Consider the following 56975-nt stretch of genomic DNA (forward strand, 5'->3'; position numbering starts at 1 on the left):
AACATTGCCCATGCCGGTGATGAAATCGTTGCAGCAGGCAATTTGTATGGGGGAACTTATAATCTTTTTGCTGTCACATTGCCGAAGTATGGGATAAAAGTGAACTTTGTGGATGGAACGGATCCCGAGAATTTTAGAGAGGCGATAACCCCAAAAACCAAAGCGATTTTCGGCGAAATCATTGGAAATCCCAGCTTACATGTTTTAGACGTTGAAGGTGTTGCAAAAGTCGCGCATGATCATGACATACCGCTCATTATTGATAATACTTTTGCATCTCCATATCTTTGCAACCCGATAAAGTGGGGAGCGGATATTGTGGTACATTCGGCAACTAAATGGATTGGCGGTCATGGAACGACAATCGGAGGAATTGTGGTGGATGGCGGTACATTCAACTGGGATAATCATAAATTCCCAGACTTTACTGAACCGGATGTAAGCTATAATGGCATCCGCTATGCAGAAGCCTTCGGAAATCTTGCTTATGCTGTTAAGCTGCGTGTCCAGCTTTTGCGTGATTTTGGCGCATGCTTAAGTCCTCAAAGTGCATTTCTTCTTCTGCAAGGATTGGAGACGCTTCACTTAAGGGTGGAAAAGCATAATGAAAACGCGATAGAGCTTGCCAGATTCCTTCAAGATCACCCTGCTGTGGAGTGGGTTTCCCATCCTAGTCTTCAAGGACACCCGGCGCATCTTTCTTCTCAAAAGTATTTGAGAAACGGGTATGGGTCCATTCTCAATTTTGGTATCAAAGGTGGAAGAGAAGCTGGAAGAAAAGCCATTGATTCCATCAAGCTTTGGTCACATGTAGCCAATGTAGGAGACGCTAAATCCTTGATCATTCATCCAGCATCCACCACGCACCAGCAGCTTACAGGGGAAGATCTGAAAAAGACAGGCGTAACAGAAGATCTGATTCGCTTATCTGTAGGAATTGAATCCATCGAAGATCTGAAAAAGGATCTAGACCAGGCACTTTTCACAGCAACAGGAAAATCCGCCTTGAAAGTGCAAAGCATCTGATATGAAAAGGGTGGAAAGACAGTGACGGAGAGTGATTGCAAAACAACTGCCGGTAGTGTACGGATCGAGCGACTGGTGCTTGAGAGTGGAGAAGTATTGGAGAAGGTGGAAATTGCCTATGAAAGGGTGGGAAACAAAAATAGGGAACTTATTATCGTCTGCCATGCCCTGACAGGAAACCAATTTGCAAAAGGGTCAGAGGAGGAAAAAGGGTGGTGGCATTCCTTCATTGGTCCTGGATCTTATATTGATACAAAAGACTATCAAGTAATAACGATGAATGTTCTAGGAGGGTGTAATGGCTCCACAGGTCCAACCTCCATGAATCCAAAAACTGGTGAAAAATATGGAAGGAAGTTTCCGTCTGTCACAATCAGAGATATGGTGCATGCTCAATATTTGGCACTAAGGGAGCTTGGGTATTCCGAAGCCAAAGCTGTTATTGGGGGATCTCTTGGGGGAATGCAGGTGCTCGAATGGGGAGTATTATATCCGGATTTTGCAGATATTCTTATTCCTATGGCTGTAACCCCTTATTTTACTGATTATGCACTCGCTTTTAACTGTATTGGAAGAAGGGCCATTATGACAGACCCACTTTGGAATAATGGAGATTACCAGGAAAATGAAATATTGAAAGGCCTTGAAATAGCCAGAATGGTTGGTCTGGTAACCTATCGCTCTGCCAGTTTATTCAATCATCGTTTTAACAGGGAACAGAAACGAACGCAAGAGGATTCTGTCGTTGAATATCAGGTGGACTCCTATATGAAATACCAGGGTGAGAAATTCACACGACGATTTGATGCCAACAGCTATCTTTGTCTCTTGCAGGCAATGGACCAATATGATATTGGCTGGGAACGGAACGGTTGGAGGAGAGCACTGAGCCAAATAAAAAGTAAAGTATGCATGATAGGCTTTTCAAAAGACCTGCTCTATCCCACTAGTATGATAAGTGAAACAGTGGAGGAACTGAAAGCCCATGGAAAATCAGCAATTTTTGTTGAGGTCGAAACAGAGTTCGGACATGATGGCTTTTTAGTTGAGTTTGACAAATGGGGGATGGAAGTGAAGCGATTGCTTGAGGAAAAAGAGAGAAGGGAAGTGACTCATGTCTAAAATAAATGTAGCTCTATTGGGATATGGAACGGTTGGAAAGGGTGTATACAGTACGATTGAATCCCATCAAAACCGTTTACAGAGGCTTTTGGGAAAAGAGGTTAATGTTGTCGCTATACTTGTTCAAAATTTAGAAAAGCATGTGGCGCCGGATGAAAAGGTTCTTCTTACCTCGAACTTTGAGGATATTCTGTCACTTCCGGATCTTCATATTGTCATTGATGCCATTGTCGGCAGGGAACCTGGATTCACTTATCTTAAAAAAGCAATCGTTAAGGGGTGTCATGTTGTTACTGCGAATAAAGAAATGTTTGCATTTCATGGAACCGAGCTGCAGGCATTGGCTTTGGAAAAAGGAGTTGGCCTAGGCTATGAGGCGACCGTAGCGGGAGGAATCCCCATCATCCAAACGATTAGACAGCTTCTTCAGGTCAATCATTTTCAAAAAATCGAGGGTATTCTTAACGGAACCTCCAACTTTATTTTAACGAACATGAGGAAGTTGGGCAGCACTTTTGCTGAGACGCTTCAGCTTGCAAAAGAAAATGGATATGCTGAATCTGATCCTACCAATGATATTGAAGGACATGATGCTCTTTATAAAGGATTAGTATTGAGTCAGCTGATTTATGGAGATCAGCCCTGTATCAAAGGCGTAATAAGAAAGGGAATAACACACATTCAGCCGCAGCATATGAAGGTTGCAGAGGAAGCGGATTTGAGGTTCAAACATGTGGTCACTCTCTTCAAGTCAAACAATGAAATACAATGTAAGGTGGAGCCTGTTCTTGTATCAGATTCCCATCCTTTCTATCAGGTCGAAGGGGTTCAAAACAGTGTTTCCATTACAACCGATCTATTGGGGACTTTGCAGCTGCAGGGTCCAGGGGCTGGCATGTTTCCTACAGCGAGTGCAGTACTAGAAGACATCATTCAGTTGGAAAAAGAACCCAAAGCATCTCCTGCGGCAAATGATTCTGTTACTGACCAGGATTCTTTATTAAAATGGGTTGTCTTTGGTGAATACCCTGAAATAGAAAATTTCGGACAAAACATTTCGGTCATCGAAAAGCTGGATGATACAGCCTGGATTATAGAGGGTGAGGATATTCCTTCAGGGGTGGCACAAAGTTCGAGTGCAACCATGTTCCCGTTAAAAGGGAGGTATGAAAGGAAGAAGTTGCCCCTCCAAGTTTAATAGTTACTAGCAAATACTTGTTAGCGGAATGTTTAAAAAGCCCTTATCAAAAAACGCTTCTTTCCTGACTGCCTGTCTCATATAATGTGACAAGCAGTTTTTTCATTTTCAATGTGGAGAGGACGCAAAAAAATGGTTTAGGGGTGGGGGCGCGGTTGAGTAGAAGTTGGCTTGGTGCCTTTCAGATAGGTGCGGTTTATGTTGGGACAATAGTGGGAGCAGGTTTTGCAACCGGTAAAGAGATTGTCCAATTTTTCACCCAATATGGGTGGGTAGGATTCTTCTCCATCTTAATCAGTGGGTTTTTATTCATTTGGCTTGGCACGAAAATGATGCTGGTTTCCAAGAGGATAAAGGCGACTTCCTATAAAGAGTTTAATGAATATCTGTTTGGGGTGTCTGCGGGTACAGTAGTCAACCTCTTCATGCTCATCATTTTGACCTGCGTCGGAGCTGTGATGCTATCCGGGGCAGGCGCTGTATTTGAAGAACAGCTGGGATGGCATTATCAGTTTGGGTTAGTGTTGACAGTCGGATTGGCTGTGTGTGTTGTATTAATAGGTGTCAAAGGGTTGGTGGGTGTCAACATTGTGGTGGTGCCTGTCATGATCGGCTTCAGCTTTTTCATTGCAGGAAATGCCTTAATGGAGCACGGCCTTGATTTCCTGACACTATCATCGCAGCAGCCGTCATGGAAAGGGTGGATTTCCCCTGTTACCTATGTCGCCTTTAACTTGGCAATGGCTCAACCTGTTCTTGTACCCCTTGCGACAGAGGTCGATGACGAATGGATCATTAAGCGTGGTGGCTTTATTGGTGGCCTTGTCCTTTGCTTCATCTTGATAACCTGTCATATCTCCATCGCCTCCCTGCCGAATTTCCAGACGTATGAAATTCCTATGGCAGAGGTTGTGAAGGTTGGGATGATTTCCTTTTTCGGTATGTATGTGTTTGTCATTTATGGGGAGATTTTCACTTCTGTTGTCAGCGATATTTTCGGTTTGCAGCGTCAGTTGGAAAGCATGTGGAATATTCCACGCTACATCGTAACGATTGTTTTGGTTTCAATTATATATACGATCAGCCAAATCGGCTACGGAAGTTTAATTGAACACCTCTACCCACTATTCGGCTATATAAGCATTGCATTTCTGATACTTTTGATTGTGAGGAAATGAGACAGGCAGGAAAACCGTTCACGGTTTCCTGCCTGTCTTCATATTATTAAATATCTCAAGTTGTCATCTTACAAACATCGCTACTATGGCTACTACAGGAATGGCTGCCATTAAAGCATTTCCTACAAGGAAAAGGGAATTAATCGTACTTTTGACTTCCGGGTAGTTCGCTACGAGTTCATTTCGTTTTAGAAGGTTTATAACGGCATTTATCACGACACTAACCACGACTATCACTAATGGGATGATAAGGTCTGCGCTTGAATCGGCCAATGTCATAAATCCAAACACAATCAGTACGATCGGAAGAGCTTCAATAAATGCTACAAACATAAAAAGTCTAGTTTGTATTTGAGAGATGTTCTCCGGGTGTTTAGCCAGCTGTTCCATACTTGACCTAAGAAGTATAGCTATTCCAAAGCAAGCAACAACAGCTGCAATAACAAATAGATAAATGGCATCCATACTTTTTTCCTCCTTTTAATATTACTCCAAGAAATCATTTTACCTTATTAAGACTGGAAGGGGAATCCAATCATTAAAAGTTCAAGGGCATTACTACAAGCAACCAGATATCAAACACCAAATGGGATACAATGATCAGCACCAGGGATCTTTTCCATTCGAATAATGCACCCCAGGCGACCCCGGCTGTAAATGCAGCAGCCACAAGCATAAGGTTTCCGGACCATAGATGTGCAAATGTATAAAGGCAGGCAGCAATCATAACACCTGCAGGACCGTTTTTCCATTTTGAAATTGCATCCTGTATATACCCTCTCCAGAAAATTTCCTCACCCGGTACAATAATGAATACCAATAGCAGATAATGCCATATTTCTGATGGACCCACAATCGTATATAACTCTTTAACTTGTGAAAGAAAAGGAAGATCAAAGAATTTGATAACAAAATAGGTCGAGAGAAAAATAAGATAAAGCAAACTACCTGTAATGGCACCAAAGAATATAGATTTAATGGATGGTATTAGTGATATATCACCTTGGCGTCCAAACTTCAGGCTTGTGAAAAGCAAAAGCGATAGTGCTAGCGGGAACAAAAGCCAAAACAAACCCTTGAAAGTAAAGCTGATACCAATCAAGATATTGGCCAATATCCACAATGGCAGGACTGATCTAATTCGACTCATCATCAACATTCCTTTATTGTTATTGCAACTATTGTAGCAGAAGAACATGACTTTCGAATAATTGTTTTTCTATATACAAATCATAAGAACAAGCTTGCGAAAGGAGCAGATATGGATGACACAATCTAAAAGTCAGCAGGAACGACAAAGAAAAGTACGAAAGCAATCACAAAATGAGCATGGGAAAGTCAAGAGCTTCGAACAATTAGCGGATGAAGCTGGAAAAAAGAGCAATTAAATAAATTCTCTTATAATAAATGGCACATCAAGTTGGGTGTGCCATTTATTTTATCCGCTTTTAAGATATATCAAAAATAATACTTATGTCCCGTTTTCCCCTGCTGTTGCATAGTAGCCGAGTGTCCATCGCATACTATGGGAAGAAATAACAGGTGAATGGGGTAGGCAGAATGGCGGAAAGCTACAAGAAAAAGAGATATGCTGCGATTATCAGTCCGTTTACGACGAGCATCCTTCATTATCGTAAGCCTTTTGTTGTGGCGTGGTGGGCTGCTTCATTCCCCGGATTTGGCCATTTTATGCTTAATAAGTATTTAACAGCATTTATTTTAATCTCCTGGGAAGTCTTAATTAACTACGCTGCCCATCTGAACGAAGCTATCTATCTGTCCATGATAGGTAGGTTTGAGGATGCAGTGGTGGTTTTAGATCAGCGCTGGATCATCCTTTACATTATCATTTACGTGTTTTCCATATGGGATAGCTACCGTTTGACTGTAGAAATGAATAAACATTACACCATGGCTTATCGGGATGATTTTCCGATTATCATCAAAAATACGAGTTCGCTTGAAATAAATCTTATCGACAAAAAGAGCCCAATCCTTGCTTTAATCTGGTCATTATTGACACCAGGACTAGGGAATTTATATGTTACCAGGATACTATCCGTCATATTTATCTTAACTTGGTGGCTGATTATCACATACCAGGCGAATGTATATACCGCCATCCACTTAACATTAATGGGAGATTTCAGTCACGCCAGCCAGGCATTAATACCTCAATGGTTACTATTTATCCCATCCATCTATTGTTTTGCAGCGTATGATTCCTATGTAAGCGCAGTGGAGATCAATAAGCTCATTGACAGATATATGAGCAGAGAGCTGAAGGAAAAATACCAGGACCTAGAATTTAAAATGCCATTATAGAAAAGAGTTGAATGTAATGTACATTTTCGCGACATTTAAATATACCATGGAAATGGAAATTACATTACGTGAATTGGAAGAACTCGGTCTATCTAAAGAACAGTTGCTTGTCATTCCTTTGGATAAAATCAAATACCAATCCAAAATGATTGATTCCATGCATCGTTCAGATGGACGGAGTTTAATGGATTTATCTGCAATTTTTGGTATCATCTTTATGTTACTGGGGGTTATCTATGGATATGTTTTATATTTGGGACCAATTCTATGGGGACTTTTCGGATTGGTTTTTGGGGTGGTATTAGGCTTTCTGGTCGACTATTATACTACGAAGAAAAGTGAGAAGAATATGAGAAAGCGTGGATCGGATGCAGATTTGATTCTGATGATACGTTGTGACAAAGAGAAACTGGAAACAATAGAAAAAGTCCTATGGAATAATCTTGTTTTAGGGGTAGGTGTCCTGGAAAGATAAAAAGGCTTTTAATATCAGGTTCCTGGAATAGGTGCCTTTTTTTGCGTGGTCAGCAAATCCAAGCTCCCTCCTTTTCCAAGATGTACGATGGGAAAGGAGGAATATAAATTTTAGTGGAACATCAGATTTTTGTATTCGCTTGAATGTCCGAGAGAAAACAATAAGTTTTTTAGATTCTGATTAAGTTGTTGTTTCTCCAGCTCCAGATAGATTTCGCTTTTTATCGCTTCAAGTGTGTGCTTCGTAAACTTCCATATCGCCTCTTTTCTGGATGAGGTGGAATGATTGGAGATAATGGTGAAAGCATGAAAAACCGAAGCGATTACATCAATATCCTCTTTACCATAACGGATGATTGGAGCGAAAGCGATATTTAGATATTCAAAAAAGTCAGGAGTTCGGACGATGACTCTTAAGTTCCGATTTTTATCATTGAAATACGGTTCAGGTCCATTCAGAGAGCTCAGTCTGGAAAATAGCGTACTTAACTGCTCAATGCAATGGACTGCAGTACTGGGATCGTTGATGCCGGAGGACAGGGCCCGTACACCGATCTCTGTTACCTTTCTAATGCCAAATTCCACATCCTCCAATGGAGCTCGTGCAAGGGAGACGGTTATCTTTGTCATGAATTCATCTGTATGGATGACTTTTTCGTTTTGGAAAATGGACAACAAGGGAGTATCCTCGTTCACATAGTCACCTTGCTGCCTTTCCACACGTACAATGCATTCGTATCTACAAGCTGCATTAACCAGTGCTTGTACATCAATGTATTGAACATATCCGGGTTTTTCACTCATAAGGATGATGGGCTCTTTTGTCGCAATCTCATTGCCTTCCCAATCATCCCAAGGAGCGTCAGCTTTCTTAGAACCCCATTGATCATACAAATCCTCAATACTATCAATAGTCTCTATCGTAATGTTATGGAGCAGATTACTCACTTGAATCCAGGTGGTAACATGCTGAATGAAAAAAACGAATACAATCAAACAGAGAATTGCTATTGCAACAGCAAAGGTTGGGGCAAGGAATAGCTGCTTTTCCCCGGTTTCTTTAAGAAATAGAAGCAAAAGGATACAATAGATGAATCCACCTGTAAATATTCCTAAAACCCTTTGAGTGGCATGGTCAGTAATGAAATTCTGCAAAGCCCTTGGAGAAAATTCCGATAGATAGGTGGTCAGCACGACAAGTATTGTGGAAAATGTAATAGTAGTCATTGTTAACAGAGAGGAAGCGATAGAACTCAAGATGGTCTGAGAGAGAGAAATATCAGCTAAAAATATATCGGGAATATTGCTTTCTCTGCCAGAACCAAGAACAAGGTGGTCAACGGTTAAGGTTAAAGCGGCCAACATTGCAGAGATGATACCATAAAAAGACGGCAGATACCAAAAACTGGTGCGTATACGTAAAAAGGTTGCAGATCTCGTCATTCTTTCCCCTTCTTTCTTCCTGAATAAAAGATAGTAGATTGTTATGGTGAAATATGTTATAGTAACAAAGTTAAAAAGTTAAATTGAATAAAGTCTACGCATTTGATGCAGTAGGAGAGGTTCTAGCAAATACCCTCTATAAAAAACTAAGGACTGAACATAACTATATTCCTTAGGATATAGTTTTTTTTATTTGTTCCGATGTTATACGCTAGCCTCCATCATCAGGTAGCGTTTTTTCTGTTTTGAATAGAACTAGTTCATATGTAAGGAGAGATTGATACCATGAAAAAACAAGAGAAGGCGATGGTAGTTTTTAGCGGCGGCCAGGATAGCACAACATGCTTACTATGGGCAATGAAAGAATTTGCTGATGTGGAAGCTGTCACTTTCCATTACGGTCAGCGCCATGAATTGGAGATAGAATGTGCCAGCAATATTGCGAAAGAGCTGGGAGTGAATCATCGTGTGCTGGATATGTCACTACTTAGCCAGCTGACGCCAAATGCCCTAACTCGAAATCATATTGAGATTGAGGAAAAAGAGGGAGAGCTACCTAGCACATTTGTGGATGGCAGAAACCTGTTATTCCTTTCCTTTGCAGCAGTTGCAGCAAAGCAGATGGGTGCAAAGCATATTGTTACCGGCGTATGTGAAACGGATTTCAGCGGCTATCCCGACTGCAGGGATGTCTTCATCAAATCCTTAAATGTGACCCTCAACCTTTCTATGGATTATCCATTTGTCATTGATACACCTTTGATGTGGCTGAACAAAGCGGAAACATGGCAACTGGCAGATGAACTTGGTGCCCTGGACTTCGTAAGAACCAAAACCTTGACTTGCTATAATGGCGTCATTTCAGATGGATGCGGAGAATGCCCGGCATGTAAGCTTAGAAAGCGTGGACTTGATGAGTATCTGGCAATAAAGGATAAAGGGGATGTGTCCTCATGATGCAACAGATGTATCCACAGGTTTTTCATGATTTCCAATATGAACTGAATAAGGATATGCATATTGCAGCCGCACACTATATCCCCTCTGATGCGGCGGGAAAATGCAAGCAGGTCCATGGGCATACCTACTTTGTCAATGTAACTGTTGGTGGGGATGATCTTGATGAAGCTGGCTTTTTGGTGAATTTCAAAGCCCTGAAGGTACTTTTACATGATAAGTTTGACCATACCATTTTAAATGACCATGTGGATGTCTTTCGCTCTGACAACCCTGATTACTTTCCGACAACGGAGGTAGTGGCGAGGGTCATGTGGCAAACGATCGAGAACCATCTGTCAGCACTTCCCAATAAACCGACATGCCTGCAGGTATTTGTACGTGAAACTCCTACCAGCTATGTGGTCTATCGTCCGAAAAAGAAAGGGAAGATGGATTAATGAGTACCAAACTACCAGTATTAGAGATTTTTGGACCAACCGTGCAAGGGGAAGGGATGGTCATCGGAAGAAAAACCATGTTTGTTCGGACAGCGGGCTGTGATTATCAATGTTCCTGGTGTGATTCAGCATTCACATGGGATGGCAGTGCAAAGGCCGATATCCTTCTGCTTAATCCTAAAGAGATTTTGGAGCGCTTGATAGAAATTGGTGGAAATAAATTCAATCATGTTACCATATCCGGAGGTAATCCTGCTCTTTTGAAAAAAATGGGAGAGCTTGTACAGCTCTTACATCAAAACAATATTCAGGTGGCACTTGAGACTCAAGGCAGCAGATGGCAGGATTGGCTCTGTGATATTGATGATCTGACCATTTCCCCCAAACCCCCTAGCTCCATGATGGAAACTGATTTTAACGTGCTTGATGATATCATCAAGCGTATTAAAGTGGAACAGACATCATTGAAGGTCGTAGTGTTTAATAAAGACGATCTGGCTTATGCTAAAAAGGTCCATAACAGATATCCGCAGCTATCCTTTTTTGTACAGGTGGGGAACGAAGACATCGCCACTGAAGATAATGATAAATTGATTCAAAAGCTTCTAGCTCAGTACGAATGGCTGATTGAAGAAGTGATGCAAGACGAGGAACTGAATAATGTAAGAGTGCTGCCGCAGCTGCATACCCTTGTGTGGGGAAACAAGCGCGGAGTATAGATCAAAGGAGTGTTTAACATGTCAGGAAGAAAAGATCATGAACTTGAAGGTGTCACGCTTTTAGGAAACCAAGGAACAAGCTATCTATTCAACTACTCTCCGGATGTCCTGGAGACATTTGAAAACAAGCATCCGAAAAGGGATTATTTTGTCAAATTCAATTGCCCTGAGTTCACGAGCCTATGCCCGAAAACAAATCAACCGGATTTTGCAACCATCTATATCAGCTATATTCCAGGAGAGCTGATGGTGGAAAGCAAATCACTGAAGCTTTATCTTTTCAGCTTCCGCAACCACGGCGATTTCCATGAGGATTGCATGAATATCATCATGAATGACCTCATTGAATTGATGGACCCTCGCTATATCGAAGTATGGGGCAAATTCACCCCGCGTGGCGGCATCAGCATCGATCCGTACACAAACTACGGAAAACCGGGAACAAAATATGAGGAAATGGCGCAATACAGACTGATGAACCATGACCTATATCCGGAAAAGATTGATAACCGTTAATACCCGTTAGGTACAACATCATGTTGTACCTATTTATTTGAAAATAAGGCAGGACTCCTTTTGCTTCGGACCGGAGAAGATTGGCAGATAAACCTCATTAGTTGTAGAAACTTGAAGGATTTGTTATAAAGAGAATAGAAGTAGGAAAAAGGAGAAACTTTATGAATAGTACAAAGAATGCTTTAATCCTTGGCTCTACAGGATTGGTCGGGAGTCAGTTGACGAATGAAATTTTAGAAAATTCGGAATACAAAAACGTTTTTACAATAGTAAGAAGGCCAACCAGCTTAAAAAATCCTAAGCTGAAGGAAATTGTTATAAACTTCTCAAGACTTTCCGAGAATACCGAAGCGTTTCAGGTTGACGAAGTATTCATCTGCTTAGGAACCACTCGAAAGAAGGCTGGATCGAATGAAAGTTTTATAAAGGTCGACCATGATTATGTCGTGGAAGCAGCAAAACTGGCAAAGGCTCAGGGGGTACAAAGGATTGCAGTCGTTTCTGCAATTGACGCAGACTCCGAATCCCGTTTTTTTTATAATAGAATTAAAGGTCAGATGGAAGAGGCGGTAAGTGGAATCGGAATCGCCTCCACCTACTTCTTCCGTCCTTCTTTGCTCTTGGGAGAAAGAAAGGAATTTCGACAAGGTGAAAAAGTGGGAGAATGGCTTGGAAAGGCAGTACAGCCAATATTGATTGGGAAACTAAAAAAGTACAGGCCCGTTGAAGGAAAAATAGTGGCAAAAGCAATGGTTGCATTCATGAAAAATAGTAAAAAAGGAGTGCACCATGTAGAGTCAGATCTAATACAAAAGATAGGCAGCCTATGACAAATGTTAGTTTTTCCTGTATCAACTGCAAATTTCGTTTCCGATTTGAAGTATAAGGGAATACATTTAAAAAAATAGGAGTGTATACCATGTGCCATTATAATGAATTGCGGAGAATTCGAAAATCTGGCCATTTAACCATTCCCAAAACAATACGAGAACAGCTGGAAATTTCTGATGGCGATGTATTAATGATTATGGAAAAGCCGCTGGGCCTAGTGATGAAGCCAATCGAAGAACAACATGTTTTCAACGAGTCCGTCGTTTCGAATAATGGAAAAGTGAATATACCCGTAGAAATCAGAAGAAACCTGAATATAAGCGAAGAAACCCATTTTACTGTAAAACTTGATAAAGAAAAAAGTGAGGTTGTATTAGATATTTTAGAGGAAGAAATGGGATAATTGGTGATACACAAAGCAAAAAAAGGAAGATTGCAATTGGCAACTTCCTTTACTTCCTTTTTCGTTTTGGTCATGGAAAATCCAAAGCCTTTAGAATTGAGTCAGTATTGACCTATGACTTTGTAGTTTTTATGATTGACAACTGTTCTTTGTTCAAGCTCCAGATCACGATAGTTATTCATGTAAGTAAGATCTACTATAACAGAGTTTTCATTCACTTTTTCTACTACCCCTTGCAAACCTTCTCTAAATTCAATAATATTCCCCACTTCTGCCTTTTTCATCTTCTCTCTCCTTATAAAGTTTTGTATATGTTGGAAACTAAAGAATGGATTTAAAAAAGTTATTATATACATTTTGCATTATTTTTGTAAAAACGTAAATAGTTTGAAGATAGTTTTTTCTAAATTTTCTTTTTATTTAACTGTAACACCTTTATTTTTTGGGCATATCATGGAGAGAGTAGTAATTTGTGAAGAGCAAATTAACTCTAATCATTTTATTCCTTATCCCCCATAGAATCCCTTCTCCCAAAAAAGAAGGGGTTTTTTTCTTTTCAAATGAAGTCTTTTCTGAAATAATACGATATTATAATAATAATTTGGACAGATGAAAGACGAAGGTGAGGAACAGTCATGAACGAAGAGTTAGTTACAGAAATTCTGGATAAATTGAAAGACGGGGAACTTCATCAATATCTGGTGACAAAAGAGGAGTTCATGGAATTCCGAAAAGTGCTTGTCTCAAGAGACGACTTTAAGCATTTTCGAGGAATTGCAAAACATAATGGCGAAGTAATCTACCAATACATGCAAGAGGCGAGAAGCTAACCTTATTTTAATGGGATAACAGCGGGTTCTAAGAACCGCTGTTATCCCATTTACTATAGCACTACATTTTTTAAATTTCTTAACGCTCCTCTTCTCCAGGATTTCACTGCACTCGCTGTCGCCCCTGTCTCACAGGCAATTTCCTCTATTTTCTTATTATTTATGATATATTCTACTAGCCATTTCCTTTGATTTTCTGTAAGATTCTGAGTGTAGGCTTCCATGTCTTCCCTGATGGTGGATTCTTGATATGGGATAGAAGTCAATTTGAAATCGTCCGAAGGTTCTTCTGCTGCAGCATACTTGATTTCTTTTTTTAGGAAATTAAGCAATTTTCCCCGAATGGTGGAATATGCATAGGAAGTAAATGCACCTTTTTCCGCTTCAAAAGTAACGGTAGCTTCCCAGAGTGCAATCATACCCTCCTGCAGATAATAATCTTGATTTTTATAAATGTGCAGCGAATTGATAATATGATGAATCATGGGAGTATATTGCTCTAGCACCTCTTCAAAGGGTTCCTTCATGTCTATGATCCTTTTGAAAAGCCGGCTTTTCATTATTCCGCGGTACTTACAATGTAGTTTGTTTTTAATACTCCTGCACATCTTAGAATAAATGGTATATGCATAGTCAAATGGGTAGATTATTAAGTTTTCAATGGTGTTATTTTGAAAATGGAGGTTACCTGCATTGAAATACAAAGAATTTAATAGAAAAAGGGGTAATAGCCATGGAGTATAAAAAGGAAAATGAAAATAAGCTAACCAACCAAACGATGTTTATATGGAAGAATGATCAGGAGAAGACTGTCCAGGGTTTCTTATTGTTCCCGGAAAATGTACCTGATATCCAGTACATAAAAAAACTCCTCCGTCATATTTATATGTCGAAAGAGACGATAAAGATGTCCATTTGGTTTGAAGGCGATGTTATACAGATTACAGGGCGAATTCAATCATTTCGTTATAAAGCAAACAGGCTGACGATCAAAGATATAGATAAAAACACGTACCATATCCGATTATTTGATGTGGTGGAGATTATTAGGCGTCCACAAAGATAATAGTTGTAAAAATGAAGAGTCCTTTTGCGGGCTCTTTATTTTTTTGGTAATGTAACAAATCGGGCAAGTAGAGTAATGGATTTTCTTGTATATTAAGGCGCTTTCTAGGAAAAATAACATATACAAGAATGCTTAGAGGAGGATTTAGATTGAAGAATATTTTCAAAAAGCTCTTTAAATCAACAACTAAATCTAATTCCAAGCCAGGACTTGTTGAAAATCTAACAGTAAATGAACTGATAGACCAAATGCATAAATCTGTCGACTTTCTCCGTTTTACATGCAGTACGCAGGACGGTAGAAAAAAGATCTGGGTGAACTACTATTATACTCTGATTGATACAGACTTCTTGCACAGAGATATTCTTCACACGATTACAACCAGGCCATGGAACAGTCTTGAGGATCTGAAAGACCTTCTTCCCATTGAGATAGTTACCATTTCAAAGGATTCCAATGAAATAAGGGAAAAACTGCTATCCGGTTTCATGTATCTGCAATTACATGAACATGATCAAATAGGGTTGTTGGTAAGGTCGGAGTTTGTTCAAACACGTGCAGTATCTTTGCCTGAGGTTGAATTCAGCGTCATAGGCCCAAAGGAGTCATTTGTTGAAAATATCGACTCTAACCTGAACTTGATTCGAAGAAGGTTAAAAACACCCATGTTGACGGTCGAACAGCAGCAGTTGGGGACGATTTCCAGAACGAAAATAGCTATCATCTACATTCATGGCATCACTAATAAAGATAATGTAGCTACGGTAAAAGAGCGCCTGTCAGAAGTGCAATATGATCATATTAATGATAGCTCTTATATTACGCAGCTAATCTCTGATAATGCGAATTCAATCTTTCCATTACTTTTAGATACAGAGCGACCTGATCGCGTCACCTCCGCATTGGTTGAAGGAAAAGTAGTGATTATGGTGGACGGGTCCCCACACGGATTGATTGGTCCAACCACGCTTGTGGAGTTCTTTTCTTCCTTTGAGGATTACTATTTAAGCTATTGGCTATCTTCCTTCTTCCGGTTGATCCGGCTATTTGGAGTTGCTTTCTCCATATTGGTGACTCCTGTCTATGTGGCCGTATTAACGTATCATTATGAGCTTATTCCAAAGGATCTGCTCAGTACACTGATTTCTTCCAGAAGAGAAGTACCATTGCCACCAATATTGGAAGCAATCTTTTTGGAGTTGACAATCGAATTACTGAGAGAGGCTGGAGCCCGACTACCTACAAAAGTAGGTCAAACAATCGGTATCGTGGGCGGGATCGTAATTGGAACCGCCTCGGTTGAAGCGGGATTGACCAGTAATGTTCTCCTGATCATTGTCGCATTGGCTGCACTGGCTTCCTTTACCACTCCAGTCTACAAAATGGGTAATACTATTCGTCTATTGAGGTTCCCATTCTTATTGTTTGCGGAACTTTGGGGGTTGCTCGGAATTGTCTTTTGCTTCTGCATCCTGGCTACCCATCTCCTAAGATTAACTTCCTTGAATAAGCCGTACTTGGAGCCGATCTATCCGCCGCGAGTCCAAGATATGAAAGATGCCTTATTGCGTTTTCCTTTTTCATTTCAAACAAAACGTCCTAATCAATTAAGAACCCAGAAAAAAGAGAGAATGACAATGAAGAAGAAACGTAAGCCGAAGGATATTGATGTTGAATAGCCAATGAAGGGAGGCAGAACATTGCAGCAGGTGCCAAAGAAGTTTCAGGTTTCTCCTTTTTTAGTGTTTTTTCTGATTCATAGCACAATGTTTGGTGTTGGGGCTCTTGGCTTCCAACGAATTATTGCAATGTCTGCCGGATATGATGCCTGGATAGGAATCATCATTTTTGGGTTTTATACTCAACTCATTATTTACTTCATTTACAAAATATGTGAAAAGTCCAATGGAGACCTAGCTAGTGCACACCGATTAGCTTTCGGAAAATGGCTTGGGAATCTGTTCAATCTATTTTTTGTCGTTTATTTTATGTTTACAACAGTGACCGTACTCAGAACCTATATTGAAGTGATACAGGTTTGGCTTTTTCCCGATTTTAAGACTTGGATGTTCACCCTATTCTTTCTACTTCTCGTCTATTACATCATTGAAGGTGGTTTTAGAGTGATTACCGGAATCGCGTTTCTAGGTGTCATTCTTCCATCCTATCTGGCATTGACTCTCATCTTGCCATTGGAATATGCCAACTTCAGAAACCTGTTGCCTATTTTTGATCATCCCATCAAAGATATCTTGATTTCCGGAAAAGATATGACCTTAAGCATGCTGGGGTTTGAAACCCTCCTTATTTTTTATCCATTCGTAAGCAATCCGGAAAAATCGAAAAAGTGGGCTCATTTGGGGGTGTTTATCACAACCGCTATTTATCTCTTTCTAGCCGTGGTAACCTTTGCTTATTTTAGTGAAGGGAAGTTGGAGAAAAATATATGGGCAACACTTTCTATATGGAAAATTATCGAGCTTCCATTTGTAGAACGGATGGAGTATATAGGGATAGCCAACTGGTGTTTAATCATCCTTCCAAACGTTTGCGTATTCCTATGGTGTGCAAGCCGTCTTGCAAAACGGATCTTTCATGTCAAACATAAAACGACCCTTATGATAATTACTGTCTTCGTTTATTTTATTTTACAATTATTTGAGGATAGAAAGTTGATAAACGATCTCAATAACTATTTAGGTCAGATAGGATTTTATTTGGGTTATTTATACATTCCGTGCTTGTATGTAATAGTGTCCTTTGCGAGTTGGAGAAAGGAGAAGAAGGCAAATGCTTCTGCGTAAATCTAGTATTTTCACCTTTTGTCTTTTGCTGCTAACAGGGTGCTTAGAAACGGAAATCGTTGATGATATTAATATCGAAACGGTCGAGGGCTTCGACCTGCTTGAAGGTGAAAATGTTATGGGTACCCTCTTAATACCCATTTATAAAGCGGACAAATCCATTTCCAATGAGACATTCTCTGCTGAAGCAAATCTAAATAAAGACCTTTTAAGCGAATTGCAAAAGAAATCCTCTGCGCCTATTGTAAACGGTAGTTTGGAAGTGGTGCTCTTCAATAAGGATTTGGCTGAAAAAGGAGTACTAAAATTAATTGATGCCCTTCAGAGGGATGCCAGTATCGGTACCGGATTATATCTCGCTATAGTGGATGGTCAGGTAAAAGAAATGCTAGGAGGAAATTATGGAACAGAAGGTACAGGGAGTTATTTATCAAATATGATAAAGCATAATATTGAACGACGGGATCTTCCTGCAACCAATTTACACATTTTTCTATCCGACTTTTATCAAAAGGGGAAGGACACAAATTTGCCATATCTCACACTAAAAGACGGAAAAATAGCCATCCTTGGTGCAGTAGTTATGCAGGAGGATAAGCTTGCAACAATAGTACCAAATGAAAAACTATTCTATTTTAAATTTCTTGTGGATGAATATACAGATGGGTCGGTTTCGATAGAATTACCCGGAAAAGAAGAATTTTTATCTTTAAAAAGTATTCATACAAAGAGGAAAGTCAAAGTGAAATCGATTAATAATGAACCTCATTTTGATATACATCTTCAATTGGACGGAGTTATAAGGGAATATTCCGGTGGAAAGGTGGATCCCAAAAAATTAAAGAAATTTCAAAAGGCGGTTGAAGAGGATTTGGAAAAAAACTCTTTGGAACTGATAAAATCATTTCAACAAGATAAAGTTGACCCAGTCGGCTTTGGATATGAAGCAAAAACCAGGATAAGAGGGTTTGATTTCAAAAAATGGGAAGAGCAGTATCCAAATGTAAAAATCAAGGTAACTTCAGAAGTGAGAATAATCGGAACCGGTATAACGGAATAAGGAAAAATCAGAACCCAGCAGAATATACTAGAGGAAGCCACTCAACCGAGGGGGAGATGAAAATGCCGCAAAAAGTCTTGTTATTCTGTGATCCGGGCATCGATGATTCATTGGCAATCATCTATGGGATTTTAAGTCCGAAGATTGAATTGGTCGGTATAGTGACCAGCTATGGAAATGTCAATCAAGAACAGGCTTCGCAGAATGTCGCTTATTTATTGGAATTGGCAAACAGAAACAATGTAGTTCTTATTGGTGGTGCAAAGGGTCCGTTGTCTGGCGAATTTGCGCCATTTTATCCAGAAATCCACGGGGAGGAAGGGCTAGGCCCAATCCGGCCGCCAGCCACGATTAAAGGGGAGCTGCTTAACTTTGATACGATTTTTAAAATAATTGAAGAGTATGGACAGGAGCTGCTCATTGTCGATGTAGGAAGAAGTACATCCCTCGCCTTGGCGTTCAATCTGGCCGGTGTGGAAATTATGAATTCCGTCAAGGGCTATTATTTGATGGGAGGGGCTTTTCTGGTGCCGGGAAATGTAACAGCAGGGGCAGAGGCAAACTTTTATGGAGACCAGCTTGCTGCGGATATTGTAACGAGCAAAGTGAAGAACGGGGTAGTCTACCCTCTGAACGTAACAAATGATGCAATCATTACACCGGAAATCATCAATAATATTGTGGCAACCGAAAATAATCCATACCAGCCTCTGATGAAATCCATTTTTGATTATTATTTTGAAGCATATCAGAAGCTTGTCCCAGGTATTAAAGGTAGTCCCCTGCATGATGTCCTTACCTTATTTGCCATTTCCACTCCTGAGGCATTTAAATATGTGGAGCGGAAAATTTTCATCGGGACAGGAGAGAATGACCTGCGAGGGGTAAGCATTGCCGACTTCAGGCCAAAGCCTGATATAAAACCTGGTGAGAACAAGGTCGCAATTGCCATGGAGGTTGACACAGAGCCTTTTATTGAAGATTTTATTCAAGTGATGACCAATAAACTGCCCTCCTCAGAATAATAGTTTATTAGATATATTAAACTAATCTTCTTTCATTCAATATATGGAAATTTTCTGGTTCTAAGGTATTGCTGTTACACGTATAAATAGGTGTAGATTACTAGCGTAAACAGGAATGGGGGACGGGGAATGGGAATCAGATTAATTAAGATTTCAGCAGTATATTTTTTGATTGGTGTTGGGATCGGGTATTATATGTCAAAAGCACATGATTACAGTCTTACCCCTGTTCATGTTCACATCAATCTCCTTGGTTGGAGCTCCTTGACGCTTGCGGGTATCATTTATCATTTATTCCCTTCAGTAGGAAAAACAAAGCTTGCTCTCAGTCACTACTGGCTGCATAACCTCGGCTTGCCATTAATGATGATCGGCTTGGCATTTGCAGTTCACGGCAATGACTCCTACTTGATTGCAACGATCATCGGGGCGAATCTGACTACTTTAGGTGTGATATTATTTGTAATTAATATACTGAAGAATCTTAAACAGCCTGCAGAGGCATAATAGAGTAAAGGAGGATGGACAGCTCTGGCTGCTGCACATCCTCTTCTTTATTCTTATTTTCAGATAATTATATATTTCTTTTTTCATAGATTTGGTATGATAAGAATAGATGCTTTTGGAAAAGGAAGTGATGACATGACACAACATGAAGAGGAGATAAAGTCCACATTGGTCACGAAATCCTCCTTGAAAGATGATTTAAGGAAACTTGGAATAAAAGAGAGACAAACCTTGCTTGTCCATTCTTCCCTAAGCAAAATAGGCTGGGTATGCGGGGCACAAGTAGCAGTCATTCAGGCATTGCAGGAATTGCTGACAGACAAGGGGACTCTGGTTATGCCGACTCACACCGGAGATAATAGTGATCCCAGCGAGTGGCAACATCCTCCTGTTCCTTCTGAATGGTGGGATACGATAAAAGTGGAGACACCCGCTTTCGACCCGGACATAACTCCTACCTATAAAATGGGTGTAGTACCGGAGTCGTTCCGCAGTTTTCCAAACGTTGTACGCAGCAGTCATCCGACGCTTTCCTTTGCTGCCTGGGGACAGCATAAACATTTTGTAACTGATGGACATGGTCTTGATGAGGGCTTAGGGGAGCATTCCCCACTGGCAAAATCTATGACTTGCAAGGGAGTGTCCTTTTACTTGGAGTAGACTATGAGAACAATACATCCATGCATCTTGCGGAACACCGACAGCCTGTAAGGACGCTTATAAAAGCGGGGAGTGCCCTCATGGAAGACGGAGCAAAAGTCTGGAAGGAATATCAGACAATATCCTATCAGGACGAGGTATTCAATCAGATTGGCAAAAAATTCGAGTTGGAATTTGAGGTCAATAAAGGGTATATTGGAAAAGCTTTTTCACGGTTGATGGATCAGAAGGAGCTAGTGGATTATACATATGAATATTTCTTGAAATTATCAACCTCTAAGGAGTAGAAGCATGTCATTTCAACAATGTTTAAGCTGTAAAGAAAAGATAACGTATTCCGAGAAACTGGCTTCCATATTCTTCGGTTATAGGCCCATAACGTGCAGTGCGTGTGGAACGGTCCATGAAGTGGACGAGCGATATCGATTTTTATTTTCCTTATATACAGTCATGATCCCGATTATTCTCGTTTATATCCTAACGGCAATGTTCGGCATCGAATCAAGGTTGGTTCAGGTGTTATTGGTATTACTTCTTGCGAGTGGCAGTGTTTTTTATGCCGGGAGCCGAATAAACTATCATAAAAGCAAGGTCCAGCCTATAAAAAAAGAGAAATAGGAAGGAAAGTGAAGGGGGAAAAGAATGGAATATGTCTTTTATGCTGTGATAACAGTCATCGTCATTTACATCCCGATGTTCTATCGGCTTAACCGCACCCTTAGAAAGCTCGAAGACAGAATAGTTGATCTAGAAACAAAATGGGAAACGAGAAACGTTGTTCCATTGCAAAAAAAGAAGTAAAGCGGAATTTCTATAAACAAAAACGAGAGGAACTCCAAGTGTGGAGACCCTCTCGTTTTTTGTTTTCATACCTGATTCAGTACCCAAATTAAAAATGATGCAACAATAGCTAGTGAAAGTGCATGAAGAACGAATGAACTGATAAATTCCTTTGCTAGTACTAAATAATGAAACTGACTTCTAGATTTGTTGCGGACAATTCTTCTTCCTCTTGTATCCATCACTTCACTCCCAAACACATGAAGAAATTAGTAATTTTATTATACAAAATATTCAAATAAATTTTAAGTAATTATAGAGAAATTTGTAAAAAAAACTAAATTTATGTACATCCTTGTCAGCAACTGTTGAGTAGTTCAGATGTAATTGTTTTATCGGCATAATATTTTTTATGTTTAGGGATTATGTCGAAAAAAATTAAGGAGAAAACCTATTGACGGTCAAGTTTGACTTAGTGTACTATCTAACTAGAACACAGTGTATGGTTATATTAGTACACTGGTATATTCGGGAGGGATTATGATGAATGTTGCATTCAGGGGGTTGTTAAGAAAGGAATGGTTGATTTCCAGGCAGACTTTTCTGCTAACTACACTTGGACTGCTAAGTGCGTGGCTGATATCAATTGGCTTTTCCATCTATCACGAGCAACCTGGAATCGGGCTTGTGGTGACAACAATGATAATTGGAGGGCATATTTTTTATATTACTGTCTTTTTGATCAGCGGATTGATCATGGAGGGGAAATCACAGTTGTGGCTGCACTCGCCTCAACCAGCCTTTAAAATTCTGTTAAGCAAAGTAGTAACTGGATTGTACTTGCATCTAGCCAGCTTCAGTATCTTTATCCTGGCAATTATCATACTATTTGAAGCATTTCCGAGGCTCGAAAATTTCAACTATTTCTCTTTATTTATCTCGGGGGGATTAGGGATAACAGCAATCGGGATCGAATTGGGACTCTATCTGCTATTTTATTGGGCGTTCTATCATGCAACAGGTACACACCCGGTTCTTGGTAAGTATAAGGCGCTCATTACTCTATCATTTGCTTTTCTCCTGCATTCCCTTCTTGCTTATCTCGGAGACACTTCTTTCGTAAGTTTTATTTCAGGTCTATGGCCTTTGCCATTAGATCATATCGTTGGTCTTTATTTCGAAGTGGCGGATGGGGGAGGAACCATTAATCCTGACAGCAATCAGCTGACAGTTGGCTATCTACTTCTGTATTTCTTCAGAATATCGATATGGTTTTCTATTTCAGCTTGGCTCTTGGAGAAGGTGGTGGAAGTGAAATGAGTAATAAATATGATGCGGATAAACCGATTTATCTGCAGATCATTGACCGGATAAGCAGGGAAATCGTCCGTGGGGACATTAGGCCGGGAGATAAATTGCCATCTGTCAGGGAAATGGCGATTCAATCTGGGGTCAATCCAAATACGATTCAACGAACCTATAGTGAATTGGAGAGGATGGAAGTAGTGGAAACAAAGAGGGGACAGGGGACGTTTGTCACAGAGAATATAGGGATGGTTGTGCAATTGAAGAGATCGATGCAGGCAAATGTAGTAGAGAACTTTGTCAAAAGCATGCGAGAAATAGGGGTAATGGAATCGGATATCATCAACAGTGTGGAAGAATTCTTGTCCAAGGAGGAAGAGAAGCATGATTAGATTCGATAATGTAACGAAAAGGTATGGCAAGGATTATGCGATAAAGGAAGGTAACCTTGTCCTGGAACCTGGGAAAGTAATCGGACTCCTCGGACCCAATGGCAGCGGAAAATCAACAAGCCTCAAGTTGATGGCAGGACTCGTAAAACCGAATAAAGGGGAGGTTACTGTGAATGGGGAAGTGGCAACACGAAAAGTAGCGAAGACCGTTGCTTACCTGACAGAACTGGATTTCTATTATGAACCGTTTACTGTAGGTGACATGGTCGGGTATTATGCCTCACAGTTTGAAGACTTCCGGATGGATAAAGCGGAAGAGCTGTTGCAATTCATGAAATTGGAACCGGGAAAGAAAATCAAGCAACTCTCCAAAGGAAACAGGGGAAGGTTGAAGCTTGTCCTGGCACTTGCAAGGGAAGCGGAATATATTTTACTGGATGAACCTTTTTCAGGCCTAGATCCAATGGTAAGGGACTCGATAGTAAAAAGTCTTTTGACGTATGTAGATTTTGGAAGACAGACAATTGTCATTGCCACACATGAGATCGATGAAATCGAACCTTTATTGGATGAAGTTATTTTAATAAAAAATGGAAACTTTTTGGCCCAAGAAAACGTAGAACAGATTAGGGAAGTGGAAGGGCTGTCTGTGAAGGAATGGATGATCCGTTCGTTTGAGGAGAATCTGGGATGATGGGAATGAAGGGATTGTTTTGGAAGGATTGGAAGCTTGCTAAGAAATCCTTTCTGCAGAATGTTGCGGCGATATTTGTGGCTTGGACTTTTGGCATCGGTCTTGCACATTATTATAATGAACCCACAATAGCAACCGGGATCGGAATGTTCCTACTGTTAACTCACTTATTGTATATGGGTGTAGGGTTACCTATCCTTATCCATCAAGAGACGAAAACCATGCAATGGCTTCATAATCCAAGTTCCGCTTTTGCTTTATTAACAAGTAAATTCCTTGTATCCTTTTTGTCCTTATTTTTATCTCTATCCTTAATGTTTATTTTAGTCTCTCTATCTAATAATATATTGGATACGCCGGTATGGATGGTTGGTGAACAGTGGTGGGAGTTGGCCTATCTCTTTGCTGGAATTACACTTGTGAGCGTCTATCTCGGTTTTTTGGGGCTGTTTATCTGGGTGTTATTGATCAGTGTCCGGACAAAAAGTGGCCTAGGAAGATTAAGTCAGATTCTTATTGTGTTATCTATATTTCCTATTTTCTTTGTACATCAGTGGTCAGCCGAAACGCAGCTATATACACGCATTTCGGAAATAGGAAAATTACCAATGCCTACATTTGGAGCGCAATTTGAAAATGATACGATTACTTTAGGGATGACGATGGGAGAGGTATCACTTGGGCTTATTAGCTTTTATGCCATGATTTGCGCTGGATTGATTCTCTTCTCAGCCATATGGATGGAAAAGAAAATGGAAATGTAATGCGATTAAGGGGGAAATGGAATGAATGAAATAGCTGTAAAGCTTACAAATGTCAGCAAAGAAATTAAAGGGAAAAAGATTATCAAAGACGTTTCCTTTGAGGTGTACAAAGGGGAAGTGTTCGGCTTCCTAGGACCAAACGGAGCAGGTAAAACCACTACCATTCGAATGATGGTGGGACTGATGGGCATAACGTCAGGTGATATTTTCATAGAAGGTGCCAGCATAAAGACGGATTATGAGAAAGCAGTCAGCCATGTAGGTGCAATCGTTGAAAACCCGGAAATGTACAAATTCCTTACAGGATATCAGAACCTGATGCAGTATGCACGCATGGTACCTGGGGTAACCGAAGCCCGCTTGGCGGAAGTGATTGAACTGGTAGGTTTGACGGACCGTATTAAAGAAAAGGTGAAAACCTATTCCCTCGGTATGAGGCAACGCTTGGGTATTGCACAGGCATTGCTTCATAAGCCAAAGGTGTTGATATTGGATGAACCGACAAATGGCCTGGATCCTGCAGGCATCAGGGAAATCCGTGATTACCTGCGAAAACTAGCACGCGATGAGCAGATGGCCATTGTGGTCTCGAGCCATCTATTGTCGGAAATGGAATTGATGTGTGACAGGATCGGCATCATACAACATGGTGAACTGCTTGATATCCAAAGCGTCCGTGACTTTATCCAGGATGGGGTTTCTTCCTATCAATTTAAAGTTGCACCAATGGATGAAGCACAACAATTGTTGGAATCATCCGGATTGGCAGTGACTGCGACGGATATAAATCTCCAGGTCGTCCTTGAAAAAGAGAGAGTCCCTGAAATAGTGGCAAGCCTGGTAGAAAACAAGATTGCAATTTTTGAAGTAAAAGAAGTGACAAAAACCCTCGAAGATAAATTCCTGGAAAAAACGTCACAGAAGCGGGGTGCCTAGGATGATAAAGCTTGTACAAAATGAATTGATCAAATGGTTCCGCCGTCCAAGTTTTTATGTAATGAGCATCATCCTGATCGGTCTATCCGTTATCGGCGTGGTATTTACTATCATGATGGGTTCCATGATGGATGACCCGAATCAAGGCGGGGGACAACATCTAGGCTGGAAAGAGCAGCTTCAACAGGATAACGAAAACTATAAAATGACGATGGAAAGCGAGCCCGACCGTGACTACGGATACCTGGAGCGCCGATATGCTATTAATGAATACCGCATTCAGAATGATTTGGAACCTACTACGGAAAATTCCGTGTGGACATACATTAACGACAATCTCGGATTAACAAGCATCATCACCCTGTTCGTTGTGATCATCGCAGGCGGCACGATTGCAAGTGAATTCACATGGGGCACCATCAAGCTACTCATGATCCGCCCTATTAAAAGAAGCAGGATCTTAATAGCAAAATATCTGTCCGTTCTGGTGTTCATGGTGATTTTTTTCTTTATTTTCTTCGTCACATCATTTATCGCAGGAGCCATCGCATTCGGGATGAAAAGTGCACCCGAGCTACTATATGTGAGCGGGGATGTGTTCGAGCTTCATCCGTTTTTCTATATCATGGTTAAGCTGCTCTTGAGCTCACTTGGTGTTATAATGTTCGCTACAATTGCCTTCATGATTTCAAGTGTATTCCGTAACAATTCACTTGCAATAGGTATTTCATTGTTTCTCCTGTTCACAGGAGCACAGATCACCCAATTGGTTGGAATGAAATTCGAATGGGCGAAGTATTCGCCATTCGCCAACACCAACTTCAACGCTTTAATCGATGGCATGCCAATCGTTGCCGGAACCACATTCTGGTTTTCGGTAGTGATGTATCTAATGTATTTCGTATTGCTGCATGTGGTCAGTTTCTTTACTTTTGTGAAGAGGGATATTGCAGCTTAGGGATTTATGGGGAACCACCTTTCTTGGTTTTGAGGAGAGGTGGTTTTTTTGTGCACGAAAACTTGGTTCGTGAGGAGTTTTTTGAGTTGCGTGAGAATTGTAGGGAGAAACGTGAGGATAATGGCGAGGTACGTTAGAATAGCAACTAGTTGCTTGAGAATAGGCGGAAATCCAACTTTAAGAAGGCCAGTAACATTCCCCGGGATGCAATAAATGAGCAGTTTATTCAAACAAAGTAATAATTAACGTAATTCCCCGCCATAAAGAGAAGCAAAAGATGATCGACCGGCACAAACACCTGCGAAAAGGGAAGCGTGAAGATGTCAGGAAGTTACGTGAGAATAGCAGAGAGAAGCGTGAGGATAAAAGCAAGTTACGTGAGGATAGACACAAATACCCTTTGAAAAGGTTAGCAACCAACCCATGTATGTAAACAAAAGAGTGATAATTAACAAATGAGGTAATCATCAACGTCACCCCCCCGCCATAAAGAGAAGCAAATGATGATCGACCGGGGCAAACACCTGTGAAAAGGGAAGCGTAAAGATGTCAGGAAGTTACGTGAGAATAGCAGGGGAAAGTGTGAGAATAAACGCTAGTTACGTGAGAATATAAAAGCCTTACGTAAGAATAACTAAGTATTGCGTGAAGATAGACTGCAATCTCCCATTAAATAGTCCACAAAACATCAATCCCAGCAAGCAACATTCAAAAAACATGCCGAAAAAATGCATCTGCAAAAAGGTATTTGAACTATTTTGTCAAATATGTCCACTATCACAAAAAAAGGATGTGTTGTACTTGACAGTAAAGAAAGCTAGAACCGTTTCTTTGAAAATAAAGAAATTGAAGTCTGCTAAAAGGAGATTATTAATCACAGATCCAAGATATTCTAAAATCGAATCGGAACTTTCAAAATGTTTGGCAGGGTATAAAGGGGAACAAAGATTGGATTACTATTTAAGCCGATGGACGGATCCAGGACAGGAGTTTTTAGTACTGAATGATTTAAGGTTATCCAACAAAGATGTTTATTTTCAAATTGATACCTTGATACTGTTTCATAGCTTTTACTTGGCACTAGAGGCGAAAAATATGAATGGAATTTTAGAGTTCGATCCGGTATTTCAGCAGTTGATTCAAACTACAAAAAGAAACAATGTAGAAATGAAGGAATACTATTTTGATCCGATATGCCAGGTGCTGAATCAAAAGGCTCAACTTCAACAATGGTTGAAAAATAAGAAACTTCCTGATTTACCAGGTGAATGTTTAGTAGTATTTACAAATTCAAATTCTTTCGTAAGAGCGATCTCCAATCCTAACATGGTAGAAAGATATGTGACAAAGGTAATCGGCCTTACCCAAAAGATGGATATGCTGATGAAAAGGTATCCCAAAGAAGTTATATCCTCGAAAGACCTCCGTAAAACTGCTGGAGCACTCATTAAATCCAATGAACCTCTTCAAACAAATCCTTTACAGAAATTAAACATCCAATATGAACATTTACAAAAAGGCGTATATTGTAGCAAGTGTGAAAGGCTGAGTTTTAAAAAATTCAGATCAATTTGGAGATGTGTCATTTGCAACTCTGTATCAAAAGACACATATTTGAACGATTTGGAAGATTATTTTTTGTTGGTGAAGCCGACTATCTCTGTTTCTGAACTAAAGGACTTTCTGGGGCTGGAGCACATTTCAACCGCAAGAAGAATTGTGCAATCTTCAGGATTAGAATATGTTGGACGTACAAACGGTAGACAGTATACCCTTCCATTTTCCTTATAAAAAAATTTCTCCCAAACAGCCCAAAACCTTTCCACCCCATATTTCGTCTAAACCTATGTATCGATACAAAAAACAAAAGAATAGGTGAATGATAGTTATGATAAAAGTGAGCAGGCTTTCTCATGATTTTATTGTGGGGAAGAAAAATAAAGAGACGCGGGTGTCGGTCCTGAAAAATATTGATTTGTCCATTTATGAAGGGGAGATTGTGTCTATCGTAGGAAAGAGCGGATCGGGCAAATCGACTTTATTGAACCTGATGAGCGGGTTTATGAAGCCGACGTCCGGTACGATTGAAATTGCAGGTACGGATGTGACGAAGTTCAATGAGTCGGAATGGTCTGAATTCCGTCTGAAGAATATCGGCTTCATTTTTCAGAGCTTTCAGCTGATTTCCAGTATGAGTGCGTTTAGCAATGTGGAATTGCCCTTGAAAATAAAAGGAGTTCCCACAACCGTTAGAAAAGCCCGTGTGCTTGAAGTATTGGCCCGGGTCGGTTTAAAGGGATACGAGGAATATTACCCAAGTGAACTTTCAGGTGGTCAGCAGCAGAGAGTCGGTATTGCCAGGGCACTTATTACAAATCCAAGCATCATTTTTGCAGATGAACCTACAGGTAGCCTGGACAGTGAGACGGAGCAGGAATTCCTTCAATTCATTAAGGAGTTGAACAAAAAGGAAGGAATCACATTTGTCATCATCACACATGACAAAGATGTTGCCAGTATAGCACATCGCACGATTGAACTGGCAGAGGGCACTGTCATGGAAAGAGGAGAAATCTATGAAGTTCAAAGATAAACATCAATTTGTACGTGAAAATATGAAAAAGAACCGAAGCCGTGTTTTCATGACGATTCTTGCAACGGCTATGGGATGTGCCTTTTTAATGGTATTGGCTTCCGTAGGTTTTGGATTGCAAGAAACAATCATAAAGGATGTCACGCAGAACGGGGTGGTAACGGAGGTCGAGGTCAGTGGAAAAAGTAACGGTGATAATCCTGAGACAAGTACAGGGCTTACCCAAACTGACGTTGAATACTTCGAAGAAATGGAAAATGTAAATACGGTGGTTCGCCGGAAGCAGTTAAATAACTGGGAATCCTTCTATTCATTGGAGGATTTTGCAAGCCATGCCGAAACAAGGGTAGTCGACTATTCTTCTGAGAAAAAAGCAGGATTTTCCTTGTCCGAAGGTCGCATGCCACAGACAGCGGATGAAGTGGTGGTAGGCTATCATTTAAAGGAAACGTTCAGCAAGGAAGTGGACGGTCAATATCAGGAATACCAGGATGAACTGATTGGAAAAGAGATTACCTTATCGATCCCGCAGTTTTTTGATGAGAAAAAAGAGACGAAGGAATTCACGCTTACGATTGTCGGGATTGCAGAAGAGCCTGTTAATAAAAACAACTACCAGAATTACGTCAATATCCAAGAAGAGAAAATGCAGGAGATAGAAAATTTTACTGGGACTGCGTATGGGACATTGATCGATCCTTCCATGCCGGATGAGGCTAAAGAGGAATTGAAAAACCAGGAATCCACTTATTCCTATCTTGGGGTATATGCAACAGATATGGAACATGTGCAAGCGATATTGGATAAGGCGAGAGCAGATGGTTATTACGCATATTCGCCACTTGAACAGCTAAAGGAAATCAATCTATTGTTTGCAGTTTTGAAAGTGGGTCTCTTGTTTGTTGGAACAATTGCGGTCATCATCGCTTCGATCGGGATTTTCAATACGATGAGCATGGCAGTCACCGAACGGACACAGGATATTGGTATCATGAAGGCGATTGGAGGAAGCCCGAAAATGATTAAAAGTCTGTTTCTGATGGAAAGTGCCTATATTGGCATCATCGGGGCGGTAATCGGGACAGTTGCTTCCTACCTGATCAGCTATGGTGTTAATCTTGCACTGCCATTGGTTATCAAAATGATGTTCAACGAAGAAATGGGTACAAAGGTAATGCTCTCGTATATACCTTGGTCCTTGACTGCAATTTGTGTGGGAATCAGTCTTGTGGTCGCCATTCTCTCAGGATTGAAGCCGGCAGCGAAGGCAACCAGGATCGATGTACTGAAGGCTTTAAGAAGGGATATATAAAACTAGATGCTGCCATCTGATGGATAGGCAGTTTTCTTATGCTCAAAATGTGGTAAAGAAGTAATGGAGGAAACGCTTAAAATAAGTAGGTGATAGTGTTGAAGCTTTTAAATGTTTCCTATATGAAAAAAGGAAGAATGATCGGTTTTTTCGATAAGTTTCCTCACTCCAAGGTACTGTTTTCTCGTGTTAAGAAATATTATTTTGTCTCAACTGTCTACTGGGATGATAGGGACCAGGTTGTAACCCGGGGAGATCTTGAAAAAATGGAACTGCTCCTAAATAACTATTTTGGGACGGAATCAAACTATAAAAACCGTAAAGCATGGTCCGACTAAAGGACAAAAAATAGGTCAATGCCTTAGCTCGTTTTTATAAAAAAGGGGTTAAGGAACTGACCTATTTTTCATGTCGGTTTGATGACCATAAGAAGGAAAATCAAAAAGCCCAGGAATGAAACGAACATATACAGGTTACTGAGGGCATTCAAACTTAATACGTGTGTTAGAGGCAATTGGGTGGAAGCACGATTATCCGGATGAAGGAGCCAATGCTGCAGTTCATACAGTCTTGGTGAGATAAATCCTATAACAAGAACTTGAATGAGAAGGTAAAGCAGAAGGGGTGCAAAAAGCCAGAACTGGAGGATGGAACCGTAGTCCCCGAATATTACGAGCAGAATACCAGTGATGACAGCGATGGTTCCACCGATTTTTGGGAAATAATCCAGTTTGTGTTGCAGAAGTATGTTATGTCGCAGGTCAGTGATGGTTTGATGTTTTCTCAATAGAATATTTCCGAAAAATGTGGGGCCAATTCCGATAATTGCAACCAAGACATGAAACCATACCAGCCATTTCATAGGCATCCCCCCAATAGATTATTACTACAATATATGAGAGAATGGCAGGTTTCATGTGCTGGGATGCAATATTTACAGAGAATGTCATTACATTTCTTCAGGGGCACCCATACCTAACAAATGTAAGCTTTCCTGGATGACGAGTGTCGTAGCATACACTAATGAAAGTCTGCTCCCTTTTTCTTCATCCTCTGTCAGTAATTTTTCATGGCCATACCAACTGTTGAAGCTTTGACAAACATCCACAATATACTTTGCGATAATGGATGGGTCGAAACCCTCGCAAGCTTTCTCCAATGTCCCAGGAAAATCATATAGCCTCTTTGAAAGATCCCAGGAATAGTCATCATTAAGTCCTTGGGATGGAGCAAGCCCTTGCGCAGACCAGGAGGCTTTTCTTAAAATGGAGCATGCCCGGGCATGGGCATATTGTACATAAGGACCGGTTTCCCCTTCGAATTTGAGCATATCATCCAATGAGAATTCAATGGAGTTCAAGCGATAGTTTTTCAGGTCGTGAAAGATGATGGCACCGACTCCAACAAGTCTTGCAACCTCCTGCTTGTTCGGTAAATGAGGATTCTTTGCTGCGATATTGCTTTCTGCAAGTTCAATGGCCTCTTGAATCACTTTTTCCAGGAGTATTACTTTCCCTCTCCGGGTGGACATTTTCTTGCCATCTTTCAATAAAAGGCCAAATGGGATATGGTGCATTTCCTCTGCCCAGGGTTCCCCCATTTTGTGAACAACAGATTTTACTTGTTGGAAATGGACAGTCTGTTCCTGGCCGACAATATAAAGAGCTTTTGCGAAGTTATACTCCTTTTTCCGATAAAAAGCGGCAGCCAGATCCCGGGTTGCGTAAAGGGTTGCGCCGTCCGATTTTCTGATCAAGCAAGGGGGCAGGCACAGTCTTTCATCCAGTTCGACCACCTCGGCACCGTCGGATAGGGTTAATAGTTTCAACTCTTTTAATCGATTGATGATAGTCTCCATTTTATCGTTATAAAATGATTCCCCGTTAAAGGAATCAAATTCGATGCCCAGCAGATCATAGATTCGCTGGAATTCATGGAGAGATTCCTCGCGAAACCAATTCCATAGGGCAAGTGCTTCCTCATTTCCGTCCTCCAATCTTTTGAACCATAGGCGTCCTTCGTCATCCAAAGATGGATCGGTTTCGGCTTCTTGATGGAACTTCACATACAACTTCAACAGTTCAGGTATGGGATTTTCCCGGACGGCTTCTGCTGACCCCCATTTTAAATAGGCGGCAATAAGCTTTCCAAACTGAGTACCCCAGTCTCCCAAGTAGTTGATGCGGACCGTTTGATACCCACATTTCTCCAGAATATTTGCTATTGAATTGCCGATAACAGTGGATCGCAGATGTCCCATGGAAAAGGGCTTGGCGATATTGGGGGAGGAAAGGTCGAGTACAACGTTTTCTCCTTTACCAATTTGAAGGTTTCCAAAATCTTTTCCCGAAGCAATAATGGTTGAGACAATTTCCTTCTGAACCTTGTCTTTTTGCAAAAAGAAATTGACATAAGGGCCAACTGCTTCCGTTTTCATCACCCATGGATGGTGAATCATGAAGGAAAGGGAGGATGCAATGGCAGGTGGTGCCTGTTTTCTTAATTTGGCAAGGTCGAATACCGGGAAGGCATAATCTCCATGCTGCGTGTACTTTGGCTTCTCGATTCTACCGGCAATCTGCTCAATGGTCAGCTCCGGAATGGCTTGCTGAATGGCTTCAGCTATCATCTGTTTGATGTTCATAACAAGCTCTCCTTTTTTTAAAAAATAAAAAAGCCCGTCACTTCAACTTAATGAAGAGACGAGCTTTGTAATCCCGCGGTACCACTCTTATTGCTTTTCCCATTAAGAAAAAGCCGCTTTTATCCGCTAAAGGGGATAAACCTGATCCATTTCCAAAGTGCGCTTCCCTTATCACATCGCATTAGGCTCCCACCGTCCCTAACTCGCTTTTGTCCCGCGGATAAGCTACTCTCTTTTTCATTAATGGCTTTTACATGAATTTTTATTAATTATAAAGGTTTTTATTAAAGTTTCAATAGGAATTATCGTTTGAGATTGTTTTTCCTATTATGCTGATCAGTTGAAAAATCAATCGTTGGAGGAACGAAGATGTTCATCATTTCATCCAGTTCTTGACTTAATTTTATCGTTTCATTAGAGGTTAAACCTGTTTTTTTAGCAGTTTGCATCATCTGGTTGCGCTTTTTTTCTACTGCAAGTTGTATAAGTTTCATCATGTTCACTCCCTCTAACGATATATCCCATTATAAAGGAAAAAGAACTGTAAGAAAATAGGTTATGTGTAAAAAGGAGGTATTATCGTAAAAAAATTCGTGAAGCGAAAAGAAGCATATTTTATACATCTTTAAATAAGGGATGTATGCTCGAAAAAGATAGGTTCCTCACTACTTTTGTCGACAGGCAGGGATTGAGGGAGGTAGGGGCGAAAAAATGATTTAGAAGGCTGGAAAAAAATAATGGTATAGTAAGTTTTTGTTGCAAATACAATGAGCCAAGGGGGATTGTGCGATGAAAACGAAAGTGGAGAGTATGGAAAAAATGAATGTATACGCTAATGAAATGGTTAGATTATTGGTAAAAGACGATGCAGAGCTGCAGCAGGACCAGCTCAGGAAAGCACTTGAAAATGTCCTTCGCGTCATGGTAGATATGACCAATATTCAATTGGGCCATGAGAAAGATGCCCAAGCAACGCTTCAGACCACTTTAACGAGGATGAGAATTGCGCATAATTGTTTATTTCCATATGCATCCAGTCGAATTCAAAGTAAGATTCATTTAGCAAAGACTCTAGAAGTACAAAAAATAAGTATTCCTACAAAATAAGTAACATGGACCATATGCTACCTGCATGCGGTCTTTTGCATTTTTAGGGAATAGTAATCTTTCGGATGTAAGAGTGTACAACCGCATTGAATTCGTCCGGAAATTTGGTGGGAACCTGGTGTCTGGCTTTTCCTATATAGATGACTTGCGTATCGGGGTGCAATGCTTTGAAATCATTCTGATAGTGGTGAACATAGTAATCCCTTTGTCCATACACAAGCAGAATCGGTGCTTTGATATCAGGTATTCTTTTCGTGCAATCATACCTTATTCCCTCATGATACATCTGAAGAAGAATATTGGCACTTGTTTTATTTATGTAAGTCTCCAGTTCCATGCCGAATTCCTTTGTATAGGCGTGGGCACTTCCGATAACCTTTGCCAAAATCGGAACTGCATGAAGCTTTGCTGCAACAATGCCAAGAAGAAATTCTCCAAACAATAGGGAGGAATCTACTTTAGGAAAAGCCCCAACAAGTATCAGCCCCTTTGCAAGACTTGGGTAGCTGAAGGCGAATTCCATCGCTATGGATGCGCCATTTGAATAGCCTATCAAGATCAATTTATCCAGTCCCAACTGCTTGCAAACATCGTAAATGTCCTGAGCAAGTAGTGGGAATTGAACCTTCTTATGATTGCTGCCACTTTTTCCATTTCCTCGCAGGTCCAGAAGCAATAAACGATATCTCTTAGCCAAAGGAAGCTGTTGTTTGAATGTAACGTGCCCCATTCCTGGAGGGTGAATAAAGACAAGTGTGTGTGGTCCACTTCCTATAAGACGGTAGTAGATATCTACATTATCCCTTGTAGTAGCATATGGCAAGAATGCTCACTCCTTCTCTAGATTATTCAGTGTAGTAATGCAAGAGTACCTCTCTTACGAATAGTCCAACTACAATTCCAGGTATGACAAAAACCATCGGGAGCCAGACTGGTCCAAGAATTGTTCCGTACACTTCAATTTTCGGTGAAAGCATAAGACCTACAGTGACAAAATAGGCACAGCTTACAAATGGCAGATAGGAAAAAGGCGCACTTCCACCTCCGGCATCCTTATAGGCATCCCACATTGCAAAAAAGTACAGGCAAGGATAGAACATCAACCACAAATAGTTTGCATCTTCAAAAGCCCGCTTGATTTCACCATTGAAACTATACATGATTATGGAGTTGAAGTTGGCTTGTACATTAATGATGACCTCTAAAATAATGAATGTAATGCCCTTGACGTACCGCTTGTTCAATAATTGGCCGAATCCTGGTAAAGCAATGCTCCATAACAATCTTTCCAAAGTCTTATTCATCGGACAAACTCATTTTATTGTAATTCCAGAACCGTACCTCAGAACAATCAAACTCCTGCGGATGTGAAATCGCTATTTGATTTTGGGTAATAGGCAAGGATGTCTTCATTGCTAATATTCCTCCAACCAACACTTAATCTACTCTTATGCTAGCCTATAGTTGCGCAAATTATGTTCATTAACGAGTCCAAAAATAAAAAACGCAAAGACTTCTCTGCGTTTTTTCATACATCAGCCGTTATTAACAAAGGTAGGCTGCACCTATAATCACTAGAAGAATGAACAATATGATGAATAATGTGAAACCAGAGCCATGATTTTCGCATCTTCCGCCATCTGCTTTACTCATTAAACGTATCTCCTTTCAAGCTAAGATACGATACTTTATGTTGCAAACACCCATGATGTATGGGCGTATGCCCTAGATATTGGAACTCTTTTCTGTGATTGTAATAGGACAGAACCCATAAAACATAAAAGTAAATAGCGATATCTGATTGCTAGTGCAAGGGAGGGAATGCAATGATTAAAAGAATTAATAAACTGCAGATTGAATTGCCGATGCCCAAAAGTCCAGATCCGAACGGAGCGGCAGCGGTACAGGAACTGCTTGGCGGGAAATTCGGGGAGATGTCCACCTTGAATAACTACATGTTCCAATCTTTCAATTTTCGTAACAAGAAAAAGCTCAAACCCTTTTATGATTTGGTTGCAAGCATTACAGCCGAGGAATTCGGACATGTGGAACTTGTGACAAATACAATAAATTTGATGCTGAAGGGTGTAACGTATCCTGCAAACCCAAATGCCGCCCCTTTGAGAAATACCAAAGACCTTCGGAACACTCAGCACTATATTGTTAATGCACAAACAGGAATGCCTGCAGATTCCATGGGGCGGGCATGGACAGGGGATAATGTTTTTAACAGCGGTAATCTCGTTCTTGACCTGCTTCATAATTTCTTTCTGGAGTGTGGGGCAAGAACCCATAAGATGAGGGTGTATGAGATGACAGATAATCCTGTAGCAAGAGAGATGATCGGGTATCTCCTTGTAAGAGGAGGTGTTCATGTCGTTGCCTATGCAAAAGCCCTGGAAATTGCAACAGGGGTGGACATCACGAAAATGGTTCCAATCCCTTCTTTGGAGAACAGGGCATTCGAAACAACAAGGAAATTTGAAGCAGAAGGAATCCATCGAAAGCTTTACACTTTTAGCGAAAATGATTATAAGGATGTCGCGCTCATATGGAAAGGCAGTCATCCGGAGGACGGTGGTAAGCTTGAAGTAGTTCAAGGTACCCCTCAAGGAGGTCCAATCCCCGATCTCGAAGATCTTCCGGAGGAGTTTGCGCCAGGAATATCACCGGAAGATTTTATGGAAATTGCCAAAAGACTGCAGCGTTCAGCAGGAATATAAATAGATACCTCCTGGGTAAAATCCCGGGGGTTTTTTATATACATATAATGGAAATGAAGGAAATTAAATTAGCGTTATTTGTTGGAAAATTCGTGCTAAGATAAATTTGTATTGATTAACAAATTGTGAGAATAGAGGAGAATTGTACATCATGAAAAAGAAAATCATGGCAGGCGCCCTTGTAACGACATTCATGTTTTCCGGACAAGCTTTTGCTGCGGACTATACTGTTAAATCTGGAGATTCACTGTGGAAAATAGCTAACAACAATGAGGTTTCTATAAACGAGCTGAAAACCTGGAACAGTCTTTCCACGGATGTCATTTTTCCAGGGCAATCCTTGAAAGTAACTGCACCAAATGTTCAAGCACCGAGCAGTACATCATCCAATGGAACCTATACAATTAAATCAGGGGATTCCTTGTCTGTCATTGCAAAAAACCACCAAACAACATTAAACAAACTGCTGAGTTTAAATCCTGCCATCAAAGATGTTAATCGCATCTATGTTGGCCAAAAAATAACGGTGCCCAACGGTTCTGTACCTGCAAGCAGTACACCGGGCCAACCAGCACCTGTACAGCAATCAAGTACATATATCATCAAAAGTGGTGATTCATTATCATTAGTGGCACAACGTCATAAAATCACCCTAGCGGCATTGATGAATGCCAACCCAACCATTAAGGATGCAAACCGAATTTATGTAGGACAGGTTATTACTATACCGGTTGCAGGACAAGCTTTACCTGTAAGCGGGGATACCGCTTGGCGGACGAAAGCGAACGCCATCATTGAAAGCGGGAAGAAATATTTAGGTGCCGGCTATCTCTACGGTGCATCGACTACAAGGATAGATGCATTTGACTGTTCCTCCTTTACTCTAAGGGTATTCCAGGAAAATGGGATCAGCCTGCCAAGAACCTCGGCTCAGCAAGCAAATGTCGGGAAGGAAGTTCCGCTATCCCAAGTGCGAAAAGGAGACCTGGTTTTCTTTGACACAGACGGAAATGGATCAATCAATCATGTTTCCATCGTTGTGGACGGAACCACCATTCTGCATTCTGCAACTTCAACCGGGGTTGCCTATGCAACCATGAATACCTATTGGAAGCCACGTGCGGTGAAAGCAGTAAGAGTGTTCTAATTTACAAAAAATTTAAGGTTTGTTTATTTTGGGTTAATAAAAAGGAAGTATAGTATTGTTATAAGGTTGTTCTTTAAACCCTTGCTGCAACAAGGATAGGCTGCACCTTTTCCATGTCGTGAAATACTCCCCTTTTTCATAATAGAAATTAAGCAGCCACAACCAATAAAACATGAAGGCAACCTTACCCAAAAGCAGCCTTCGCAACAAAAGGAGATGTGTTGAACACATCTCCTTTTGCATGGGTATTTCCCCTCCGCCACAAGTCGTAGAAGCCATCCTCACTAAGTGGGAAAAAATAATAGTTGAAAGAACGATTGTAAACCATCCTGCAGTACGTATTTATAAAATCCTGTTCATTCTATAATTTGGTTATAACAAATCAAAGGGATGATGGAGGATGAAAACAATGCTGTCACTCATTTTCGGTAGTAAAAAGAACCTGGATTATCACAGCAAGAATGCTTCAATAGATGAGAAAAGAAGAGAAATATTCGCAAAGTTTTTTTATCTTAACAAATTTTAAGCAGGAAAAAAGAAGTCGCAGGCTCTGCGGCTTCTTTTTGTATAATGGTAATAGAAATTTAAAAAAATAATGAGATTTTTTTTTGACCCATCCCGTTATACATAATGAAAGTCAGATGTGAAGTGAGGTTACAGGATGCAGGACGATTCCTATTATATAAAAGAAGTGCTACGAGGGGATAAGCAGGCCTATTCCTTCCTGATAAACCGCTACAGCAATAAGCTTTATGCTGTCATTTTAAGAATGGTCAAAAACCCTGAGGATGCAAAAGACCTGGTACAGGAATGCTTGATCAAGGCCTATTCACAGCTTGAAAAATATGAAAGCACAGGGAGCTTTGCAAGCTGGCTGTACCGTTTATCCATCAATCATTGCATGGATCAGTTCCGGAAAAAGAGGTTTCAGCTAGTGGAGCTGCAGGAGGAATCTAATCCATCAAACTTGGCAGCTACACCTGAGAGCCAGTATTTGCAAAAGGAAAAATATGAACATTTGGAAAAGCTGTTGGAGCTTTTACCACAAGAAGACAGAATGATTCTTCTATTGAAATATACGAGAGATTTGAGCTACGAGGAAATAAGTGAACTTATGGGGCAGCCTCTCAGTACGGTGAGGAACAAAATTCACCGAGCAAAGAAAAAGATGAGAAAAGAGCTTATGCAGCAGAAAGGAGGATATTTTCATGAAATGCTCTAATTTTGATACACTGGCAGCTTATTTTGATGGCATCCTGGATGAGACGGAATCCAAAAAGGTAGAAAAGCATTTGGAGTTCTGTCCGATATGTCGGGAAGTGCTGGGGGCTTTGCAAAAGGAAGATGCATTTCTGATGAAGGCCATTCAGGCACCGAGGCTCCCGCAGGATTTCGATCAGCACGTACTGAAAGATCTAACTCCATATCCAAGTCAAAGGAAAAAGAATTCATGGAAATATCAGTTTCTGACAGCCTGCAGTATTGTATTGGCATTTGGGTTGGGAGCTTCTATGTATCCCGAGCTTGAAAACTTCTTTGGGGAAAGGTCTCCAGTCACTGAACCGATGAAGCAGGAGGAAGTAAAGGCTTTGTACAGTGTGGAGCACAATGGTGTGACTTTTAATATCACAGAAGTCAGTGCGAGTCCGGTCAAAATAGAAATCTTTTATGAGATAGAGGCTACAGAGGTAATGAAGGAAAGATTCAGAGGTAATCTGCTGGATAATGAAATGAATAATGTTCTGATGTCCAAAGACAATGAGTTTCCTTTCATTTCTCTAAAAAAAGAGAATGGTGAAGAAGTTCCTTTTAAAAACCTGGATTTTACGAGACCAGATAGTTGGAATGGTTCGATAATTTTATATCCTCAAGATGAACCCCCCAATCATTTAGCAGTTGACATTGAAATCAATGAAATACTGGATGAAAAGGGCGATTGGTCTTTTTCGATTCCTATCGATTTGACTGAATCCAAAAAAGAAACCACGATGCTGAAGTTAGATGATACGCTTGGAATAGAAGGTCTATATCAATTGCAACTGCTTGAATGGATAAATGCACCAAATGCTAAAATGCTGAAGTTTGAGTCAACATTCTCCGATAAGGAATTGGGTAGGATTCAGAGCTCCATGAAGGATCGTAAGGATTTTCTTGCCTCTTCGGGTGTCCATCTTTGGCTTCAGCCCATTTATAGCGTAAAAACAGAAGCGGGGAAGGAACTGCTTTACAGTGGTGCCAGCGTATCTTCCACCAATGGCAATCACTTTCTGGTGGAAACGGAATTTAGATTAACAGAAAGAGGGGAAAGGCCATCCGAAAAGTATAAAGAAGAAAAACATATTTTTGAGTTGAACGGATTTTCAGTCAAGGAACCAGTGGATGCACAATTTACCCTGGATATTCAACAGGGAACACACATCTTGGACGATAAGTCGACAGATGAATGGATTCTTACCGGCTATACGGCAAAATTGGTGGACGGGAAGCTGAAAGTGAAGGTGACTGGTAAAAGAGGCATCGAACATGCAACAACGCTCGGATGGAAGCGAACTGGCCAGGATACTGAGACAATTTATGCGTCGATAAACGATGAAGGAGGATTCGAACTGGAATTTGAAATGCCAGGCGCTGAGAAGGGAGTCCAAACAGTGACCATAGATTTTCTTTCCATTGATAAAACCGTGTTACTTCCTGAACCGATTAATGTTCCCTTAGATTAATGAAAAAGGCAGAAGTGAACCCATGAATTTCATGTTTGCTTCTGCCTTTTTGTAAATGTTCGCATAATTCAGTGAAAATAAGGAAGGGAATGGTATAATAGATAGAGAGATAAAAAAGTCACCGAGAACTATTTAAAAGGGTGGAAAATGGAATGATCGAGGAGACAGTGAAAGTTAAAAGTATATTAGACGGCAACAAGGATGCCTATGATTCAATCATTGAACGCTATAAAAACAGATTGTATGCCGTAACTCTCCGGATGGTAGGTTCAGAGGAAAAAGCGGAGAGATTGGTGGGGAAAAGTTTCATCACAGCCTATGAAAACTTGGCCTTGTATGAAGAGAAGGAATTCTTTTCCGATTGGCTATATCGGCAGACCCTTACACTCCTCAAAGCGGAAGTGGCTTCTACCGGAAAAACTACCCCTGAGGATTATATCCAATTCTACAATCCTCGTCTTCTTGAGATAGAGGAAGCGATTGCAACGCTCGAGAACAAAAAGCGTTTTGAATTTCTTCTCCATCATGCTCTTGCAGAAACCCCTGAAAAGCTTGCGCTGTTCCTGGATGAACAGGTAGAGGACATTAAAGCGAGATATCAGCAATCATTGAAGCATGTTAGAGATAGATTGATAGAGGTTGATGCGGAGAAGGGCAGTGAAGAATGCCTTTCGTTCGATGAGCTTATTCAATATTTTGATGATGATATCAAGGAAGAGGAAAAAGAAAAAGTCGAGGATCATCTGGAATTTTGCCCTTCCTGCAGAGAAGTTCTTAATAGCTTGAAGGTGGAAAAAAGGGGCTTGGAGGACGTCATCCATACACCGAAACTGGAAGAGGATTTCAATAGGAGAGTACTGAACAAACTTACTCCATATACAAAAAAAGTGCCAAGGCACCGTACCTGGAAATACCAGCTTGGTGTGATAGGGATCATGGCTGCAGTTTTCATGATCGGGGCTATCCTTGTACCTAACCTGAAGCCTTTGACGAATAAAGTGGCAACATACATAGAGTATGGCACCATCTACAACGTCTGGACGAAAGGCACATATAAGGCAAAGGATGAAGATGTGTCGTTTGAAGTGACAGGTGTGGATATCGATCCATTACATATGGTGGTTTATTATGAGACGAGAAGGAATGATAAGCCCCTTGGTAATTTTATGGATTTTGATTTCTTCGAGCCCAATGCCGTGCAGCTTCTCGATGAAAACGGGAAGAAATATCCGATTGAAGTGTCTCATCCGTTGGGCAGCATGTTCTATACTCCTCAGGGGAATGAAACAGACGGGCCCCAATCATTTGTTATCAAGGCTATAGAAGAGGATAAACTGCCGGATAAGTTTGTACTTAAATTCAATTTCCGAAGAATGCAAACTATTTCAGGAAACTGGGAAGTGGAAGTGCCAATCAGGTATGACAAAGTGGAGGATAACCTCAAGGTTGTGGAATTGAATGAGGTGAAGGAGATTGATGGAAAGATAGAGGTCGAGTTCCTCACGATGATCTATGGAAAGCATGGTAGCAGGTTGACCTACCATGTCAGATTGAAGGAGGAGGAAAAGAAACGGCTGGAAAATCTTCTGAAGGAAACAAGAGATGGTGATCCAGTCCTGGAACGCTATCAAAACGCCTACGCTAACATTCAATTGCTAAATCAGGAAGGTCAATATATGGTTCCACTCTATTACAATACCCAGATGATGGATTGGAACCCTGGTGAATTGATTTCTCAGGACTTCTCCCTTTTTCATTATGATTATGAAAATCATCAAAATCTCGGCAAAACAGAGGGGAATGGCCCTTACTTCGCCGATATCCGGGATATTCATTATAACGAGCCTTCATTTGTCTCACTTTCTCTACCTTTGGAGGAAGCTGAAAACAAACCGCTCAATATTGAACTGGAAGGTTTGACTCTGAAGGATCTGACTGTAAAGCATAAAGAGAATGGGGATGATGATGACAATAGCTATCAAATCCTCATAAATGCAGTTAAAAACAAAGGCAAAAGTGAAAAGCAATTCCATTGGAATGTAGTAGGAGAAAACGGGGAGTTTCTTGAGTTGCATTATATGGGTAATCATATTCCTCCAGACATAGAAGGGGAATTTGAGCTGTTTAATGCGGAGATCTTTCCAAGAGGTATCCAGAAAGAGATGGAAAAAGTCACTCTTCAGGCAGAAGGTGCCTACAATGTATACATGTTTGATGAAGGTGAATTAAGAATCCCGTTGTTTGAAGAAGAGTAGAAAACTGAAACAACCGGTTATCCTTTTAACCGGTTGTCCGTTTTGTGAGGGATGTCGCTTGGTTAGAGGCATGAAAAATAAGGAAATACTTCACAGTTTACAGGTCGGAAAAAATTATGTATATTATGTTTAAATGTTTAAACATTTAAAGTAACGAACGGAAAGGAAGATAAATAGATGAATAATCAAATAGTATTAATTACAGGAGCTTCAAATGGAATCGGAAAAGAGCTTGCGTACCATTTTGCAAAGGATAAGTACACCTTGATTTTAGTAGCGAGAAGTTTGGATAAACTGGAAATGCTGGCAGCAGAGCTAAGGGAGAAATACGCGGTCGAGGTGAAAGTGAAGTCTAGGGACATTTCTGATGAAGAATCCATCTATCAATTGGCACAGGAGCTAGGGGATGAAAATGTAAAGGTGGATGTTCTTGTAAACAATGCAGGATATGGAGTATTTGGGGATTTCGTGAAGACGGATGTAAAAGGCGAACTCGGAATGATCGACTTGAATGTTCGAAGCCTTACACTTCTATCCAAACTATTTTTACCAGGGATGCTTGAGAGGGACCGTGGTGGTATTCTGAATGTGGCATCTGTTGCAGGGTTTATGCCCGGACCGTATATGGCGGTATATTATGCAACGAAAGCATTTGTTCTTTCCTTTTCAGAAGCGTTGGCAAATGAAGTGAAAGGAACTAATGTTACAGTGTCTGCATTATGTCCAGGACCTACTGAAACCGGTTTTGGTGACAGAGCAGATCTTGGGAAATCCAAGCTATTTGACGGATCCTTGTCATCTGCGGATAGTGTTGCACAAGTAGCTTACCGGGAGTTCAAAAAGGGAAAAGTCATTGTTGTACCTGGTATGCAAAACAAATTCCTCACTAAACTGATCCGATTCCTACCAAGAAAAGCAGTAACTAATATTGTTCGTCGCGTGCAGGCAAAAAAATAGAAGAAAATGACCGAAGCTGACAATTTCTTGGTATACTATAGGCAAAAGATGCAGGATGTAGGTGTTGGACCATGAATCAGCGTGCTATACAAACTTTCCGTGATTGTATCCCTTTATTTCAGGTGCTTGCCGATGAAGCAAGACAGGATATTATCCTTCTGCTTGCTGAACAGGAATCGCTTACCGTGAATGAAATTGCGGAATCTTCCCGGTTATCAAGGCCGGCAATCTCCCACCATTTGAAAATACTAAGAGACAATAAGCTGGTTTCCATAGAACAGAAAGGGACACAGAGGATTTATTCCCTGACCCTCGATACCTCTGTCAATATGCTTAAAAACCTGATCGAGTTGGTGGAAGAGGAATGTTTATAGAAAGAGCCGCGAATTTTTTTTGCGGCTTTTTATTTGTTTTCGTGGACAAAAGACCATTCCTTAAATAACGCGTGCCCATTCTCACGTCGTTGTATCCTCACTTAATTAACAAATCTTTTGCTCCCACTTTGAGGGGGAAATATCCTGATTCTTAAACTAACTAACTTACTTACTAACTAACTAACTAACGAATCGCCTTTGTATCCTCACTCCCTGGTTATGATCGTAGTGAAGGAATCAAACGGTATGAATGATGACCTCACTCGCGGTTTTTGATCGTAGTGAGGGAATCAAAAGGCATGAATGATGACCTCACTCGCGGTTTTTGATTGCAGTGAGGGAATCAAAAGGCATGATTGATTGCCTCACTCCTTGTATTTGATCGTAGTGAGGGAATCAAAAGGCATGATTGATTGCCTCACTCCTTGTATTTGATCGTAGTGAGGGAATCAAAAGGTATGAATGATGACCTCACTCCCTGTATTTGATCGTAGCGAGGGAATCAAAAGGCATGACTGATTGCCTCACTCCCTGTATTTGATCGTAGTGAGGGAATCAAAAGGCATGAATGATGACCTCACTCGCGGTTTTTGATTGCAGTGAGGGAATCAAAAGGCATGAATGATGACCTCACTCCCTGGTTTTGATCGCAGTGAGGGAATCAAAAGGCATGATTGATTGTCTTACTCCCTGGTTTGCGAGGAGAGAGGGCGTCATTTGGCATGACTAATTGGTTATTTTACTGCCACACGGGTAATCAAATACGTTACAGAGCTAAAAGTAAGCGCTATAATGAATGTAGTTACAATACTCTGAAAGGACGTGTACATATGGAATTGAATCTAAAAGGGAAAACGGCGCTGGTACTTGCATCCAGCCAAGGCTTGGGCAAAGCGATTGCGGCATCTTTTGTAAATGAAGGGGTGAATGTGGTTCTAGCCAGCCGGAATGAGGAAAAGCTGAATGAGGTTCAAGTTGAACTCGAAAACCTTCAAGGTGGTCAGGTGAGGTATATCCAGACAGATATTACACAACCTGATCAAATTAAACAAGCCGTGCAGTATACGGTAGATTCTTTTGGGCAATTGGACATCCTGATAAATAACGCTGGTGGCCCTCCTGCCGGTACGTTTGAGCAGATAACAGATGAGCAGTGGCAGCAATCCTTTGAATTGAACCTATTAAGCTATGTGAGAATGATTCGGGAGGCACTGCCGCATCTGAAGAAAAATGGTGGAAAGATTATCAATATAGCGTCATCGTCTATCAAAGAGCCGATTCCGGGTTTGCTTTTATCCAATACGTTCAGGACAGGGATTGTCGGAATGACGAAAACGTTGGCTAGTGAGCTTGCGAAGGATCGTATCCTCATTAATACGGTGGCACCTGGCAGAATTGCTACGGATCGGGTTGCGTTCTTGGATGAAGTCAACGCTGAAAAGCAAGGAATCACAAAAAGTGAAATGGAAGAGAAAATGAAAAATACAATTCCCCTTGGTCGATATGGGGAACCGGAAGAGTTCGCAAAGGTCGTTACCTTCCTTGTATCTGATGCGAACAGCTATATGACCGGAAGCTCCTTCCTTGTGGATGGCGGGATGGTCAAATCGATCTAACGATGATGAGAAGGGAAAATAGGAATAGATGAAACATTTATTACTGCTTATTGTAATTGGTTTTGCAATTGGGATTGTTCTTGGCTTCATGAATATTGCCTTTAATTTCTGGATTTTTGTCGGACTTCTTGTTGTTGCATTTTTTGCTTTGTCTTTTCAGGACATCCGCTTCATGTTTCTTTCAAAAGATGTGGAACGAATAGAAAAGTACCTGCAAAAGAAAAGGCATGAGCCATACTACGGCTTCATTTTGGAGCTCGCGAATGGAAATCTGCCTGAAGCGAAAAAGCAGTTGGAAGACCTTGAAAAGAAGTGGAAGGGTAAAAAGACTGCAATATTCCGAGCTCAGTATTATTTGCGTCTCGGAAATATCGTAAGGGCGAAAGAGGAAGTTGAATTAATCGACCAACCGGATATGAAGAACTATGTCCTTGCCGCCATTGCCGCTATGGAAAAAGATGAAGCAAAGGTGGAAGAGCTGAAAGGAACGCTCAAAAAGGACTGGATGAGGCATGTGATTGAAACAGAGAGAGCCAAGAATGAGAAAAATTTTGCTTTGGCAAAAGAAAACAAGGAACAGGCTCTAGCATCGACAAAAGGGCTGCAATATTTTATGATCCATAAAGAATATGAAAATCTATAACTTGACAGGAAAGCTTATTCAACTTTACACTTAAACTAGTTAATAGTTATTAGAAAATTTTCAGTATTGAGGAAAATGCAGATGGTCTTAGCTATAGAACGCAGAATTGGAAAGTTTGCCGTGCTGCTTTCGATGAGTACGGAAAAGGATGAATTTATTTTTACTCTTCCGGAGCAATGGAGTACCTGTATAGGAAAAGTCGGCTCGATGGATTCTCAAAAGGTGGTAGCTGCTATAGAAACGGCAGCCAAAAGGGAAGGTATCATCAAATCCGATGGCTATCGGGAAACACATGCTCTCTATCATGCTATCATGGATGCCTTAAGCGGCGTAACACGAGGTCAGGTTCAGCTTGGTTCGGTGTTGCGTACGGTTGGTCTTCGGTTTGCAGTGGTAAGGGGAAACCCGTATGAAGAGGTGGAAGAGGGCGACTGGATTGCAGTTGCGCTTTATGGGACAATTGGTGCTCCAGTGCGAGGATCGGAGCATGAGACAATTGGACTTGGCATCAATCACATTTAAATAGAAACTATGCCCATAGTTGCTGATTTATAGGGGGCTGTACTTAATGAACGTTTAACGTTTGTTAAAGTGCGGCCCTCTTTTGTGTTTTTTAATGAAGATTAGAGAGGGATGATTCATGTGATTATTTTAAATGGGCAATCGTTGAGTTTGGACAAAATGAAGGCGATTTTGTTTGATAAGGAAAAAGTAGCACCATGTAAGGATGCAATGCAGCGAGTAGTTGGAAGCCGTGCGGCTGTGGAAAATATAGTGCTGGACGGGGAAGTGGTATATGGCATCACAACAGGATTCGGGAAATTCAGTGATGTGCTGATCCCGGTGGAAGAGACCGAAATATTGCAGAAGCATCTTATCCATTCCCATGCTTGCGGCGTTGGTGAAGCTTTTTCTGAAGTGATTGGGAGAGCGATGCTTGTCCTTCGGGCAAATGCTTTATTAAAAGGCTTTTCGGGTGTAAGGCCAGTTATCATTGAACGCCTGCTGGAGTATGTAAATGAGGGAATCCATCCGGTCGTCCCTCAGCAAGGCTCACTTGGGGCAAGTGGAGATCTGGCTCCCCTATCCCATCTTGCCTTGACACTGCTCGGAGAAGGAGAAGTGTTTTATCAGGGAGAAAAGGTTCATACAAGTGTTGTATTGGCTAAAAAAGGGATCGTGCCCCTTGAATTGAAGGCGAAAGAGGGTCTGGCTCTCATAAATGGAACTCAGGCAATGACGGCTGTCGGGGTAGTGGCATATTTGGAGGCTGAGAAACTTGCATTTCAGGCGGAATCGATTGCTGCGCTGACATTCGAAGGTTTGGAAGGGATTGTCGATGCCTTGGACGAAGATGTGCATCTTGTAAGGGGTTACCCGGAACAGGTGGAGGTCGCTGCAAGGATCAGAACTCTTTTACATGGTAGTAACCTCGTAACAAGGCAGGGCCAAAAGCGCGTTCAGGATGCGTATTCACTAAGATGCATTCCACAGGTGCACGGGGCCTCATGGCAGGTCCTCGGCTATGTGAAGGAAAAGCTTGAGATTGAAATGAATGCAGCGACAGATAATCCGCTGATTTTCGGTGACGGTGAAAAAGTCATCTCAGGTGGAAACTTCCACGGCCAGCCGATTGCATTTGCGATGGATTTCCTGAAATTAGGAATGGCGGAGCTTGCCAATATATCAGAGCGTCGGATAGAACGATTGGTAAATCCCCAATTGAACGACTTGCCGCCATTTCTTAGTGCCAAGCCGGGACTTCAATCGGGAGCCATGATCATGCAGTATTGTGCAGCATCCCTGGTGTCGGAAAACAAGACACTGGCACATCCTGCAAGCGTTGATTCCATTCCCTCATCGGCGAATCAGGAGGACCATGTAAGCATGGGTACCATAGGAGCAAGGCACGCCCATCAAATCATAGCAAATGTCAGGAGAGTCCTGGCAATCGAATGGATGTGCGCCATGCAAGCGGTGGAATACCGTGGAGTTCACTACGCTTCCCCACTCATGCAAAAATGGCACCAGGAGGGAAGAGGCATCGTCCCAAGCATCACCGAAGACCGCATCTTCTCCAAGGACATCGAAGCCCTCACCGAATGGATGCAATATCGGGGAAGTGTACTGTGTGGAGCGTGAAATTCCTGCCGGGGTCTGGCCCCAAAACGAAATATTTATAAAGCAGTAGATTTCAAAACTTGTAAGATGAAATATAAAAAAATAACTATCTAGTAATTGGGAGGATGAAGAAGGATGGAAAAAGTGAATGTGATTAGATCACCTCGTGGCAGTGAATTGAATACGAAGGGCTGGGTGCAGGAGGCTGCACTGCGGATGCTGATGAACAACTTGGATCCTGAGGTTGCAGAGATTCCAAGTGAGCTTGTGGTTTACGGAGGAATAGGGAAAGCTGCACGGAATTGGGAAAGTTACGATGCGATAGTCGCTTCCTTGAAGGAATTGAAGAATGATGAAACGCTGCTTATCCAATCAGGTAAGCCTGTTGCAGTATTTCGCAGTCATGAAGATGCTCCGCGGGTACTTTTGGCCAATTCGAACCTGGTTCCAAAATGGGCCAATTGGGAGCACTTCCATGAGCTGGATAAGAAGGGCCTTATGATGTATGGACAAATGACTGCCGGAAGCTGGATCTATATCGGGACACAGGGAATTCTACAGGGTACCTATGAAACCTTTGCGGAAGCGGCGAAACAGCATTTCAACAATACGCTAAAAGGCACCATTACTGTTACAGCGGGACTTGGCGGAATGGGTGGGGCTCAGCCACTGGCAGTAACCATGAATGGCGGAGTATGTATTGCGATTGAGGTGGATGAACACCGCATCGATCGACGGATTGAAACGAGATATTGCGATGTGAAAATGAAAAACCTGGATGAGGCGATCAAAAAAGCTGAAGAGTATAAGGCTACAGGCAAGCCATTATCAATAGGACTTGTAGGAAATGCGGCAGAAATACTGCCACAACTTGTGTCAAAGGGATTCACACCTGATCTGTTAACAGACCAAACATCTGCCCATGACCCGCTAAATGGCTATATTCCTGTTGGTATGACCCTGACAGAGGCGAGCTCTCTAAGAAACTACGAGTCTGAGAAGCTGGTGAAACTTGCCAAGGAAAGTATGGCCATTCATGTTAAGGCGATGCTTGAGCTTCAGGAAAAAGGGGCGATCACCTTTGATTACGGCAATAACATCCGTCAGGTCGCCTTTGACGAGGGAGTGAAGGATGCCTTTAATTTCCCAGGGTTTGTGCCAGCCTTTATCCGTCCTCAATTCTGTGAAGGCAAAGGTCCGTTCCGCTGGGTGGCGCTTTCCGGTGACCCGGAGGATATTTATAAAACGGATGAAGTGATTTTAAGGGAGTTTGCTGATAATGAGCACCTATGCAACTGGATTAAAATGGCGCGGGAAAAGGTGGCATTCCAAGGGCTGCCTTCACGTATCTGCTGGCTTGGATATGGTGAACGCGCCCGTTTCGGCAAAATCATCAACGAGATGGTAGCAAGTGGGGAACTGTCTGCACCGATTGTCATTGGCCGTGATCATCTTGACTGCGGCTCTGTGGCGTCGCCGAACCGCGAAACGGAAGCGATGCTCGATGGCAGTGATGCAGTGGCGGACTGGCCGATCTTAAACGCCCTTATCAATGGGGTAAATGGTGCGAGCTGGGTATCCGTCCATCATGGCGGAGGTGTCGGGATGGGATACTCCCTCCACGCTGGAATGGTGATAGTGGCTGATGGATCGGAAGCAGCGGCAAGAAGACTGGACCGAGTACTAACCTCCGATCCTGGGATGGGTGTAGTCCGTCATGCCGACGCCGGCTATGATCTTGCCAAAAAAGTGGCGAAAGAAAAAGGTGTTCACATCCCATTGTTGAAGGAGAGTGAATAAAAAATGCAGCTGGACACTCTCTTAGTAAATTGCGGTCAACTTCTGACTATGGATCATGAAACCGTACATGCCAAAGGGGAACAGATGGGATATTTGCCTCATATTAAAAATGGGGCAATCGGCTGGAAGGACGGCATCATAACATTTATCGGCACTTCTTCGGAAGCAGAAGGTCTGGAAAGCTCAAAAGTGATAGACTGCCAGGGGATGCTTGTCACCCCTGGGCTGGTTGATCCACACACCCATCTCGTTTTCGGCGGATCAAGGGAGCATGAAATCGCCTTAAAGCAGCAGGGCGTGCCATATTTGGAGATCCTCAAACAGGGTGGGGGCATCCATTCCACCGTGGAGGCTACAAGAAAATCAAGCTTTGAAGATTTGTATGATAAAGCGGCCTTCCATCTTAAAAGATTGATCAGTTATGGCATCACCACAGTAGAAGCAAAAAGTGGCTATGGTTTGGAGAAGCATGCTGAATTGAAACAGCTGGAGGTCGTAAAAAAGCTGAAAGAAAACACAAGTATGGAGATCGCATCCACATTTTTGGGGGCACATGCGATACCAAAGGAGTTCAAGGAGAACCCTGAAGCATTTCTACTCGAAATGTCAGAGCTTTTTCAGGAAATAAAAGAAAAAGAACTTGCCGAGTTTGTGGATATCTTTTGCGAGGAAGGCGTCTTTACGATCGAGCAATCAAAAAGATTCCTCGAACTAGCAAAAGAGGCGGGCTTTTCAGTGAAAATTCATGCGGATGAAATAGTCTCATTAGGCGGAACGGAACTGGCCATTGAACTCGGAGCAGCCTCTGCTGATCATCTTATCGCAGCATCCGACAAAGCGGTGGAAATGTTCGGCAACTCTGATACGATAGCTGTTCTCTTACCTGGAACCACCTTTTATCTGAATAAAGATTCATATGCCAAGGCGCGTGAAATCATTAATGGAGGGGGAGCGGTTGCCCTCGCGACAGACTTTAATCCTGGAAGCTCTCCAACGGAAAACATCCAATTCATCATGAATCTTGCCATGCTCAAGCTTAAGATGACATGCGAAGAGATCTGGAACGCTGTAACGGTCAATGCAGCTAAAGCGATTCATAAAGACGATGTGTCCGGCAGACTTAAAGTTGGTCGAAAAGCGGATGTGGTGGTATGGAATGCTCTGAACTATCAATACGTTCCCTATCATTATGGAGTGAATCATGTGCATACTGTTTTCCAAAATGGCCTTGAGGTGGCAAAGGGAGGGGCCTATCTTGAATAGACACCCATATATGCAAAAAGCAGGCGGACCTGCGTTCGTGGATCGGCATTATCCGAAGGCAGCGGAGCTTCTGAAGTCTTGGGACGGGAAGGAGGCGGTGGAGGGGCTCGCACTGGTTGGAGTGCCTCTTTCCAAGCCTTCCATCAGTCATTCAGGTGCAAGTTTCACGCCTGGCGTGTTTCGAAGGCTGCTGAAATCTTATTCCACTTATGCAGTAGATGATCAGACTGAACTTCTTTTATCACCAAAGCTGTCTGATATGGGAGATATCGTCATGCATGTTACCCTTGTGGAGGAATCCTACCACAGGATAGAAGAGACGGTATCCTCCTTGATGGATGCGCATCCATCCTGCCTTCCGATTTTTATTGGAGGAGATCACTCCATTACCTATTCCACCCTCAAAGGTCTCTCAGGAAAAAAAGGGACGGTGGGTGTCATCCAATTTGATGCACATCATGATCTCCGCAATACAGAGGACGGGGGACCGACAAACGGTACCCCATTCCGTAGATTACTGGAAGCGGGTCTTTTAAAAGGGGAGCATCTCGTCCAGATCGGGATTAGAAATTATTCTAACAGTGCGTTTTACCATCAGTATGCACGTGAACAGGGTGTGACAATCTTCTCGATGGCTGATGTGAAAAAACAGGGAATCACTAAAGTTATGACTTCTGCCATTCAATATCTGGAGGATAAGGTGGATCATATTTATGTATCCGTCGATATTGATGTGCTCGATCAGGCATTTGCGCCGGGATGTCCAGCGATTGGACCGGGTGGAATGACCAGTGATCAGCTTCTTGAGGCCATCCATCTATTAGGGAAGCATGAGAAGATGTGTGGACTTGATATGGTGGAAATCGATCCAACCATTGATTTCAGGGATATGACGACTAGAGTGGCTGTGTTTTGTCTGCTCGAGTTTATGCGTGGGCGTGAATCTATGTAAAAAAGCTTTGGCCGATGTTGGCCAAAGCTTTTCAAGTTTACTTCTTCCACAATTTGTACAAAGCTTGAGTACCGCTGTTTTCCTCGCCGCTTTGCGATAATTTCACATACATATCCTTTGCCAGTGCCAATCCAGGTACATCTAACCCCATCCGCTCCGCTTCATCCAGTGCGATCTCCATATCTTTGATGAAGTGCTTCACGAAAAATCCAGGTTCAAAATTATCGGCAATGATTCTAGGCGCCAGATTACTGAGTGACCAGCTTCCTGCCGCTCCGCTTGAAATGCTCTTCAGCACATCTTCCGGGTTCAAATCTGCTGCTTCTGCGTAGGCGAGTGCCTCGCAAACTCCGATCATGTTTGTAGCTATGGCAATTTGATTGCACATTTTGGTGTGCTGCCCGGCTCCGGCTGCACCCTGATGAATGATGTTTGATCCCATTGCTTCAAAGACTGGAAGACATGCTTCAAAGGAAGATTTGTCTCCTCCAACCATAATTGTCAGTCTTGCTTCCCTTGCACCTATATCCCCACCGGAAACAGGGGCATCGAGGCTATGGAGTTGACGCTCCTTTGCTTCTAGAAAAATCTGCTTGGCAAGCGTCGGGGTGGAAGTGGTCATATCGATGACAAAGGCTCCACTCTTAGCATTAGCGAGGATCCCTTCTTCACCAAAATACACTTCCTCCACATCCTTGGGATATCCGACCATCGTAATTGTATAGTCCGCTTCCCTCACAGCCTCACCAGGGCTGCCTGCCCAACTGGCCCCCTGTGCCAAAAGAGCCTCCGCCTTCTCCCTAGAACGTGTATACACAACCACATCATAACCACCACTAATCAAATGACCTGCCATGCTGCGCCCCATCACACCCGTACCAATAAACGCAACCTTCTTCGCTTCTACATTCATGTTCAAGTTCCTCCCGGGGTCTGGCCCCAAATTTAAATTTTTATAATCAATGTTTTTATTATTATACCAAATGTATGGTTTGGGGCTATATTGGTATAATTTAATTCTTGTGAAATTCGGAAAAAAATAATAGAAATACACTTTTTTGAGTTGGTGAGAGAGTTAAAATGTGTATTTATGTTTAATTTATTATAATATTTAGAAAAATAAAGAAATTTGTAGTATAATAGGGAATGTTGGAAATAATACACATGATTCAAGAAATGACAAATAGATTGATAGAATTAGAAGGGAGGAAGAACGTTGGAAAAGCCTAACTCTTTGTTGAAAAAAGGAAAAATCCAACAGGTAGAATCCATTTCAAAAATTCATCTCATCATCATCATATCTCCGACAGGCAACATACAGTATGCCTCTTCCTCATGTGCCTCATTACTTGGTTATCACAAGCATGAACTCATAGACACAAAGTTGGAAGACTGGATACATACAGAGGATCTTTATTTAATTGAGAGTTTGATTTACCAACCTTCCCACCAGGCACAATGTTTTTTTCGAATGAAAAGGAAACATTCGGGATTTGTATGGATGGAAGCTGTACTTTCAGAAATACAGGATCCTGCACAGCAATTTGAAAAAGAAATTGTACTGAAACTGTCTCAAACAATGGATATTGGTAGTGAATCCGCCAAACAGTCTAAATTTATTTTGAATACCGACGGAAATGGTCAGGAAAATATCAACAAGGTAAAAGAGAGAAAAGAGTTAAAAGAGAATGAAGAAGACTACTCCGCATTTGACTTGATTGAGCATCTACCGAATGGGCTTTTTTTAACTGTCGATGGGGTCATTAAATATGTCAATGAGACAGGAACAAGAATGCTTGGCGCCTGCCAAAAAAACCAGTTGATCGATACTTCAGTCTATGACTACATTGAAGAGTCCTTCCACGATATTGTGAAGCAGCGGATCAGATCAGTACAGCAAGGCTTTCGTGTGGGACTCATGGAACAAAGGTGGTATCGTTTGGACGGAAGAATGATAGAAGTGGAAATCATTTCGAATCAGACGATGTACAAAGGGCAGCCAGCTTCTTTTGTGATGCTGATGGACATTTCGCATCGGAAAAACTTTCACAAGATATTGCAGAATAGTAGGGAACGTTTTCGGATGCTTGTACAAAACTCCATTGATACGATAGGTGTTATTTGTGAGGAGAAATGGACATTCATCAACGAGTCGGGAGTGAAGATGCTCGAAGTGGAAAACTATGCGGAACTGATCGGGCAAAGTGTCTATCAAAATATTGAAAAGAAAGACCTTCAACATATATGGAAGACGATACATGCTCATACCAACGGGGAAAAGCTGCCTGCGTTTGAACAGGAATGGACTACCATGAAGGGGCATAAGCTCTATACGGAAGTGGTGGGGATTCCCACTACCTATCTTGGAAAAAATGCAATGCAGGTGATTATTCGGGATATTACCGAGAAAAAGCAGGCAGAGGCAGTGATGCTTCAATCTGAAAAGCTTTCTGTTGCTGGCCAGCTTGCTGCAGGAATAGCGCATGAAATACGAAACCCATTGACCGCCATAAAAGGGTTCTTTAAACTTCTTGAGCGGGAAGTGGACCAAAAGAAAGAGTATTTTCATATCATTGAGTCGGAATTGAGCAGAATCGAATTGATCCTTAGCGAACTTCTGTTATTAGCTAAGCCTCATAAGGTCCGTATTCAAAAAGTTTCCCTGGATACATTGCTTAAGGATGTCACGACTCTACTTGAAACGCAGGCGATCATGAATAATGTCTGGTTTGAAATGAAGCTTGATGCCAAGGACCCGTTAATACAATGTGATGACAATCAAGTGAAGCAGGTGTTCATCAACTTAATAAAAAATGGGATAGAAGCGATGTCGGAAGGTGGAAACATTTTTATTGAAACGGAGGATGATGGGGAAGAAGTAATCATCCGGATCAGAGACGAAGGCAGGGGCATCCCGGAAGAGATAATATCCCGTTTAGGGGAGCCGTTCTTTACTACCAAAACCACCGGAACGGGACTCGGGCTTATGATCACCTTCAATATTATCAAGAACCATCATGGCACAGTCAGTGTCAAAAGCGAATTGGAACAAGGGACAACCTTTGAAGTTCGTTTTCCAAAAGTTTGAGTTTGAAGACTAATACTTTTGTACTATTAATATATTCCTTTTTACTAATAGTCTTTTGACTCCTTTTTCATTACGATAGATATGTGCCAATGCGGTACGAGGAACTCCAGTTGGGAAGTGAGAATTCATTGTGCCAGCTGGAGTTCCTCTTTATATTGATAACTATCACATAAACCATTGGAAATGGCAGGGAATAATATGAACAAGAAATGGAAGGGACTACACATCTCACAACTTTATATGGGGCTTGTAACTGTAATCGGATGGGGTCTAGTACTATTTCAAGTGCTATCCCTATCCCAGGTTGAAGTATCATTCACTCTCGTATTATTGATTGTTTTTCTAGGGGTTTGTGAGTATTATCCAATGCCAGTGCCAAAAGGGCACACTACCCTTACATTTCCGATCATCTATATGATCTATGTGGTGTTCGGGTTGGATCTGGTAATAATCACTTATGCGTCTATCGTTCTAGCAATCAACCTCAGTCACCGGAGACCACTCCGTATCATGCTTTTCAATCCATCCCAGCTGGTAATCAGCTTTTATTTGGCACATGTTTTCCATCAAATTATAATGGAAACCTTTCTGACAGTCAGTCTTAATCCAATAATGGATGGATTGCTTGGCTTTTCCTTAATGATCACACTCTTTTATATGTTGAATAACGCTATTGTAGATATTGTTCTATGGCTAAGGCCGGAACCCTATACATTAAAAGTTTGGTGGGGGAAAACACAAGGGGAACTCATCAGTTTTGTTGTATCCTATATATATGGCTGCCTCATACATATACTTGGCAGTCAAAATCGTGGAGAAGTAGACATCTTCTCATTCTTTTTCTTCTTTTCTCCGCTTGTAGGACTTTCTTTGCTAAGTTCCATCATTGCCCGTCTAAAAACAGAGAAAAACCGGATCCGGGCTTTATTCCAATTCTCTACTGAGCTGAATAAGTCCATACCTTCCAGAGGATGGGAAAAGCTGATAAAAAACCTATTGCAAGAATTGATGCCTATTGAAGACTGCATCCTTTTTGTAAGAAATGAAAAAGGTATCTGGGAGCACACAATCATCCATGGGAAAATTCTATCCCATATGCCTCTTCATGATATTCTCCTTGAGATGGAGAATATATCGCAAATGCAGGTTTATGATCATAAGAAAGCAGGAAAAGGACCTTTAGCACCTTTTTTGAGGTCCTCCTCACGATCTGTTGTATATGCACCTTTATTATTTGAAGACCAATC

At 41.5% G+C, this 56975-nt stretch carries 61 protein-coding genes, 1 pseudogene, 1 riboswitch and 1 other annotated feature (2 of these 64 cut by a window edge); of the genes and pseudogenes, 50 read left to right on the forward strand and 12 right to left on the reverse strand.

The genetic code is table 11. From position 1 onward, the window contains the following. From ACQCT5_RS15725 to ACQCT5_RS15740, 4 genes are all read left to right on the forward strand, one after another. Positions 1–1026, forward strand: the 3' portion of a protein-coding gene (locus ACQCT5_RS15725; RefSeq protein ID WP_499642943.1) for an O-acetylhomoserine aminocarboxypropyltransferase/cysteine synthase family protein. Its footprint begins 294 nt before the window's first position; only the last 1026 of its 1320 coding nucleotides appear in the window; its start codon lies off the left edge, out of view; the stop codon is at positions 1024–1026. Positions 1027–1047: 21 nt separating this feature from the next. Continuing rightward, positions 1048–2148, forward strand: coding sequence for a homoserine O-acetyltransferase MetX (gene metX / locus ACQCT5_RS15730; protein ID WP_499642944.1), 1101 nt, complete (start codon positions 1048–1050; stop codon positions 2146–2148). Next, entirely contained in the window at positions 2141–3346 is a 1206-nt protein-coding gene (locus tag ACQCT5_RS15735; protein WP_499642945.1) for a homoserine dehydrogenase, read from the forward strand. Before metX ends, ACQCT5_RS15735 begins: the two co-directional genes overlap by 8 nt. A gap of 155 nt (positions 3347–3501) precedes the next feature. After that, a complete protein-coding gene (locus ACQCT5_RS15740) occupies positions 3502–4524 on the forward strand; it encodes a YkvI family membrane protein (RefSeq protein WP_499642946.1) in 1023 nt (340 codons plus the stop codon). Between the two features lie 63 nt (positions 4525–4587). Here the strand turns inward: ACQCT5_RS15740 and ACQCT5_RS15745 are convergent, their stop codons facing one another. Both ACQCT5_RS15745 and ACQCT5_RS15750 read right to left on the reverse strand, forming a co-directional pair. After that, the gene (locus ACQCT5_RS15745; protein WP_499642947.1) at positions 4588–4989 is read right to left on the reverse strand and encodes an ATP synthase subunit C-like protein; all 402 of its coding nucleotides are present in this window, start codon (positions 4987–4989) and stop codon (positions 4588–4590) included. 73 nt (positions 4990–5062) lie between these two features. After that, complete coding sequence (locus ACQCT5_RS15750) at positions 5063–5674, reverse strand: CPBP family intramembrane glutamic endopeptidase (RefSeq protein WP_499642948.1); 612 nt, start codon at positions 5672–5674, stop codon at positions 5063–5065. 115 nt (positions 5675–5789) lie between these two features. Between ACQCT5_RS15750 and ACQCT5_RS15755 the strand changes: the two genes are divergently transcribed. The 3 genes from ACQCT5_RS15755 to ACQCT5_RS15765 all read left to right on the forward strand — a co-directional run bounded on the left by ACQCT5_RS15755 (position 5790) and on the right by ACQCT5_RS15765 (position 7324). Then, complete coding sequence (locus ACQCT5_RS15755; RefSeq protein WP_417897128.1) at positions 5790–5912, forward strand: DUF6254 family protein; 123 nt, start codon at positions 5790–5792, stop codon at positions 5910–5912. Between the two features lie 172 nt (positions 5913–6084). Continuing rightward, positions 6085–6849 (forward strand): hypothetical protein, encoded by a 765-nt coding sequence (locus ACQCT5_RS15760; RefSeq protein WP_499642949.1) that lies wholly within the window; start codon positions 6085–6087, stop codon positions 6847–6849. Between the two features lie 16 nt (positions 6850–6865). Beyond that, the gene (locus ACQCT5_RS15765; RefSeq protein ID WP_499642950.1) at positions 6866–7324 is read left to right on the forward strand and encodes a hypothetical protein; all 459 of its coding nucleotides are present in this window, start codon (positions 6866–6868) and stop codon (positions 7322–7324) included. Positions 7325–7434: 110 nt separating this feature from the next. Here ACQCT5_RS15765 and ACQCT5_RS15770 read toward each other — a convergent pair whose 3' ends face one another. Beyond that, on the reverse strand, positions 7435–8766 hold the full coding sequence (locus tag ACQCT5_RS15770) for a DUF2254 domain-containing protein (protein ID WP_499642951.1): 1332 nt from the start codon (positions 8764–8766) through the stop codon (positions 7435–7437). A 110-nt stretch (positions 8767–8876) separates the two neighbouring features. Continuing rightward, positions 8877–8922, forward strand: a riboswitch (PreQ1 riboswitch). Positions 8923–9051: 129 nt separating this feature from the next. On the opposite strand from ACQCT5_RS15770, the gene queC reads away from it, so the two are divergent. The 6 genes from queC (at position 9052) to ACQCT5_RS15800 (ending at position 12632) form a co-directional block, all read left to right on the forward strand. Further along, the gene (gene queC, locus ACQCT5_RS15775; protein WP_499642952.1) at positions 9052–9723 is read left to right on the forward strand and encodes a 7-cyano-7-deazaguanine synthase QueC; all 672 of its coding nucleotides are present in this window, start codon (positions 9052–9054) and stop codon (positions 9721–9723) included. Next, a complete protein-coding gene (queD, locus tag ACQCT5_RS15780) occupies positions 9720–10163 on the forward strand; it encodes a 6-carboxytetrahydropterin synthase QueD (RefSeq protein ID WP_499642953.1) in 444 nt (147 codons plus the stop codon). Before queC ends, queD begins: the two co-directional genes overlap by 4 nt. After that, a complete protein-coding gene (gene queE / locus ACQCT5_RS15785; protein ID WP_499642954.1) occupies positions 10163–10882 on the forward strand; it encodes a 7-carboxy-7-deazaguanine synthase QueE in 720 nt (239 codons plus the stop codon). The genes queD and queE overlap by 1 nt, the downstream gene beginning before the upstream one ends. An 18-nt stretch (positions 10883–10900) precedes the next feature. Beyond that, the gene (queF, locus tag ACQCT5_RS15790) at positions 10901–11398 is read left to right on the forward strand and encodes a preQ(1) synthase (protein WP_499642955.1); all 498 of its coding nucleotides are present in this window, start codon (positions 10901–10903) and stop codon (positions 11396–11398) included. A 161-nt stretch (positions 11399–11559) separates the two neighbouring features. Then, positions 11560–12228: an oxidoreductase gene (locus tag ACQCT5_RS15795; RefSeq protein WP_499642957.1), complete on the forward strand. Its 669-nt coding sequence runs from the start codon at positions 11560–11562 to the stop codon at positions 12226–12228. 89 nt (positions 12229–12317) lie between these two features. Next, positions 12318–12632 carry an AbrB/MazE/SpoVT family DNA-binding domain-containing protein gene (locus ACQCT5_RS15800; RefSeq protein WP_499642959.1) on the forward strand — a complete coding sequence of 105 codons (315 nt, stop codon included), beginning with the start codon at positions 12318–12320 and terminating at the stop codon, positions 12630–12632. Positions 12633–12733: 101 nt separating this feature from the next. On the opposite strand, the gene ACQCT5_RS15805 is transcribed toward ACQCT5_RS15800, so the two are convergent. Then, entirely contained in the window at positions 12734–12916 is a 183-nt protein-coding gene (locus ACQCT5_RS15805; RefSeq protein ID WP_204418265.1) for a YkvS family protein, read from the reverse strand. A gap of 351 nt (positions 12917–13267) precedes the next feature. Between ACQCT5_RS15805 and ykzS the strand changes: the two genes are divergently transcribed. Next, complete coding sequence (ykzS, locus tag ACQCT5_RS15810; protein WP_499642961.1) at positions 13268–13462, forward strand: protein YkzS; 195 nt, start codon at positions 13268–13270, stop codon at positions 13460–13462. 53 nt (positions 13463–13515) lie between these two features. Here the strand turns inward: ykzS and ACQCT5_RS15815 are convergent, their stop codons facing one another. Then, on the reverse strand, positions 13516–13989 hold the full coding sequence (locus tag ACQCT5_RS15815) for a sigma-70 family RNA polymerase sigma factor (RefSeq protein WP_499642963.1): 474 nt from the start codon (positions 13987–13989) through the stop codon (positions 13516–13518). Between the two features lie 206 nt (positions 13990–14195). Between ACQCT5_RS15815 and ACQCT5_RS15820 the strand changes: the two genes are divergently transcribed. From ACQCT5_RS15820 to ACQCT5_RS15910, 19 genes and pseudogenes are all read left to right on the forward strand, one after another. Next, entirely contained in the window at positions 14196–14528 is a 333-nt protein-coding gene (locus tag ACQCT5_RS15820) for a hypothetical protein (protein ID WP_499642965.1), read from the forward strand. 248 nt (positions 14529–14776) lie between these two features. After that, positions 14777–16207, forward strand: a complete 1431-nt coding sequence (locus tag ACQCT5_RS15825; RefSeq protein WP_499643119.1) for a spore germination protein — start codon at positions 14777–14779, stop codon at positions 16205–16207. 30 nt (positions 16208–16237) lie between these two features. After that, positions 16238–17332, forward strand: a complete 1095-nt coding sequence (locus tag ACQCT5_RS15830) for a GerAB/ArcD/ProY family transporter (RefSeq protein WP_499643121.1) — start codon at positions 16238–16240, stop codon at positions 17330–17332. Next, positions 17319–18392, forward strand: coding sequence for a Ger(x)C family spore germination protein (locus tag ACQCT5_RS15835; RefSeq protein WP_499642967.1), 1074 nt, complete (start codon positions 17319–17321; stop codon positions 18390–18392). The genes ACQCT5_RS15830 and ACQCT5_RS15835 overlap by 14 nt, the downstream gene beginning before the upstream one ends. A 62-nt stretch (positions 18393–18454) precedes the next feature. After that, positions 18455–19417 (forward strand): nucleoside hydrolase, encoded by a 963-nt coding sequence (locus tag ACQCT5_RS15840; RefSeq protein ID WP_499642969.1) that lies wholly within the window; start codon positions 18455–18457, stop codon positions 19415–19417. Between the two features lie 129 nt (positions 19418–19546). Further along, positions 19547–19924: a cytochrome-c oxidase gene (locus ACQCT5_RS15845; RefSeq protein ID WP_499642971.1), complete on the forward strand. Its 378-nt coding sequence runs from the start codon at positions 19547–19549 to the stop codon at positions 19922–19924. Between the two features lie 135 nt (positions 19925–20059). Beyond that, a pseudogene (locus ACQCT5_RS15850) lies at positions 20060–20871 on the forward strand (AAC(3) family N-acetyltransferase). 4 nt (positions 20872–20875) lie between these two features. Further along, the gene (locus ACQCT5_RS15855) at positions 20876–21202 is read left to right on the forward strand and encodes a TIGR04104 family putative zinc finger protein (RefSeq protein WP_499642972.1); all 327 of its coding nucleotides are present in this window, start codon (positions 20876–20878) and stop codon (positions 21200–21202) included. 24 nt (positions 21203–21226) lie between these two features. Further along, positions 21227–21385: a hypothetical protein gene (locus tag ACQCT5_RS15860; RefSeq protein WP_204418274.1), complete on the forward strand. Its 159-nt coding sequence runs from the start codon at positions 21227–21229 to the stop codon at positions 21383–21385. Positions 21386–21904: 519 nt separating this feature from the next. Further along, positions 21905–22684: a hypothetical protein gene (locus ACQCT5_RS15865; RefSeq protein ID WP_499642973.1), complete on the forward strand. Its 780-nt coding sequence runs from the start codon at positions 21905–21907 to the stop codon at positions 22682–22684. Beyond that, positions 22681–23061, forward strand: a complete 381-nt coding sequence (locus ACQCT5_RS15870) for a GntR family transcriptional regulator (RefSeq protein WP_499642974.1) — start codon at positions 22681–22683, stop codon at positions 23059–23061. Before ACQCT5_RS15865 ends, ACQCT5_RS15870 begins: the two co-directional genes overlap by 4 nt. Then, a complete protein-coding gene (locus ACQCT5_RS15875; RefSeq protein WP_499642975.1) occupies positions 23054–23755 on the forward strand; it encodes an ABC transporter ATP-binding protein in 702 nt (233 codons plus the stop codon). The genes ACQCT5_RS15870 and ACQCT5_RS15875 overlap by 8 nt, the downstream gene beginning before the upstream one ends. Further along, complete coding sequence (locus ACQCT5_RS15880) at positions 23752–24519, forward strand: hypothetical protein (protein ID WP_499642977.1); 768 nt, start codon at positions 23752–23754, stop codon at positions 24517–24519. Before ACQCT5_RS15875 ends, ACQCT5_RS15880 begins: the two co-directional genes overlap by 4 nt. Before the next feature lie 21 nt (positions 24520–24540). Further along, complete coding sequence (locus ACQCT5_RS15885) at positions 24541–25455, forward strand: ABC transporter ATP-binding protein (RefSeq protein WP_499642979.1); 915 nt, start codon at positions 24541–24543, stop codon at positions 25453–25455. 1 nt (position 25456) lies between these two features. Then, a complete protein-coding gene (locus tag ACQCT5_RS15890) occupies positions 25457–26413 on the forward strand; it encodes an ABC transporter permease (protein ID WP_499642981.1) in 957 nt (318 codons plus the stop codon). A gap of 801 nt (positions 26414–27214) precedes the next feature. Then, entirely contained in the window at positions 27215–28204 is a 990-nt protein-coding gene (locus ACQCT5_RS15895) for a nuclease-related domain-containing protein (protein WP_499642983.1), read from the forward strand. 97 nt (positions 28205–28301) lie between these two features. Beyond that, on the forward strand, positions 28302–29006 hold the full coding sequence (locus tag ACQCT5_RS15900) for an ABC transporter ATP-binding protein (RefSeq protein WP_499642985.1): 705 nt from the start codon (positions 28302–28304) through the stop codon (positions 29004–29006). Beyond that, on the forward strand, positions 28990–30318 hold the full coding sequence (locus ACQCT5_RS15905; RefSeq protein ID WP_499642987.1) for an ABC transporter permease: 1329 nt from the start codon (positions 28990–28992) through the stop codon (positions 30316–30318). The genes ACQCT5_RS15900 and ACQCT5_RS15905 overlap by 17 nt, the downstream gene beginning before the upstream one ends. Positions 30319–30416: 98 nt before the next feature. Next, positions 30417–30656, forward strand: coding sequence for a protein YuzH (locus ACQCT5_RS15910; protein WP_499642989.1), 240 nt, complete (start codon positions 30417–30419; stop codon positions 30654–30656). 68 nt (positions 30657–30724) lie between these two features. Here ACQCT5_RS15910 and ACQCT5_RS15915 read toward each other — a convergent pair whose 3' ends face one another. The 3 genes from ACQCT5_RS15915 to ACQCT5_RS15925 form a co-directional block, all read right to left on the reverse strand. Next, positions 30725–31180 (reverse strand): DUF2269 family protein, encoded by a 456-nt coding sequence (locus ACQCT5_RS15915; RefSeq protein ID WP_499642991.1) that lies wholly within the window; start codon positions 31178–31180, stop codon positions 30725–30727. An 87-nt stretch (positions 31181–31267) separates the two neighbouring features. Beyond that, positions 31268–32962: an arginine--tRNA ligase gene (gene argS / locus ACQCT5_RS15920; protein ID WP_499642993.1), complete on the reverse strand. Its 1695-nt coding sequence runs from the start codon at positions 32960–32962 to the stop codon at positions 31268–31270. Positions 32963–33013: 51 nt separating this feature from the next. Beyond that, positions 33014–33212: a binding site (T-box leader), on the reverse strand. A 52-nt stretch (positions 33213–33264) separates the two neighbouring features. Next, positions 33265–33459, reverse strand: coding sequence for an aspartyl-phosphate phosphatase Spo0E family protein (locus tag ACQCT5_RS15925; protein ID WP_499642995.1), 195 nt, complete (start codon positions 33457–33459; stop codon positions 33265–33267). A gap of 292 nt (positions 33460–33751) precedes the next feature. Here ACQCT5_RS15925 and ACQCT5_RS15930 point away from each other — a divergent pair, with 292 nt between their 5' ends. Beyond that, positions 33752–34069 (forward strand): hypothetical protein, encoded by a 318-nt coding sequence (locus tag ACQCT5_RS15930; protein ID WP_499642997.1) that lies wholly within the window; start codon positions 33752–33754, stop codon positions 34067–34069. Positions 34070–34112: 43 nt separating this feature from the next. Here ACQCT5_RS15930 and ACQCT5_RS15935 read toward each other — a convergent pair whose 3' ends face one another. The 3 genes from ACQCT5_RS15935 to ACQCT5_RS15945 form a co-directional block, all read right to left on the reverse strand. Further along, on the reverse strand, positions 34113–34892 hold the full coding sequence (locus ACQCT5_RS15935; RefSeq protein WP_499642999.1) for an alpha/beta fold hydrolase: 780 nt from the start codon (positions 34890–34892) through the stop codon (positions 34113–34115). Between the two features lie 22 nt (positions 34893–34914). Further along, positions 34915–35373, reverse strand: a complete 459-nt coding sequence (locus ACQCT5_RS15940) for a hypothetical protein (protein ID WP_499643001.1) — start codon at positions 35371–35373, stop codon at positions 34915–34917. A gap of 241 nt (positions 35374–35614) precedes the next feature. After that, on the reverse strand, positions 35615–35722 hold the full coding sequence (locus ACQCT5_RS15945) for a YjcZ family sporulation protein (protein ID WP_499643003.1): 108 nt from the start codon (positions 35720–35722) through the stop codon (positions 35615–35617). 173 nt (positions 35723–35895) lie between these two features. On the opposite strand from ACQCT5_RS15945, the gene ACQCT5_RS15950 reads away from it, so the two are divergent. The 14 genes from ACQCT5_RS15950 (at position 35896) to hutG (ending at position 52640) form a co-directional block, all read left to right on the forward strand. Beyond that, on the forward strand, positions 35896–36792 hold the full coding sequence (locus tag ACQCT5_RS15950; protein WP_499643005.1) for a manganese catalase family protein: 897 nt from the start codon (positions 35896–35898) through the stop codon (positions 36790–36792). 151 nt (positions 36793–36943) lie between these two features. Continuing rightward, the gene (locus ACQCT5_RS15955) at positions 36944–37939 is read left to right on the forward strand and encodes a C40 family peptidase (protein WP_499643007.1); all 996 of its coding nucleotides are present in this window, start codon (positions 36944–36946) and stop codon (positions 37937–37939) included. 661 nt (positions 37940–38600) lie between these two features. Continuing rightward, positions 38601–39161: an RNA polymerase sigma factor gene (locus ACQCT5_RS15960; protein WP_499643009.1), complete on the forward strand. Its 561-nt coding sequence runs from the start codon at positions 38601–38603 to the stop codon at positions 39159–39161. Further along, positions 39148–40659, forward strand: coding sequence for a zf-HC2 domain-containing protein (locus tag ACQCT5_RS15965; RefSeq protein WP_499643011.1), 1512 nt, complete (start codon positions 39148–39150; stop codon positions 40657–40659). The genes ACQCT5_RS15960 and ACQCT5_RS15965 overlap by 14 nt, the downstream gene beginning before the upstream one ends. A 152-nt stretch (positions 40660–40811) precedes the next feature. Next, positions 40812–42914 carry a zf-HC2 domain-containing protein gene (locus ACQCT5_RS15970; RefSeq protein ID WP_499643013.1) on the forward strand — a complete coding sequence of 701 codons (2103 nt, stop codon included), beginning with the start codon at positions 40812–40814 and terminating at the stop codon, positions 42912–42914. A 177-nt stretch (positions 42915–43091) separates the two neighbouring features. Further along, complete coding sequence (locus tag ACQCT5_RS15975) at positions 43092–43871, forward strand: SDR family NAD(P)-dependent oxidoreductase (RefSeq protein WP_499643016.1); 780 nt, start codon at positions 43092–43094, stop codon at positions 43869–43871. A 71-nt stretch (positions 43872–43942) separates the two neighbouring features. Continuing rightward, positions 43943–44245 (forward strand): ArsR/SmtB family transcription factor, encoded by a 303-nt coding sequence (locus ACQCT5_RS15980; RefSeq protein ID WP_499643018.1) that lies wholly within the window; start codon positions 43943–43945, stop codon positions 44243–44245. An 830-nt stretch (positions 44246–45075) separates the two neighbouring features. Continuing rightward, the gene (locus ACQCT5_RS15985) at positions 45076–45861 is read left to right on the forward strand and encodes an SDR family oxidoreductase (protein WP_499643020.1); all 786 of its coding nucleotides are present in this window, start codon (positions 45076–45078) and stop codon (positions 45859–45861) included. Positions 45862–45889: 28 nt separating this feature from the next. After that, entirely contained in the window at positions 45890–46504 is a 615-nt protein-coding gene (locus ACQCT5_RS15990) for a hypothetical protein (RefSeq protein WP_499643022.1), read from the forward strand. 81 nt (positions 46505–46585) lie between these two features. Then, positions 46586–47026: a histidine utilization transcription antiterminator HutP gene (gene hutP, locus ACQCT5_RS15995; RefSeq protein WP_499643024.1), complete on the forward strand. Its 441-nt coding sequence runs from the start codon at positions 46586–46588 to the stop codon at positions 47024–47026. Between the two features lie 120 nt (positions 47027–47146). After that, on the forward strand, positions 47147–48646 hold the full coding sequence (gene hutH / locus ACQCT5_RS16000) for a histidine ammonia-lyase (protein ID WP_499643026.1): 1500 nt from the start codon (positions 47147–47149) through the stop codon (positions 48644–48646). Between the two features lie 114 nt (positions 48647–48760). Beyond that, entirely contained in the window at positions 48761–50425 is a 1665-nt protein-coding gene (hutU, locus tag ACQCT5_RS16005) for a urocanate hydratase (RefSeq protein ID WP_499643028.1), read from the forward strand. Positions 50426–50428: 3 nt separating this feature from the next. Beyond that, positions 50429–51688 (forward strand): imidazolonepropionase, encoded by a 1260-nt coding sequence (hutI, locus tag ACQCT5_RS16010; protein ID WP_499643030.1) that lies wholly within the window; start codon positions 50429–50431, stop codon positions 51686–51688. Beyond that, a complete protein-coding gene (hutG, locus tag ACQCT5_RS16015) occupies positions 51681–52640 on the forward strand; it encodes a formimidoylglutamase (RefSeq protein WP_499643032.1) in 960 nt (319 codons plus the stop codon). The genes hutI and hutG overlap by 8 nt, the downstream gene beginning before the upstream one ends. 37 nt (positions 52641–52677) lie before the next feature. On the opposite strand, the gene ACQCT5_RS16020 is transcribed toward hutG, so the two are convergent. Beyond that, the gene (locus tag ACQCT5_RS16020; protein ID WP_499643034.1) at positions 52678–53553 is read right to left on the reverse strand and encodes an NAD(P)-dependent oxidoreductase; all 876 of its coding nucleotides are present in this window, start codon (positions 53551–53553) and stop codon (positions 52678–52680) included. Between the two features lie 303 nt (positions 53554–53856). On the opposite strand from ACQCT5_RS16020, the gene ACQCT5_RS16025 reads away from it, so the two are divergent. Both ACQCT5_RS16025 and ACQCT5_RS16030 read left to right on the forward strand, forming a co-directional pair. Continuing rightward, on the forward strand, positions 53857–55728 hold the full coding sequence (locus tag ACQCT5_RS16025; RefSeq protein ID WP_499643036.1) for a PAS domain S-box protein: 1872 nt from the start codon (positions 53857–53859) through the stop codon (positions 55726–55728). Between the two features lie 198 nt (positions 55729–55926). Continuing rightward, positions 55927–56975: the 5' portion of a GAF domain-containing sensor histidine kinase gene (locus ACQCT5_RS16030; RefSeq protein WP_499643038.1), read on the forward strand. The gene runs 793 nt beyond the window's last position; the window shows 1049 of its 1842 coding nt (coding positions 1–1049); it begins with the start codon at positions 55927–55929; the stop codon falls past the right edge of the window.

The organism is Sutcliffiella halmapala, from assembly GCF_050107295.1.
GTDB classification, from domain to species: Bacteria; Bacillota; Bacilli; order Bacillales; family Bacillaceae_I; genus Sutcliffiella_A; species Sutcliffiella_A halmapala_A.

Coding starts and splice junctions, on each gene's coding strand:
- queF (WP_499642955.1), top strand. CDS start 10,901: ATGTCAGGAAGAAAAGATCATGAACTTGAAGGTGTCACGCTTTTAGGA.
- ACQCT5_RS15960 (WP_499643009.1), top strand. CDS start 38,601: ATGCAGGACGATTCCTATTATATAAAAGAAGTGCTACGAGGGGATAAG.
- ACQCT5_RS15860 (WP_204418274.1), top strand. CDS start 21,227: ATGGAATATGTCTTTTATGCTGTGATAACAGTCATCGTCATTTACATC.
- hutP (WP_499643024.1), top strand. CDS start 46,586: ATGGTCTTAGCTATAGAACGCAGAATTGGAAAGTTTGCCGTGCTGCTT.
- ACQCT5_RS15765 (WP_499642950.1), top strand. CDS start 6,866: ATGTACATTTTCGCGACATTTAAATATACCATGGAAATGGAAATTACA.
- ACQCT5_RS15845 (WP_499642971.1), top strand. CDS start 19,547: ATGGGAATCAGATTAATTAAGATTTCAGCAGTATATTTTTTGATTGGT.
- ACQCT5_RS15905 (WP_499642987.1), top strand. CDS start 28,990: ATGAAGTTCAAAGATAAACATCAATTTGTACGTGAAAATATGAAAAAG.
- ykzS (WP_499642961.1), top strand. CDS start 13,268: ATGAACGAAGAGTTAGTTACAGAAATTCTGGATAAATTGAAAGACGGG.
- ACQCT5_RS15880 (WP_499642977.1), top strand. CDS start 23,752: ATGATGGGAATGAAGGGATTGTTTTGGAAGGATTGGAAGCTTGCTAAG.
- ACQCT5_RS15950 (WP_499643005.1), top strand. CDS start 35,896: ATGATTAAAAGAATTAATAAACTGCAGATTGAATTGCCGATGCCCAAA.
- ACQCT5_RS15990 (WP_499643022.1), top strand. CDS start 45,890: ATGAAACATTTATTACTGCTTATTGTAATTGGTTTTGCAATTGGGATT.
- ACQCT5_RS15770 (WP_499642951.1), bottom strand. CDS start 8,766: ATGACGAGATCTGCAACCTTTTTACGTATACGCACCAGTTTTTGGTAT.
- ACQCT5_RS15885 (WP_499642979.1), top strand. CDS start 24,541: ATGAATGAAATAGCTGTAAAGCTTACAAATGTCAGCAAAGAAATTAAA.
- ACQCT5_RS15795 (WP_499642957.1), top strand. CDS start 11,560: ATGAATAGTACAAAGAATGCTTTAATCCTTGGCTCTACAGGATTGGTC.
- ACQCT5_RS15870 (WP_499642974.1), top strand. CDS start 22,681: ATGAGTAATAAATATGATGCGGATAAACCGATTTATCTGCAGATCATT.
- ACQCT5_RS15815 (WP_499642963.1), bottom strand. CDS start 13,989: ATGAAGGAACCCTTTGAAGAGGTGCTAGAGCAATATACTCCCATGATT.
- queD (WP_499642953.1), top strand. CDS start 9,720: ATGATGCAACAGATGTATCCACAGGTTTTTCATGATTTCCAATATGAA.
- ACQCT5_RS16020 (WP_499643034.1), bottom strand. CDS start 53,553: ATGAATGTAGAAGCGAAGAAGGTTGCGTTTATTGGTACGGGTGTGATG.
- ACQCT5_RS15975 (WP_499643016.1), top strand. CDS start 43,092: ATGAATAATCAAATAGTATTAATTACAGGAGCTTCAAATGGAATCGGA.
- ACQCT5_RS15970 (WP_499643013.1), top strand. CDS start 40,812: ATGATCGAGGAGACAGTGAAAGTTAAAAGTATATTAGACGGCAACAAG.
- ACQCT5_RS15985 (WP_499643020.1), top strand. CDS start 45,076: ATGGAATTGAATCTAAAAGGGAAAACGGCGCTGGTACTTGCATCCAGC.
- ACQCT5_RS15855 (WP_499642972.1), top strand. CDS start 20,876: ATGTCATTTCAACAATGTTTAAGCTGTAAAGAAAAGATAACGTATTCC.
- ACQCT5_RS15750 (WP_499642948.1), bottom strand. CDS start 5,674: ATGAGTCGAATTAGATCAGTCCTGCCATTGTGGATATTGGCCAATATC.
- ACQCT5_RS15865 (WP_499642973.1), top strand. CDS start 21,905: ATGATGAATGTTGCATTCAGGGGGTTGTTAAGAAAGGAATGGTTGATT.
- ACQCT5_RS15945 (WP_499643003.1), bottom strand. CDS start 35,722: ATGAGTAAAGCAGATGGCGGAAGATGCGAAAATCATGGCTCTGGTTTC.
- queC (WP_499642952.1), top strand. CDS start 9,052: ATGAAAAAACAAGAGAAGGCGATGGTAGTTTTTAGCGGCGGCCAGGAT.
- ACQCT5_RS15925 (WP_499642995.1), bottom strand. CDS start 33,459: ATGATGAAACTTATACAACTTGCAGTAGAAAAAAAGCGCAACCAGATG.
- ACQCT5_RS15820 (WP_499642965.1), top strand. CDS start 14,196: ATGGAGTATAAAAAGGAAAATGAAAATAAGCTAACCAACCAAACGATG.
- ACQCT5_RS15930 (WP_499642997.1), top strand. CDS start 33,752: ATGAAAACGAAAGTGGAGAGTATGGAAAAAATGAATGTATACGCTAAT.
- ACQCT5_RS15900 (WP_499642985.1), top strand. CDS start 28,302: ATGATAAAAGTGAGCAGGCTTTCTCATGATTTTATTGTGGGGAAGAAA.
- ACQCT5_RS15735 (WP_499642945.1), top strand. CDS start 2,141: ATGTCTAAAATAAATGTAGCTCTATTGGGATATGGAACGGTTGGAAAG.
- ACQCT5_RS15760 (WP_499642949.1), top strand. CDS start 6,085: ATGGCGGAAAGCTACAAGAAAAAGAGATATGCTGCGATTATCAGTCCG.
- ACQCT5_RS15835 (WP_499642967.1), top strand. CDS start 17,319: ATGCTTCTGCGTAAATCTAGTATTTTCACCTTTTGTCTTTTGCTGCTA.
- ACQCT5_RS15875 (WP_499642975.1), top strand. CDS start 23,054: ATGATTAGATTCGATAATGTAACGAAAAGGTATGGCAAGGATTATGCG.
- ACQCT5_RS15825 (WP_499643119.1), top strand. CDS start 14,777: ATGCATAAATCTGTCGACTTTCTCCGTTTTACATGCAGTACGCAGGAC.
- ACQCT5_RS15940 (WP_499643001.1), bottom strand. CDS start 35,373: ATGAATAAGACTTTGGAAAGATTGTTATGGAGCATTGCTTTACCAGGA.
- ACQCT5_RS15800 (WP_499642959.1), top strand. CDS start 12,318: ATGTGCCATTATAATGAATTGCGGAGAATTCGAAAATCTGGCCATTTA.
- ACQCT5_RS15755 (WP_417897128.1), top strand. CDS start 5,790: ATGACACAATCTAAAAGTCAGCAGGAACGACAAAGAAAAGTACGAAAG.
- hutU (WP_499643028.1), top strand. CDS start 48,761: ATGGAAAAAGTGAATGTGATTAGATCACCTCGTGGCAGTGAATTGAAT.
- ACQCT5_RS15840 (WP_499642969.1), top strand. CDS start 18,455: ATGCCGCAAAAAGTCTTGTTATTCTGTGATCCGGGCATCGATGATTCA.
- hutI (WP_499643030.1), top strand. CDS start 50,429: ATGCAGCTGGACACTCTCTTAGTAAATTGCGGTCAACTTCTGACTATG.
- ACQCT5_RS15980 (WP_499643018.1), top strand. CDS start 43,943: ATGAATCAGCGTGCTATACAAACTTTCCGTGATTGTATCCCTTTATTT.
- ACQCT5_RS15745 (WP_499642947.1), bottom strand. CDS start 4,989: ATGGATGCCATTTATCTATTTGTTATTGCAGCTGTTGTTGCTTGCTTT.
- ACQCT5_RS15955 (WP_499643007.1), top strand. CDS start 36,944: ATGAAAAAGAAAATCATGGCAGGCGCCCTTGTAACGACATTCATGTTT.
- ACQCT5_RS15915 (WP_499642991.1), bottom strand. CDS start 31,180: ATGAAATGGCTGGTATGGTTTCATGTCTTGGTTGCAATTATCGGAATT.
- argS (WP_499642993.1), bottom strand. CDS start 32,962: ATGAACATCAAACAGATGATAGCTGAAGCCATTCAGCAAGCCATTCCG.
- ACQCT5_RS15890 (WP_499642981.1), top strand. CDS start 25,457: ATGATAAAGCTTGTACAAAATGAATTGATCAAATGGTTCCGCCGTCCA.
- ACQCT5_RS15805 (WP_204418265.1), bottom strand. CDS start 12,916: ATGAAAAAGGCAGAAGTGGGGAATATTATTGAATTTAGAGAAGGTTTG.
- queE (WP_499642954.1), top strand. CDS start 10,163: ATGAGTACCAAACTACCAGTATTAGAGATTTTTGGACCAACCGTGCAA.
- ACQCT5_RS15965 (WP_499643011.1), top strand. CDS start 39,148: ATGAAATGCTCTAATTTTGATACACTGGCAGCTTATTTTGATGGCATC.